The sequence below is a fragment of the Mycobacterium sp. IS-1742 genome, assembly GCF_001500125.1.
Taxonomy (GTDB): Bacteria; Actinomycetota; Actinomycetes; order Mycobacteriales; family Mycobacteriaceae; genus Mycobacterium.
The window spans coordinates 1-56431 of the sequence record NZ_LQIV01000044.1 but is presented as its reverse complement, the minus strand read 5'-3'; the positions used below and the strand labels follow the sequence as shown (position 1 = coordinate 56431).

59 protein-coding genes, 1 pseudogene and 1 riboswitch (1 of these 61 cut by a window edge) are annotated in these 56431 nt (G+C 70.1%); of the genes and pseudogenes, 27 read left to right on the top strand and 33 right to left on the bottom strand.

The window, feature by feature from the left end; genetic code table 11:
* The 3 genes in view from AU196_RS23280 to AU196_RS23270 are tightly spaced (at most 9 nt apart) and all read right to left on the bottom strand, a layout consistent with a single transcriptional unit that may run on beyond the window.
* Positions 1 to 583: the 5' portion of a serine hydrolase gene (locus AU196_RS23280; protein WP_059097444.1), read on the bottom strand. Its footprint begins 1019 nt before the window's first position; the window shows 583 of its 1602 coding nt (coding positions 1–583); it begins with the start codon at positions 581 to 583; the stop codon falls past the left edge of the window.
* Between the two features lie 9 nt (positions 584 to 592).
* Entirely contained in the window at positions 593 to 1708 is a 1116-nt protein-coding gene (locus tag AU196_RS23275) for an MBL fold metallo-hydrolase (protein ID WP_059097443.1), read from the bottom strand.
* Between the two features lies 1 nt (position 1709).
* Positions 1710 to 2444, bottom strand: coding sequence for an enoyl-CoA hydratase (locus AU196_RS23270; RefSeq protein WP_059097442.1), 735 nt, complete (start codon positions 2442 to 2444; stop codon positions 1710 to 1712).
* 26 nt (positions 2445 to 2470) lie between these two features.
* On the opposite strand from AU196_RS23270, the gene AU196_RS23265 reads away from it, so the two are divergent.
* A complete protein-coding gene (locus AU196_RS23265) occupies positions 2471 to 3943 on the top strand; it encodes an acetyl-coenzyme A carboxylase carboxyl transferase subunits beta/alpha (RefSeq protein WP_059097441.1) in 1473 nt (490 codons plus the stop codon).
* Position 3944: 1 nt separating this feature from the next.
* On the opposite strand, the gene AU196_RS23260 is transcribed toward AU196_RS23265, so the two are convergent.
* Genes AU196_RS23260 through AU196_RS23235 form a run of 6 tightly spaced genes read right to left on the bottom strand, consistent with a single transcriptional unit; the run spans position 3945 to position 8669 of the window.
* Positions 3945 to 4193 (bottom strand): hypothetical protein, encoded by a 249-nt coding sequence (locus AU196_RS23260; RefSeq protein WP_059097440.1) that lies wholly within the window; start codon positions 4191 to 4193, stop codon positions 3945 to 3947.
* Positions 4193 to 4405 (bottom strand): DUF3072 domain-containing protein, encoded by a 213-nt coding sequence (locus tag AU196_RS23255; protein ID WP_059097592.1) that lies wholly within the window; start codon positions 4403 to 4405, stop codon positions 4193 to 4195. Before AU196_RS23255 ends, AU196_RS23260 begins: the two co-directional genes overlap by 1 nt.
* A gap of 38 nt (positions 4406 to 4443) precedes the next feature.
* Complete coding sequence (locus AU196_RS23250) at positions 4444 to 4875, bottom strand: hypothetical protein (RefSeq protein WP_059097439.1); 432 nt, start codon at positions 4873 to 4875, stop codon at positions 4444 to 4446.
* A 9-nt stretch (positions 4876 to 4884) separates the two neighbouring features.
* Positions 4885 to 5292, bottom strand: a complete 408-nt coding sequence (locus AU196_RS23245) for a hypothetical protein (RefSeq protein WP_059097591.1) — start codon at positions 5290 to 5292, stop codon at positions 4885 to 4887.
* A gap of 57 nt (positions 5293 to 5349) precedes the next feature.
* Entirely contained in the window at positions 5350 to 6975 is a 1626-nt protein-coding gene (locus AU196_RS23240; protein WP_059097438.1) for an AMP-binding protein, read from the bottom strand.
* Positions 6972 to 8669 (bottom strand): AMP-binding protein, encoded by a 1698-nt coding sequence (locus AU196_RS23235; RefSeq protein ID WP_059097437.1) that lies wholly within the window; start codon positions 8667 to 8669, stop codon positions 6972 to 6974. Before AU196_RS23235 ends, AU196_RS23240 begins: the two co-directional genes overlap by 4 nt.
* Before the next feature lie 49 nt (positions 8670 to 8718).
* Between AU196_RS23235 and AU196_RS23230 the strand changes: the two genes are divergently transcribed.
* From AU196_RS23230 to AU196_RS23215, 5 genes are all read left to right on the top strand, one after another.
* Entirely contained in the window at positions 8719 to 9576 is an 858-nt protein-coding gene (locus AU196_RS23230; RefSeq protein WP_059097436.1) for a helix-turn-helix transcriptional regulator, read from the top strand.
* 24 nt (positions 9577 to 9600) lie between these two features.
* Positions 9601 to 10704 carry an epoxide hydrolase family protein gene (locus AU196_RS23225; protein WP_059097435.1) on the top strand — a complete coding sequence of 368 codons (1104 nt, stop codon included), beginning with the start codon at positions 9601 to 9603 and terminating at the stop codon, positions 10702 to 10704.
* A gap of 1 nt (position 10705) precedes the next feature.
* Positions 10706 to 12073 (top strand): NAD(P)-binding protein, encoded by a 1368-nt coding sequence (locus tag AU196_RS23220; RefSeq protein WP_059097434.1) that lies wholly within the window; start codon positions 10706 to 10708, stop codon positions 12071 to 12073.
* Between the two features lie 91 nt (positions 12074 to 12164).
* The gene (locus tag AU196_RS26200; RefSeq protein ID WP_231737688.1) at positions 12165 to 12590 is read left to right on the top strand and encodes a hypothetical protein; all 426 of its coding nucleotides are present in this window, start codon (positions 12165 to 12167) and stop codon (positions 12588 to 12590) included.
* The gene (locus tag AU196_RS23215) at positions 12473 to 13249 is read left to right on the top strand and encodes a GGDEF domain-containing protein (protein ID WP_231737687.1); all 777 of its coding nucleotides are present in this window, start codon (positions 12473 to 12475) and stop codon (positions 13247 to 13249) included. The genes AU196_RS26200 and AU196_RS23215 overlap by 118 nt, the downstream gene beginning before the upstream one ends.
* Positions 13250 to 13283: 34 nt before the next feature.
* Here AU196_RS23215 and AU196_RS23210 read toward each other — a convergent pair whose 3' ends face one another.
* The 4 genes from AU196_RS23210 to AU196_RS23195 form a co-directional block, all read right to left on the bottom strand.
* On the bottom strand, positions 13284 to 14159 hold the full coding sequence (locus AU196_RS23210) for a putative endonuclease domain-containing protein (protein ID WP_059097433.1): 876 nt from the start codon (positions 14157 to 14159) through the stop codon (positions 13284 to 13286).
* A gap of 111 nt (positions 14160 to 14270) precedes the next feature.
* Positions 14271 to 16097 carry an ABC transporter ATP-binding protein gene (locus AU196_RS23205; protein WP_059097432.1) on the bottom strand — a complete coding sequence of 609 codons (1827 nt, stop codon included), beginning with the start codon at positions 16095 to 16097 and terminating at the stop codon, positions 14271 to 14273.
* A complete protein-coding gene (locus AU196_RS23200) occupies positions 16094 to 18025 on the bottom strand; it encodes an ABC transporter ATP-binding protein (RefSeq protein ID WP_059097431.1) in 1932 nt (643 codons plus the stop codon). Before AU196_RS23200 ends, AU196_RS23205 begins: the two co-directional genes overlap by 4 nt.
* 51 nt (positions 18026 to 18076) lie before the next feature.
* A complete protein-coding gene (locus AU196_RS23195) occupies positions 18077 to 19960 on the bottom strand; it encodes an ABC transporter ATP-binding protein (protein ID WP_059097430.1) in 1884 nt (627 codons plus the stop codon).
* Between the two features lie 116 nt (positions 19961 to 20076).
* On the opposite strand from AU196_RS23195, the gene AU196_RS23190 reads away from it, so the two are divergent.
* Genes AU196_RS23190 through AU196_RS23180 form a run of 3 tightly spaced genes read left to right on the top strand, consistent with a single transcriptional unit; the run spans position 20077 to position 22898 of the window.
* Positions 20077 to 20817, top strand: a complete 741-nt coding sequence (locus AU196_RS23190) for a potassium channel family protein (RefSeq protein WP_059097590.1) — start codon at positions 20077 to 20079, stop codon at positions 20815 to 20817.
* A 17-nt stretch (positions 20818 to 20834) separates the two neighbouring features.
* Positions 20835 to 21545 (top strand): two-component system response regulator PrrA, encoded by a 711-nt coding sequence (gene prrA, locus AU196_RS23185; RefSeq protein WP_172800613.1) that lies wholly within the window; start codon positions 20835 to 20837, stop codon positions 21543 to 21545.
* Positions 21546 to 21554: 9 nt separating this feature from the next.
* Positions 21555 to 22898 carry a HAMP domain-containing sensor histidine kinase gene (locus AU196_RS23180; protein WP_059097429.1) on the top strand — a complete coding sequence of 448 codons (1344 nt, stop codon included), beginning with the start codon at positions 21555 to 21557 and terminating at the stop codon, positions 22896 to 22898.
* Between the two features lie 66 nt (positions 22899 to 22964).
* On the opposite strand, the gene AU196_RS23175 is transcribed toward AU196_RS23180, so the two are convergent.
* Entirely contained in the window at positions 22965 to 23333 is a 369-nt protein-coding gene (locus tag AU196_RS23175; protein ID WP_059097428.1) for an FKBP-type peptidyl-prolyl cis-trans isomerase, read from the bottom strand.
* 36 nt (positions 23334 to 23369) lie between these two features.
* Here AU196_RS23175 and AU196_RS23170 point away from each other — a divergent pair, with 36 nt between their 5' ends.
* Genes AU196_RS23170 through AU196_RS23160 form a run of 3 tightly spaced genes read left to right on the top strand, consistent with a single transcriptional unit; the run spans position 23370 to position 25544 of the window.
* Entirely contained in the window at positions 23370 to 23618 is a 249-nt protein-coding gene (locus AU196_RS23170) for a DUF2630 family protein (protein ID WP_059097427.1), read from the top strand.
* 17 nt (positions 23619 to 23635) lie between these two features.
* Positions 23636 to 25165, top strand: coding sequence for a phytoene desaturase family protein (locus tag AU196_RS23165; protein ID WP_353647256.1), 1530 nt, complete (start codon positions 23636 to 23638; stop codon positions 25163 to 25165).
* A 31-nt stretch (positions 25166 to 25196) separates the two neighbouring features.
* Positions 25197 to 25544 (top strand): hypothetical protein, encoded by a 348-nt coding sequence (locus AU196_RS23160; protein ID WP_059097588.1) that lies wholly within the window; start codon positions 25197 to 25199, stop codon positions 25542 to 25544.
* 1 nt (position 25545) lies between these two features.
* Here AU196_RS23160 and AU196_RS23155 read toward each other — a convergent pair whose 3' ends face one another.
* From AU196_RS23155 to pdxH, 6 genes are all read right to left on the bottom strand, one after another.
* Positions 25546 to 25962 (bottom strand): MarR family winged helix-turn-helix transcriptional regulator, encoded by a 417-nt coding sequence (locus AU196_RS23155; protein WP_059097426.1) that lies wholly within the window; start codon positions 25960 to 25962, stop codon positions 25546 to 25548.
* Positions 25952 to 27388, bottom strand: coding sequence for an MFS transporter (locus AU196_RS23150; RefSeq protein ID WP_059097587.1), 1437 nt, complete (start codon positions 27386 to 27388; stop codon positions 25952 to 25954). Before AU196_RS23150 ends, AU196_RS23155 begins: the two co-directional genes overlap by 11 nt.
* A 76-nt stretch (positions 27389 to 27464) precedes the next feature.
* Positions 27465 to 28769, bottom strand: coding sequence for a citrate synthase (locus AU196_RS23145; RefSeq protein ID WP_082695842.1), 1305 nt, complete (start codon positions 28767 to 28769; stop codon positions 27465 to 27467).
* Positions 28770 to 28864: 95 nt separating this feature from the next.
* A complete protein-coding gene (locus AU196_RS23140) occupies positions 28865 to 29512 on the bottom strand; it encodes a TetR/AcrR family transcriptional regulator (RefSeq protein WP_059097425.1) in 648 nt (215 codons plus the stop codon).
* Between the two features lie 69 nt (positions 29513 to 29581).
* Complete coding sequence (locus tag AU196_RS23135) at positions 29582 to 30871, bottom strand: MFS transporter (protein WP_059097424.1); 1290 nt, start codon at positions 30869 to 30871, stop codon at positions 29582 to 29584.
* Positions 30872 to 31534 carry a pyridoxamine 5'-phosphate oxidase gene (pdxH, locus tag AU196_RS23130; RefSeq protein ID WP_059097423.1) on the bottom strand — a complete coding sequence of 221 codons (663 nt, stop codon included), beginning with the start codon at positions 31532 to 31534 and terminating at the stop codon, positions 30872 to 30874.
* A gap of 60 nt (positions 31535 to 31594) precedes the next feature.
* On the opposite strand from pdxH, the gene AU196_RS23125 reads away from it, so the two are divergent.
* The 3 genes from AU196_RS23125 to AU196_RS23115 all read left to right on the top strand — a co-directional run bounded on the left by AU196_RS23125 (position 31595) and on the right by AU196_RS23115 (position 33853).
* On the top strand, positions 31595 to 32725 hold the full coding sequence (locus AU196_RS23125; RefSeq protein WP_059097422.1) for a citrate synthase 2: 1131 nt from the start codon (positions 31595 to 31597) through the stop codon (positions 32723 to 32725).
* A complete protein-coding gene (locus tag AU196_RS23120; protein ID WP_059097421.1) occupies positions 32722 to 33339 on the top strand; it encodes a maleylpyruvate isomerase N-terminal domain-containing protein in 618 nt (205 codons plus the stop codon). Before AU196_RS23125 ends, AU196_RS23120 begins: the two co-directional genes overlap by 4 nt.
* Positions 33340 to 33403: 64 nt before the next feature.
* On the top strand, positions 33404 to 33853 hold the full coding sequence (locus AU196_RS23115) for a VOC family protein (protein WP_059097585.1): 450 nt from the start codon (positions 33404 to 33406) through the stop codon (positions 33851 to 33853).
* 2 nt (positions 33854 to 33855) lie between these two features.
* Here the strand turns inward: AU196_RS23115 and AU196_RS23110 are convergent, their stop codons facing one another.
* Both AU196_RS23110 and AU196_RS23105 read right to left on the bottom strand, forming a co-directional pair.
* Positions 33856 to 35541, bottom strand: a complete 1686-nt coding sequence (locus AU196_RS23110) for a 4Fe-4S binding protein (RefSeq protein WP_059097420.1) — start codon at positions 35539 to 35541, stop codon at positions 33856 to 33858.
* 15 nt (positions 35542 to 35556) lie between these two features.
* Complete coding sequence (locus tag AU196_RS23105) at positions 35557 to 36573, bottom strand: AurF N-oxygenase family protein (protein WP_059097419.1); 1017 nt, start codon at positions 36571 to 36573, stop codon at positions 35557 to 35559.
* A 156-nt stretch (positions 36574 to 36729) separates the two neighbouring features.
* Here AU196_RS23105 and serC point away from each other — a divergent pair, with 156 nt between their 5' ends.
* Entirely contained in the window at positions 36730 to 37842 is a 1113-nt protein-coding gene (gene serC / locus AU196_RS23100; protein WP_059097418.1) for a phosphoserine transaminase, read from the top strand.
* Between the two features lie 102 nt (positions 37843 to 37944).
* On the top strand, positions 37945 to 38802 hold the full coding sequence (gene sepH / locus AU196_RS23095; protein WP_059097417.1) for a septation protein SepH: 858 nt from the start codon (positions 37945 to 37947) through the stop codon (positions 38800 to 38802).
* Positions 38803 to 38837: 35 nt separating this feature from the next.
* Here the strand turns inward: sepH and AU196_RS23090 are convergent, their stop codons facing one another.
* From AU196_RS23090 to AU196_RS23080, 3 genes are read right to left on the bottom strand one after another with little or no spacing between them, the layout of a single operon-like run.
* The gene (locus tag AU196_RS23090) at positions 38838 to 39122 is read right to left on the bottom strand and encodes a DUF2537 domain-containing protein (RefSeq protein ID WP_082695841.1); all 285 of its coding nucleotides are present in this window, start codon (positions 39120 to 39122) and stop codon (positions 38838 to 38840) included.
* A 36-nt stretch (positions 39123 to 39158) separates the two neighbouring features.
* Positions 39159 to 39980, bottom strand: coding sequence for a TrmH family RNA methyltransferase (locus tag AU196_RS23085; protein ID WP_502687285.1), 822 nt, complete (start codon positions 39978 to 39980; stop codon positions 39159 to 39161).
* 19 nt (positions 39981 to 39999) lie between these two features.
* The gene (locus AU196_RS23080) at positions 40000 to 40431 is read right to left on the bottom strand and encodes an Rv0880 family HTH-type transcriptional regulator (RefSeq protein WP_059097415.1); all 432 of its coding nucleotides are present in this window, start codon (positions 40429 to 40431) and stop codon (positions 40000 to 40002) included.
* A gap of 90 nt (positions 40432 to 40521) precedes the next feature.
* Between AU196_RS23080 and AU196_RS23075 the strand changes: the two genes are divergently transcribed.
* On the top strand, positions 40522 to 40788 hold the full coding sequence (locus AU196_RS23075; RefSeq protein ID WP_059097414.1) for a DUF2530 domain-containing protein: 267 nt from the start codon (positions 40522 to 40524) through the stop codon (positions 40786 to 40788).
* 34 nt (positions 40789 to 40822) lie between these two features.
* Positions 40823 to 41275, top strand: coding sequence for an SRPBCC family protein (locus tag AU196_RS23070; RefSeq protein WP_059097413.1), 453 nt, complete (start codon positions 40823 to 40825; stop codon positions 41273 to 41275).
* Here the strand turns inward: AU196_RS23070 and AU196_RS23065 are convergent, their stop codons facing one another.
* Positions 41276 to 42049, bottom strand: a complete 774-nt coding sequence (locus AU196_RS23065; protein WP_059097583.1) for a DUF3027 domain-containing protein — start codon at positions 42047 to 42049, stop codon at positions 41276 to 41278.
* Positions 42050 to 42230: 181 nt separating this feature from the next.
* Between AU196_RS23065 and AU196_RS23060 the strand changes: the two genes are divergently transcribed.
* Positions 42231 to 43817 (top strand): MFS transporter, encoded by a 1587-nt coding sequence (locus AU196_RS23060; RefSeq protein WP_197415881.1) that lies wholly within the window; start codon positions 42231 to 42233, stop codon positions 43815 to 43817.
* On the top strand, positions 43814 to 44302 hold the full coding sequence (locus AU196_RS23055) for a DUF2771 domain-containing protein (protein ID WP_059097412.1): 489 nt from the start codon (positions 43814 to 43816) through the stop codon (positions 44300 to 44302). Before AU196_RS23060 ends, AU196_RS23055 begins: the two co-directional genes overlap by 4 nt.
* On the opposite strand, the gene AU196_RS23050 is transcribed toward AU196_RS23055, so the two are convergent.
* Together AU196_RS23050 and AU196_RS23045 are read right to left on the bottom strand one after the other, a co-directional pair.
* Positions 44299 to 45303, bottom strand: a complete 1005-nt coding sequence (locus AU196_RS23050) for a glutathione S-transferase family protein (protein ID WP_059097411.1) — start codon at positions 45301 to 45303, stop codon at positions 44299 to 44301. The genes AU196_RS23055 and AU196_RS23050 overlap by 4 nt on opposite strands.
* Positions 45304 to 45401: 98 nt before the next feature.
* Positions 45402 to 45812 carry a cold-shock protein gene (locus AU196_RS23045; RefSeq protein WP_059097581.1) on the bottom strand — a complete coding sequence of 137 codons (411 nt, stop codon included), beginning with the start codon at positions 45810 to 45812 and terminating at the stop codon, positions 45402 to 45404.
* Between the two features lie 154 nt (positions 45813 to 45966).
* Here AU196_RS23045 and AU196_RS23040 point away from each other — a divergent pair, with 154 nt between their 5' ends.
* The 4 genes and pseudogenes from AU196_RS23040 (at position 45967) to AU196_RS26295 (ending at position 49130) form a co-directional block, all read left to right on the top strand.
* Positions 45967 to 46371: a YccF domain-containing protein gene (locus AU196_RS23040; RefSeq protein ID WP_059097410.1), complete on the top strand. Its 405-nt coding sequence runs from the start codon at positions 45967 to 45969 to the stop codon at positions 46369 to 46371.
* The gene (moaA, locus tag AU196_RS23035) at positions 46368 to 47420 is read left to right on the top strand and encodes a GTP 3',8-cyclase MoaA (RefSeq protein WP_059097409.1); all 1053 of its coding nucleotides are present in this window, start codon (positions 46368 to 46370) and stop codon (positions 47418 to 47420) included. The genes AU196_RS23040 and moaA overlap by 4 nt, the downstream gene beginning before the upstream one ends.
* 1 nt (position 47421) lies before the next feature.
* Complete coding sequence (locus AU196_RS23030) at positions 47422 to 47688, top strand: MoaD/ThiS family protein (protein ID WP_059097580.1); 267 nt, start codon at positions 47422 to 47424, stop codon at positions 47686 to 47688.
* A gap of 217 nt (positions 47689 to 47905) precedes the next feature.
* A riboswitch (cyclic di-AMP (ydaO/yuaA leader) is annotated at positions 47906 to 48111 on the top strand.
* A 9-nt stretch (positions 48112 to 48120) separates the two neighbouring features.
* Positions 48121 to 49130 (top strand): annotated as a pseudogene (locus AU196_RS26295) (transglycosylase family protein).
* A 6-nt stretch (positions 49131 to 49136) separates the two neighbouring features.
* On the opposite strand, the gene AU196_RS23020 reads toward AU196_RS26295, so the two are convergent.
* From AU196_RS23020 to AU196_RS23005, 4 genes are read right to left on the bottom strand one after another with little or no spacing between them, the layout of a single operon-like run.
* On the bottom strand, positions 49137 to 49565 hold the full coding sequence (locus AU196_RS23020; protein ID WP_059097408.1) for a molybdenum cofactor biosynthesis protein MoaE: 429 nt from the start codon (positions 49563 to 49565) through the stop codon (positions 49137 to 49139).
* The gene (locus AU196_RS23015; protein ID WP_059097407.1) at positions 49562 to 50041 is read right to left on the bottom strand and encodes a MogA/MoaB family molybdenum cofactor biosynthesis protein; all 480 of its coding nucleotides are present in this window, start codon (positions 50039 to 50041) and stop codon (positions 49562 to 49564) included. Before AU196_RS23015 ends, AU196_RS23020 begins: the two co-directional genes overlap by 4 nt.
* Entirely contained in the window at positions 50038 to 50466 is a 429-nt protein-coding gene (gene moaC / locus AU196_RS23010) for a cyclic pyranopterin monophosphate synthase MoaC (protein WP_231737697.1), read from the bottom strand. Before moaC ends, AU196_RS23015 begins: the two co-directional genes overlap by 4 nt.
* A 57-nt stretch (positions 50467 to 50523) precedes the next feature.
* Complete coding sequence (locus AU196_RS23005; RefSeq protein ID WP_059097405.1) at positions 50524 to 50745, bottom strand: hypothetical protein; 222 nt, start codon at positions 50743 to 50745, stop codon at positions 50524 to 50526.
* Between the two features lie 35 nt (positions 50746 to 50780).
* On the opposite strand from AU196_RS23005, the gene AU196_RS23000 reads away from it, so the two are divergent.
* Together AU196_RS23000 and AU196_RS22995 are read left to right on the top strand one after the other, a co-directional pair.
* Positions 50781 to 53072, top strand: a complete 2292-nt coding sequence (locus AU196_RS23000) for a helicase-associated domain-containing protein (protein WP_059097404.1) — start codon at positions 50781 to 50783, stop codon at positions 53070 to 53072.
* Positions 53073 to 53114: 42 nt separating this feature from the next.
* Positions 53115 to 54764, top strand: a complete 1650-nt coding sequence (locus AU196_RS22995; RefSeq protein ID WP_059097403.1) for a DNA repair helicase XPB — start codon at positions 53115 to 53117, stop codon at positions 54762 to 54764.
* On the opposite strand, the gene eat is transcribed toward AU196_RS22995, so the two are convergent.
* Complete coding sequence (gene eat / locus AU196_RS22990; RefSeq protein ID WP_059097402.1) at positions 54761 to 56164, bottom strand: ethanolamine permease; 1404 nt, start codon at positions 56162 to 56164, stop codon at positions 54761 to 54763. The two genes, AU196_RS22995 and eat, sit on opposite strands and share 4 nt — an antisense overlap.
* Positions 56165 to 56431 lie beyond the last annotated feature (267 nt).

Genomic DNA, 56431 nt, shown 5'->3' with positions numbered 1-56431 from the left:
TGATCGCGCGCCTGTCGTACCCCACCTCCTCGAGCAGGTCCCCGGCGTGGTCGGGCAGCCCCGAGCGGTGCGCGTACAGGTCACCGACGGTGACCATCTGGGTGACCGCGGGGTCGGACAGCGCGAACCACGGCAGCTTCGACACGATCGGGGTGTCCCACTCGATGGCCTTCTCGCTGACCTGGTGGGCCACGACGGTGGCGCCCAGCGGTTTGGACAGCGATGCGAGCTGGAACACCGTATCCGGGTCCACCTTCGCCCCGGTTCTCACGTCGGTGACGCCGAACCCCTTGGCGTACACGGTCTTCCCGCCATGGACCACGGCGACGGCCATCCCGGGGATCCCGGTCTTGTCCAGCAGGTCCTCGGCCATTCTGTCGAGTTGGCCGACGGCCTTGTCGACGGCGCCCTCCGGTAGCGGCATGGCGGGGACGAGCGGTGGCGGGAGGTCGGACTGCGGGGTGGCCGGTGGCGATTGCGCCGACTGCGGTTCCTCGGTCGGGGCGGAGTCACACCCCGCGATCAGGGTGAGCGTCGCGGCGAGGGCGACGAACGGCAGGAGTCGGCGGTTCACAGCCTGCACGCTAGCCGCTCAGAGCTGCCACCATCGGTCTATCGCCGGCGACGCGCCCCGCTCGACGCGCTGCCCCGGTTTGGGCACCACGACGCTCACGCCCGCCCGGTCGGCGGCCGACAGCAACCGCTCCACCGGTTCGGCCCACGGGTGCGGCGCGAGCCGGAAGGTGCCCCAGTGGATCGGCAGCAGCACACCACCGCCCGAGTCGGTCATGTCCTGGTGCGCGCGGACGGCTTCCTCGGGATTCATGTGGATGTCCGGCCACGCCGGGTGGTAGGCCCCGACGGGGAGCAGGGTGAGGTCGAAAGGCCCGTGATCCGAACCGATCCCGGCGAAGCTGGAGGTGTATCCGGTGTCGCCGCCGAAGAACGCGCGGTGCCGGGGCCCGGCGATCACCCACGACGCCCACAGGGTGGTGTTGCGGGTGAACAGCCGGCCGGAGAAGTGCCGCGCGGGCGTGCACACGAGCGTCAGCTCGCCGATGCGGTGGCTCTCGTTCCAGTCGAGCTCGACCACCCGCGTCTCGGAGATCCCCCATTTGCGCAGGTGGGCACCCACCCCGAGCGGTACGACGAACGGCGCCCGCTGTGTGCGCGCCAGCCCGAGGATGGTGTCGATGTCGAGGTGGTCGTAGTGGTCGTGGCTGATCAGCACGGCGTCCACGGCGGGCAGCTGTTCCAGCGGCACCGGCGGTTCGTGCAGGCGTTGCGGACCGACCGCGCGCGACGGCGAACAGCGGGCGCTCCAGATCGGGTCGGTGAGCACGCGGTAGCCGTCGACCTCGACCAGCGTGGTGGAGTGCCCGTGCCAGTAGGCCGCCAGACCCGCGGCCTCCGCGTCGGGCGAGGCGGGGGTGACCACCGGGATGGGCCCGCCGGGTTTGCCGTTGTCGCCGAGCACCAGATCGCGCATCAGCATCCGGCGCTCTTCGGCCTCCATGGACATGGCGGCGGCCGGTTCGAGGTTGAGGAACTCGCCGTCGCGGTAGTTCGGCGACCGTTTGGCGACCGGGTGGATCTCGGCCGGGGTCGCACCCAGCGAGGCGGGCGTGCCGTGCAGCGCCCGCAGTACCCAGCCACCGGCCAGCACCGAGGCCGTTCCGAACCCGAACCGCAGCGCTGCACCCCACATGTCAGGCCCCCTGGAACCTCGGCGGCCGCTTCTCGATCCGCGCGACCTGCGCCTCGATGATGTCCTGGCTGGCCCATGCCCTGTCGAACAGTTCCTGGTGCGCGGGCCAGGGGTCCTCGTAGGCGCCGTCGTCGTTGAGCACCCGTTTGGCGTGCTGCAGCGCCAGCGGGGCGAACCCGGCGATCTCCTGCGCCCACGCCTGCGCGTCGGTCAGCGTGCCGACCCGGTTGGCCATGCCCGTCTGCAGCGCGACGTCGGCGGTGAGCCGCTCGGCCGCCAGCAGCATGCCGCGGGCCCGGCCGGCACCGACCAGCGACGTCAGCCGCCGGATGCTCCAATTGTCCAGCGCGATACCGTACTTCGCGACCGGGAACTGGAAGTAGGCGTCGGGCGCCACGACCCGCAGATCGCAGATCATCGACAGGATCACGCCCGCGCCGATCGCCGGGCCGTTGATCGCGGCGATCACCGGGACCGGCGCCTTGTCGATGGCGAAGTTCAACGCCCTGGCCTTGTCGGGCAGTTCGTCGGCGACGCCCTGGCCGCCGGACAGATCCGCACCCGAGCTGAACACGTGACCCGCTCCGGTGAGGACGATGGCCCGGACGTCCTCGGTGGTGGCCTTCTCGATGGCCTCGCGCAGACCGTCGACGAGTTCACCGTTGAGGGCGTTGCGCCGCTCCGCCCGCTGCATCTCGAGGGTGAGCACGTGGCCGTCGCGTGTGGCACCGATCATGCGGCCACTGTATATAGCCTTGCGCTGTGAGCCGGATCGGTGCCCTCGAGCTGCGTGACACCGTCCTGGACGAGGGATCGTTCCGCAGCTGGGACAGCCCGCCGACGGCGGTGGCCACCACCGACTCCTACCGGGCCGAACTGGCCGCCGCCGCGGCGGCCACCGGGCTCGACGAGTCGGTGCTCACCGGTGAGGGCCGGGTCTTCGGCCGCCGGGTCGCGGTGGTGGTGTGCGAGTTCGACTTCCTGGCCGGCTCGATCGGGGTGGCCGCCGCCGAACGCATCACGGCAGCCGTGCAGCGGGCCACCGCCGAACGGCTGCCGCTGGTGGCGTCGCCGTCCTCGGGCGGCACGCGGATGCAGGAGGGCACGGTGGCGTTCCTGCAGATGGTCAAGATCGCCGCCGCGGTGCAGCTGCACAAACAGGCGCACCTGCCCTACCTGGTCTATCTGCGGCACCCCACGACGGGCGGGGTGTTCGCGTCCTGGGGGTCGCTCGGCCACGTCACCGCCGCCGAACCGGGTGCGCTGATCGGATTCCTCGGACCACGCGTCTATGAACACCTGTACGGCGAACCGTTCCCGTCGGGCATCCAGACCGCGGAGAACCTGCACCGGCACGGCGTGATCGACGGGGTGGTGCCGCTGGCCACACTGCGGGACACGCTCGACCGCGCGCTCACCGTCCTCGCCGATCCGCCGGACGCGCCGCCGCCCGCACCCCCCGCCGAGCCGCCCGCGGACGTGCCGGCGTGGACCTCGGTGGAGGCGTCGCGGCGCCCGGACCGCCCCGGCGTCGGCTACCTGTTGCGGCACGGCACGACCGACCGGGTCCTGCTGTCGGGGACGGGCCGTGGCGAGGCGGCGACGACGCTGCTGGCGCTCGCCCGGTTCGGCGGCCAACCCGCCGTCGTACTGGGTCAGCAGCGGGTGCTCGGCGGGATGGTCGGCCCGGCGGCGCTGCGGGAGGCGCGGCGCGGGATGGCGCTGGCGGCCGGGCTGCAGCTGCCGCTGGTGCTCGTCATCGACACGGCGGGCCCCGCGCTGACGGTCGAGGCCGAACAGGGCGGGCTCGCCGGGGAGATCGCGCGCTGCCTGGCCGACCTCGTGACGCTGGACACGCCGACGGTGTCGGTGCTGCTCGGTCAGGGTTCGGGCGGACCCGCGCTGGCCATGGCACCGGCCGACCGGGTGCTCGCGGCGCTGCACGGATGGCTGGCGCCGCTGCCGCCGGAGGGTGCGAGCGCGATCGTCTACCGGGACCTCGACCACGCCGCGGAACTCGCCGCGGCCCAAGGGGTGCGCTCGGCGGATCTGCTGCAGCACGGCATCGTCGACACCGTGGTCGGCGAACATCCCGACGCGGCCGACGAACCGCTCGAGTTCACCCAGCGCCTGTCGGCGACGATCGCGGTGGAACTGCACGGGCTGCGCGACGTCCCGGCGGAGGTCCGGCTGCAGCGGCGCCTGGAGCGCTACCGCCGCATCGGGCTGCCCTGACTCAGCCGCCGAGCTCGTCGACCGCGGTGTTCAGCGCGGCCGCCTGCTCCTCGAGGCCACGGGCGTCCAACGAGGCACCACCGGTCCGCTTGAGCAGTTCGTCGCGGGAGATGATCTCGAGCGCGCCGCGGTACTGCTCGGAACCCAGCTGCCCGGCCGTCACCACCTCGACGCGGCCCTCGATCAGCACCAGCACCGCGTCACCGTCGGTGTCGAGCAGCCGGCGTACGTCGTCTGCGCCGATCGTCATCACTGCCCCCGTCCGGTCTGCTGCTGTAGTCGGTCGATCGTCTCCGAGGCCTGCGCCTTGGTCAGGTTGTCCGGAATCTCCTCCCCCGCCTCCTGAGCGAGAGTGTGGAGATAGCTGCGCTGCGGACCGGTCATCGGCTCGTCACCGGTGACCCACTGCGACTGGTCTTTCTGCGGGTTCTCCTGCGGCGCGACGCCTGCTTGTTCACTCATGACGGTCCTATGCCCGCTCACGCCCCCGACTATGCGCGTCATCCGAACATCAGTGCGATCAACAGCGACCCGCAGGCGATCAATTCCAGCGGCAGCCGCAGGAGGCCGCGCCGCGTCCACGCGACCGCCGCCGCCTCGTCGACTCCCGCAGGATCGGCGGCCTCGGGCGGGGAATCGAGCAGCGCCCACCCGCGCGCGACGGCGTGCCCGCCCGCCGCGACGAGCGGCGCGGTCCGCACCGCGGGGTCCGCCCAGGCGGCGACCAGGCTGACCACGAGCAGCACCTCGAACGCGGTGTAGGCCGGCGTCCAGAACCGGTGCCGCGCGATGCCCCCATTCCTGGCCTGCACGATGCCGGGCCTGCGGGGCCAGAACGGGTCGACGGCCAGGGCTTCGTAGAGCGCGCCGCCGAACACCACACAGGCCGACAGTGCGGTCACGGCGAGCAGCAGCAGCGTCGGAGTGGGCATCGCCGGTGATTATCCCGACGAATCGGCCCCGCCGTTCAGCACGGGGCCGCGACGTCGGGTGCGGATGTACAACACCGCACCGGCCAGTGTGACCTCCACCACCGCCAGCGCCGTCGGCGCGCTCATCGCGGTCGAGGCCTGTGCCGCCGGCCCGCCGTGATCATGGCCTGGGGCGGGCAGGTGAAAGGCGATCATCGCGATGTTCATCAGGGCCACGACCAGCCACGCCCGGGTGGTGCCCGCCACCCACAGCTCGTGGGCGCAGTAGAGGCACCCCACGATCATCACCGCCAGAAGTGCGCCGACCACCGGGTTCGCGGCGTGGCCCAGCGATGTCGCGTGCAGCCCCGCAGAGACCGCGGCGAGCAGCGCACACCCGCGCCGCGCCAGGACGGCCGACCGGTGTGCGGCGGACATCGTCACATCCTCGCAGCACACGCCGACATCGGCAGGCCGATCGGAGCGCGATGCGGCTCAGTCGCCGGCGTCCAGACCGAGCAGCCGGACGCTCTCGGCACGCATATCGACCTTGCGGACCTTGCCGGTGACGGTCATCGGGAACTCGTCGACGATGTGCACGTAGCGCGGGATCTTGTAATGGGCGAGCTTGTCGCGGGCGAACTCCCGCACCGCTTCGGCGGTCAGCGGCGCCCGGCCGGGCCTCATCCGGATCCAGGCGCAGATCTCCTCGCCGTACCGGTCGTCGGGGACGCCGATCACCTGGGCGTCCTCGATGTCGGGATGGGTGTAGAGGAACTCCTCCACCTCACGGGGGTAGATGTTCTCGCCGCCGCGGATCACCATGTCCTTGATGCGCCCGACGACGTTGCAGTACCCGTCGTCCCGCATGACCGCGAGATCACCGGTGTGCATCCACCCCTCGGCGTCGATCGCCTCGGCGGTCTTCTCCTTGTCGTTCCAGTAGCCCAGCATCACCGAATAGCCGCGGGTGCAGAACTCCCCGGGCAGACCGCGTTCCACCGTCTCGCCGGTCTCGGGGTCGACGATCTTGACCTCGACGTGCGGATGGGCGCGACCGATCGAGGCGGTGCGCCGTTCCAGGTCGTCGTCGATCAGCGTCTGGCACGACACCGGGGAGGTCTCCGTCATGCCGTAGGCGATCGCGACCTCCGTCATGTGCATCTCGTTGACACAGCGCTTCATCACCTCGACGGGGCAGACCGAGCCCGCCATGATGCCCGTGCGCAGCGACGACACGTCGGTGCGCGGGAAGTCGGGGTGACCGAGCATCGCGATGAACATCGTGGGGACCCCGTAAACCCCTGTGCACCTTTCCTTCTCGATGGCCGTCAGCGTCATCCCGGCGTCGAACCCCGGCGCCGGGATCACCATGGTGGCGCCGTGCGTGGTGCATCCGAGGTTGCCCATCACCATGCCGAAGCAGTGGTAGAACGGCACCGGGATGCACAGCCTGTCGGCCGGGCCGAGGCCGATCAACTCGGTGACGAAGAACCCGTTGTTGAGTATGTTGCGGTGCGACAGGGTCGCGCCCTTCGGGAAGCCCGTTGTGCCCGACGTGTACTGGATGTTGATGGGATCGCCGACGGCCAACTCCGCCATACAGTTCCGCAGCTTCTCGACCGACACGAGGGACGCGCCGCGGCGCAGTGCCGCCCAGTCGTCGGTGCCCAGGAAGACCACCTCGCGCAGAAGGTTGCAGCGTGGCCGCACCTCCTCGACCATCGCGACGTAGTCGGAGGACTTGAACGCCGTCGCCGCGATCAGCGTGCGCACCCCGGACTGTTCGAGCACGTAGGCCAGCTCGTGGGTGCGGTAGGCCGGGTTGACGTTGACCAGGATCGCCCCGATCTTCGCCGCCGCGTACTGCACGATCGTCCACTCGGCGCAGTTGGGCGCCCAGATCCCGACCCGCTCGCCGCGTTCGACGCCGAGGGCGAGCAGACCCCTTGCGACGAGGTCGATCTCGTCGTTCAGCTCGGCATAGGTCCACCGCCTGCCGGTGAACACCTCGACGAGCGCCTCGTTGTCGGGATGCCGCGCCACGATGCGTTCGAGATGCGCGCCGATCGTCTCCTCGATGAGAGGGGTGACGGTGGGGCCCGCGTCGTAGGACTTCATCCGGTCACCAGATCCTCGTAGCGGTACTCGGTGGGGATCGCCCGGCCCGCGCTGTGCTCTTCACGGCGGCGCAACTCGACCCGGCGGATCTTGCCCGAGATCGTCTTGGGCAGTTCGTAGAACTCGACGCGGCGGACCTTCAGGTACGGCGCGAGGTGGTCGCGGGCGTACTCCATGATCGCCTTCGCGGTGTCGGCGTCGGCCTTCCAGCCGTCGGCCAGGGCTACGTAGGCCTTCGGCACCGACAGCCGGGTGTCGTCGGGCTGGGGAACCACCGCAGCTTCGACCACGGCGGGGTGCTCGATCAGCACGCTCTCCAGTTCGAACGGCGACACCTTGTAGTCCGAGGACTTGAAGACGTCGTCGGTGCGGCCGATGTAGGTGATGTAGCCGTCCGGATCACGTTGGGCGACATCGCCGGTGTGGTAGTAGCCGCCCTCGGTCACCGCCGCGTTGCGCGCCGGATCGTCGAGGTAACCGGTCATCAGGTTGACCGGCCGCCGGCTCAGGTCCAGGCAGATCTCACCCTCCTCGGCGAGACGGCCGGTGAGCGGATCCACCAGCACCACCGGAACGCCGGGCATCGGCCGGCCCATCGATCCGGGCTTGACCGGCTGGCCGGGGGTGTTGCCGATCTGCAGTGTCGTCTCGGTCTGGCCGAAACCGTCGCGGATCGTCAGCCCCCAGGCCTTCTCCACCTGCGCGATGACGTCGGGGTTGAGCGGCTCGCCCGCGCCCAGGATCTCGCGCAGCCCCGCGGGTTTCGCGCCGAGATCGGACTGGATGAGCATGCGCCACACCGTCGGCGGTGCGCAGAAGGTGTTCACCTGGGCCCGGTTCAGCTGGCGCAGCAGCGCCGCGGCGTCGAACCGGCGGTAGTTGTAGACGAAGATCGTCGCCTCGGCGATCCACGGCGCGAAGAAACAACTCCACGCGTGTTTGGCCCAGCCCGGGGAGCTGATCGCCAGGTGTACGTCACCGGGCCGCACACCGATCCACGCCATCGTCGACAGGTGCCCGACCGGGTAGCTCACCTGAGAGTGCTCGACGAGTTTGGGCTTGCTGGTGGTCCCCGAGGTGAAGTAGATGAGCATCGTGTCGTCGACGGTGGTGCGCGCGGTGAACGGACCGGCCGAGACGGTGTCGTAGGCGTCGCCGTAGGTGTGCCAGCCGGCGACCGAGCCACCCACCGCGATGCGGATGTAGTCGCCGCGCACGTCGGCGAACTTCACGGTGTCGGCGGCGTTGGCGATCACCGCCGTCGCGCCGCCGCGGGTGATCCGGTCGGTGAGGTCGTCCGGGCCCAGCGCGCCCGTGGTGGGCATGGTGACCGCGCCGAGCTTGGCCACCGCCAGCATCGCCTCCCAGAGCTCGACCTGGTTGCCGAGCATGAGGATCACCCGGTCGCCCATACCGATGCCGCGCCGCTCGAGCCAGGTGGCGACCCGGTCGGAACGGTCCGACATCTGCGCGAAGGTGATCTGCTCCTCGCGGCCGTCCTCCTCGACGATCCACAGCGCCCGCCGATCGGCGGTGACCGGGTCCCGCGCGATCGCGTCGAACCAGTCGGTGGCCCAGTTGAACGTGCCCTCCAAACGGGGCCACTCGAAACTCCGCAGCGCCTTGTCGTAGTCGCCGATGACCGCGACCAGCTGGTCGCGCGCGCTGCGGTACAGATCGGTGTTGGTGCTCATGCGGATATGCTCTACGTCACACACGTCCGTTCGCTACCCCCGAAAGAGGGTGTTGTCCGTGCGCCCGCCGGTCTCGCCGCTGCTGCGGCCGCGCGACGCCGACGCGCTGCGCGCCGAGCTGCGGCGCATCGCGTCGACGACCGGCCTTCCGGTCACGTTCGGCGGCGAGGTGTTCGACCGGACGCTGCTGCTGAGCGAGTTCGTCGGCGCCAGGACCAGCGGGTTGCGCGGGCTCGCGGTGCGCCCGAACTCCGGCCTCGGCGGGGCCACCGTGGTGGCGGGCCGCCCGCTGTCGGTGTCCGACTACCGCCGCGACCTCACCATCACCCACGACTACGACGGACCCGTACTGGGCGAGGGCATCCACTCCGTGCTGGCGGTCCCCGTCGTCGTCGACGGCGAGGCCCGCGCGGTGCTCTACGGGGCGCAGCGCTCACCCGCGCCGATCGCCGACCGGACCGCCGAGTTCATCGTCACCTCGGCGCGCCGCCTCGCCACCGAACTGCGGATCCGCGACGAGGTGGACCGGCGGCTCCGGCTGCGCGAGGCGGCACAGGCCGGCACCGCGAACGGGATGGCCGGGGCCGAACAGGTCCGCGAGGTGCATGCCGAACTGCGCCGGCTGGCCGCCGACTCCCCCGACGGGCCGACGCTGCGCGCGCTGGCCGACCGGCTGGCCGCCGCGCTCGGCGGGGACGTTCCCGCCGTCGAGACGCCGCTGACCGTACGCGAGCTCGACGTGCTCACCCAGGTCGCGATGGGCTGCACGAACGCCGAAGCGGCACAACGTCTCTCGCTGCAGCCGGAGACGGTGAAGAGCTACCTGCGCAGCACGGCCGCCAAACTCGGCACACGGACCCGCCATGAATCGGTGTCCCGGGCGCGGCTGCTGCGCCTCATCCCCTGACGCGTCCGTGCGAGGATCGCTGGTGTGTCCGCTGTCACACCGTTTCGCATCGACGTTCCCGACGCCGTCCTGACCGACCTGAAGAGCCGCCTGGCCAACACCCGGTGGCCGGAGGCCGAATGCGTCGACGACTGGAGCCAGGGCATCCCGCTCGCCTACACCCGGGAGCTGGCCCACTACTGGGCCGACGGGTACGACTGGCGGGCCCGCGAAACCGCGCTCAACCGGTTCGACCAGTTCACCACCGAGATCGACGGGCTCGACATCCACTTCGTCCACCAGCGGTCGTCGCGGCCCGACGCGTTCCCGCTGATCCTCACCCACGGGTGGCCCGGATCCGTCGCCGAGTTCGCCAAGGTCATCGAACCACTCGCCGACGCCGGCTACCACGTGGTGTGCCCGTCGCTGCCGGGTTACGGATTCTCCGGCAAACCGGCGTCGACCGGGTGGGGCATCGAGCGCATCGCCGAGGCCTGGGACGAGCTGATGGCGCGTCTCGGCTACGACCGCTACGGCGCCCAAGGCGGTGACTGGGGTGCGGTGGTCACCACGCAGATCGGCCGCAACGAACGCGGATGCGTCGCCATCCACACCAACATGCCGATCGGGCGGCCACCGAAGGATCTCACCGACCCCACCGACGAGGAACAGCAGACGCTCGCCGCGATGGCCGAACGGAAGCGCTGGGGCACCGGGTACTTCCAGCAGCAGGCCACCCGCCCGCAGACGCTGGGCTACGGGCTGGTCGACTCCCCCGTCGGGCAGCTCGCCTGGATCGTCGAGAAGTTCCGGGAGTGGAGCGACTGCGACGGCCATCCCGAGAACGTGTTCACCAGGGACGAACTGCTCGACAACGTCATGCTGTACTGGTCGACCGCATCGGCGGCGTCCTCGGCCCGGCTGTACTGGGAAAGTGGTGTCGGAGGCCGGGGTTCGGGGCCGGTCCGCGTGCCGACCGGTGTGGCGTCCTTCCCGAAGGAGATCGTCCGGATGCCACGGTCGTGGTGCGAGGACAGCTACCACCTCACCCATTGGACGGACATGCCGCGCGGCGGGCACTTCGCCGCGCTCGAACAGCCGGAGCTGTTCGCGGGCGACGTCATCGCCTTCTTCGACACGGTGCGCTGACATGCTCGACGCCGACTACCTCGTCGTCGGGGCGGGTGCGATGGGGTTGGCGTTCGTGGACACCCTGATCACCGAGACCGACGCCACCGTCGTCATCGTCGACCGCAACCACGCCCCCGGCGGGCACTGGACCACCGCGTACCCGTACGTCCGGCTGCACCAGCCATCGGCGTACTACGGCGTCAACTCGCGACAGCTCGGCAGCGGCACGATCGACCAGAGCGGACCCAACGCCGGGTTCTACGAACTGGCCGGCGGTCCGGAGGTCTGCGCGTACTACGAGACCGTGGTGCGTGAGCATCTGCTGCCGTCCGGGCGGGTCACCTACCTGCCGATGAGCGAACACCTCGGCGACGGGCGGATCCGCACCCTCGGCGGTGACGAGGTGGAGGTTGCCGCGCGCCGGACGGTGGTCACCCACTTCGACGTCGTGGTGCCGTCGATGCGGCCACCCACCTACGCCGTGGCCGACGGCGTCGCGTGCATACCGCCGAACGCACTGCCGCGGATCGCCGCCCACGAGCGGTACGTCATCGTCGGCGCGGGCAAGACCGCGATGGACGCGTGCGTGTTCCTGCTCCGCCACGGTGTGGCCCCGGCGCGGCTGACGTGGATCAAACCCCGCGAGTCGTGGCTGATGGACCGCGCGACAGTGCAACCCGGGTCGAACTTCACCAAACGGGTGCTCGCCGACCTCACCGGGCAGATGACCGCGGTCCGGGACGCCACGTCGCTGCCGGACCTGTTCGGACGCCTCGAGTCGAACGGCTCTTTGCTGCGGGTCGACCGATCCGTCGACCCCACGATGTACCGCTGCGCGATCGTGTCGCAGGGCGAATTGGAGATGCTGCGCAGCGTCGAGGACGTGGTGCGGCTCGGGCGGGTGACCGCGGTCGAGCCCGGCCGGGTCACGCTCGACGGCGGCAGTGTCGACATCGCCGGTGATGCGCTCTACGTGGACTGCACCGCCGACGGTCTCGGCGACAAACCGCCGACGACGGTCTTCGACGGTGACCTGATCACACTGCAGACCGTGCGGACGTGCCAGCCGGCGTTCAGCGCCTCGGTGATCGGCCACGTCGAAGCGGCCTACGGCGATGACGAGACGCGCAACGCGTACTGCGGACCGGTGCCGTATCCGCGCGTCCCCGCCGACTGGCTGCGCATGATGCTGGCGTTCCACCGCAATCAGCAGCGGTGGTTCGCCGATCCGCGGATGATGGCGTGGCTCGACGGCGCGCGGCTGAACATCCTGCACCACGTCACTGCGGGTGTGAGCGAACGTGCCCGCGAACGGATCGTCGGAATGATGGCCTCACAGCTGCCTGCCGTCAACGACAAACTCGAGGCGCTGCTCGCCGGCGCGTGAGCGTTGCTGCGGCGGTGTCGCCGACGGGTTGTACCCTGAAGGCGTTTGCTGGGGGAAACAGTTGGTCGGCGGCGAACCGGGGGCGGGGAAGATGACGGCGGCGTTCTCGCGACGATGGTGGTCACACGCGCACCACTACGAGTGGATGAGCGACTATCTGGCCGCCCGCCGGATGACCGGGGCGGTCCGGCTCATGATGGGCGGGATCGCGGCGTCGCTGGCGCTGTGTCTGGTGATCCTGCTGCGCTACGACGGGCCACAGCACACCGTGCCCGTCGCGATGACGTGGGCCGCGTTCGGGGGCGGAGTGGTCGGGGTGGTGATGTGGCTGCGCCGCTGGCCGACCCACACCGAATCGGTGGTGTTCGCCGTCGTGTCGAACGCCGCGATCGCCCTGTCGTGCCTGGCCTACCCGAACCCCACGGAGCGCTGCTCGGGTGCATCTCGTTCGCGACCATCGCCGCCTACATCGCGTTCTTCCACTCGACGGCGCTGGTGCTCTACAACTTCGCGGTGACGGCGGTCGTCAGCGTGATCGCCGCGCTGCGCATCGCCATGTCCGGGCATCCCGCGATGGCGGTCGTCGACCTGTTCATCGTCGTGCAGATCAACATCGCCATGCCGGTCGCGATCCACGTCCTGGTCCGGGCGCTCGGCGTGGATCTGGCGCGGGCCGACCGGGATCCGCTCACCGGGCTGCTGAACCGGAGGGCCTTCCACACCCAGAGCGCCAAGCTGCTCGCCGCCGAGGCGGGACAGCCGGGCTCTCACCTCGTCATGGTGGTGGTGGACCTCGACGACTTCAAGCAGATCAACGACACGTACGGCCATCAGGTCGGCGACGAGACCCTGATCGCCGTCGGTCAGGCCCTGTCCCGGGCCGTCGTCGGCGCCCCGGCGGTGATCGGCCGCAGCGGCGGTGAGGAATTCGTCGTCGCCGCCGTCCTGGACACCGACAATCCCGGTCCGCTGGCGCAGCAGATCTGCGAGGAGATCGCCGCGCTGCCCGAACCCGTGACCGCCAGTGTCGGAACCGCGTGCATCGCGCTGGATTCGGCGCCCGGGAGTCACGAGTCGACGTTGGCCCGCATGGTCCGGGCCGCCGACGCGGCGATGTACGAGGCGAAGCGGGCCGGCGGCAACAAGTGTCACCACTTCAGCGAACCGTATCGCTGAGGATTCAGGCGGCGCGGGCACCGCGACACTGAAACTACGCAGCGAAAGTCCGAGAGACCCCCTGCGTGGCTTCCGTCTCGCGGATTCGTCTGGCGCGTTCCACCCGCGAGAGGATGTCGGCCTCGTCGTCTTCGGCGATCACCCGGACGACGATCCACCCTTGCGCTGCGAGACGTCGCAGCTTGCGCTGATCCATCACATAGCGCCGCCGGCTCGTCCGGTGGTAGTCCCCGTCGTACTCGACGGCGATTCTCAACTCGGGCCAGCCCATATCCGCAACACCGATGAGCCCGAGATGGTCGAAAACCGGGATCTGCGTGATCAGCGAGTCGTAGCCGTTGTCGATGAGAAGCAGCCGCAACCAGGTTTCCTTTGGCGAGGCCGCGCCGGCGTCGATCAGCGGCAACGCGACTCGTAGTCGCTTCGACCCTCGCGCGCGGGGATAACGCCGCGCCAACGACCGGACATCGTCGACGGAGAAGCGCTGCGCCCACATCAGCGCATCCAGCCTCGCGACAGCGTCATCGCGTGGTAGCCGTCGACCGAGATCGAAAGCCGTTCGCACGCAGGTTGTCACGGGCATCCGACCGAAGCGGTCGACCTCGTCGGTGGCGACGGTGTCGTTGCGGACGATCAGACCCTCGGGCGGATGGGTGTTGTTCCAGATCAATTCGATCGGGATGCCGTCGTCGATCCACGGCGCACCCTGCATCGCCGCGGCCGACAGCCCACCGATCACCGCGCGCCGCCGCGACCACAGCCACGCCGCGTAGATCCTGTCCTTCAGCGAGAGCTCCACCCGCTCAGGGCAATACACGTCCGGAAAGATGCGTGTGTGCCGGCGCGCCAACTCATGCCGTGTGACGTCGCCGCTTGCCAACGCCTCCGTGCCGATGAAGATCCTCCCCATTCGCTGATGCTGGCAGCAGGCACCGACAGATCTGGCGACACTGAAACTACGCAGCGAAAGTCCGAGGAACCCCCTGCGTGGCTTCCGTCTCGTCGCACGACAAAGCCGGCCTCAGGCCAGCGACTGCTCCCACGCGCGGTGCAGGGCCGCGTACCGACCGCCGTCGCGCCCGATCAGCTCCGCGGGGGCGCCGTCCTCGACGATGCGACCGTCCTCGAGCACCAGCACCCCGTCGGCGATCGCGACCGTCGACAACCGGTGAGCGATGACCAGCGCGGTGCGGTCGCTCAACACGGTCTCCAACGCGCGCTGCACCATCCGCTCACTGGGGATGTCCAGTGACGACGTCGCCTCGTCGAGGATCAGCACCGCCGGGTCGGCCAGGAACGCCCGTGCGAACGCGACCAACTGACGCTGCCCCGCCGACAGCCGGCCGCCCCGCTTGGCGACATCGGTGTCATATCCCTCGGGCAACGAGTCGATGAACCGGTCCGCCCCGACCGCCTGCGCCGCCGCGCGCACCTCCGCGTCGGTGGCCTCCGGGTTGCCGAACCGGATGTTGTCGGCGATCGTGCCCTCGAACATGAAGTTCTCCTGCGTCACCATCACCACGTGCCTGCGCAGCTCACTCTGTGAGAGCCGGCGCAGATCGGTGCCGTCGAGCGTCACCGACCCCGATGTCGGGTCGTAGAACCGGGCGATCAGTTTGGCGATCGTCGTCTTGCCCGCACCGGTCGTGCCGACCAGCGCGACGGTCTGCCCGGCCGGGACGGTCAGGTCCAGCCCCGGCAGCACCGGCCGGTCCGGCGAGTACCCGAAGCGCACGCGGTCGAAGGAGATCTCCCCCCGCACGGTGTCCAGACCCACCGGGTCCGCGGGGTCCTCGATGCCCGGCTTCTCGGCGAGCACGCCCGCCAGCTTCTCCAACGCCGACGACGCCGACTGGAAGGTGTTGAAGAACTGCGAGATCTCCTGCATCGGTTCGAAGAACATCCGCAGGTAGAGCAGGAACGCGGTCAGTGTGCCGATCGTCATCTCGCCGTGCAGCGCCCGGTACCCGCCGTAGAGCAGCACCACCCCGGTGGTGATGTTGCCGACCAGCTTCACCCCCGGCATGAAGATCGCCAGCAGCCGGAAGGTCCGCTCGTTGATGACGCGGTACTCGTCGGCGATGTCCTCGAAGATCTCCTGGTTGCGCGGTTCGCGGCGGTACGCCTGAACCGCCTTGATACCGGTCATCGTCTCGACGAACTGGACGATCACCAGCGCAGCGCTCTCCCGCACCTTGCGGTATGTCTTGGCCGACTCGTTGCGGAACCACCACACCAGCGCCACCAGGATCGGGAACGCGGCCAGGCACATCAGCCCGAGCTTGACGTCGAGCGTCACCAGCAGCACCGCCGTCCCGACCAGCGTGAGCACCGCGGTGATCAGGCTGTCGAAGCCCGTCTCCAGCATGTCCTGGATGGCTTCGACGTCGTTGGTCGAGCGGCTCACCACCCGGCCCGAGGTGTACCGGTCGTGGAAGGCGATGTCGAGGCGCTGGAAATGCCGGAACACCCTGCGGCGCAACTCCAGCAGCACCTTCTGGCCGATCCGGCCCGAACGCCGCAGGAAGAACATCCGCCCGCCGGCCTGCACGAGCACCACCCCGCACAGCGCGCCGACGATGAGCATCAGCTCGCGGGCCGACCCGCCGTCGAGCAGCGGCGGGATGCCGTGGTCGATCCCGCGCTGGACGAGGATCGGCACGGACAGCCGCGCGGCGTTCTCCACCACCACGACGAGCGCGAGCAGGAACACCGTCATCCGGTACGGCTTGAGCAGGCTGCCCAACAGCGCCCTGGCCTCGCGGCGGCGGGGCACGCTCTCGTCGATCGGGAGGTCGTCGGGGTCCCGCTCGTCCTTGACGCGTCCGCGCCAGTCGGTGACGGTCATCGGCGTTCGGCCTCCGACGTCACGAAGCGGCGATCGGCGCAGGCCTCGTCGGTCGCCTCGTGTTCGGTGTAGGAGTGTTCGATGCGCTCGCGCGCATCGTCGTCCTCCCAGTCGGCGACGCGTTCGGCGCCGTCGTCGAGCTCGTCGTCGGCGGCCAGCAGATAGCGGTACCGGGGCACGTCGGCGAGCAACTGCGCGTGCGTGCCGACGTGGGTGACGGTCCCGTCCTCGAGTAGCGCGACCTTATCGGCGAGCAACACCGTCGACGCCCGGTGCGCCACGACGATGCCGGTGACGGCGTGCAGCACCCGGCGCAGCGCCTCCTCCACGACGGCCTCGGTGTGCACGTCGAGTGCGGACAGCGTGTCGTCGAGCACAAGGATCCTGGGGGCGGCGAGGATCGCACGGGCCAGCGACAGGCGTTGCCGCTGACCGCCGGACAGGCTCATCCCCTGTTCGCCGATGCGGGTGTCGAGCCCGAACGGCAGATCGTGGACGAACTGGGCGGCGGCCACCTCGACGGCCTCGGCGAGCTGTTCGTCGGTGGCGTCCGGCCTGCCCAGTCGAAGGTTCTCCGCGACCGACATCGAGAACAACGTCGGATCCTCGAACGCTGTCGCGACCGCCTGGCGCAGCGCGGGCAGCGACAACTCCCGGATGTCGACACCGTCGATCCGGATCGCCCCCTCGGTGACGTCGTAGAGCCTCGACAGCAGCGCCGCCAGCACCGACTTGCCCGATCCGGTCGACCCGACCAGCGCCAGCGTCTCCCCCGGTTCGACGGTGAGACTGACGTGGCGCAGAGCCCAGTCGTGCGGTTCGGCGTCCGGGAACCGGAATCCGACGTCGACGAGTTCGAGCCGCCCGCCGCGCGGGCTGTCGGTGCGCGGGCCGTCGGCGATCTCCCGTGGCGCGTCGAAGATCTCGGCGATGCGATTGGCCGCGGTGTAGGACTCCTGCATCATCGACAGCAGGAAACCGAGCGACGCGATCGGCCACACCAGCGACAGCATCATCGTGATGAACGCGACGAGCGTGCCGAGCGTGACGAAGCCGTTGCCGGCCGCGTAGGCGCCGAAGCCGAGCACCACGATCAGCGTCAGGTTCGGGATGACCTCGAGCAGGGTCCAGAACTTCGCGGACACCGACACCCGGCTCACCTGGGTGTCGTAGAGATCGGTCAGCTGGGCGTCGAACCGGTCGTAGACGTAGTCCTCCCGTCCGAACGACTTGACCACCCGCAGCCCCAGTGCCGCCTCCTCGACGTGGGTGGCGACGTGGCCGGACTGATCCTGCGCCAGCCGCGAGAGCCGGGTGTACTCCCGCTGGAAGTGCAGCACCGTCATCGTGATCGGCACGATCGACACCAGCACGACCACTCCGAGCGGCCAGTACATCGACAGCAGGATCGCGGTGACGACGACGATCTGCAGCCCGTTGAGGACCAGGAACACCAACCCGAACGACATGAACCGGCGGATCGTCGACAGATCGTTCATCACCCGCGACAGCAGCTGGCCGGACTGCCAGCGGCCGTGGAAACTCATCGGCAGGATCTGCAGCCGGGCGTAGAGGTCCTTGCGGATGTCGGCCTCGACGCCCATGGTGGCGCGCGACACCAGCCACCGGCGGATGAACCACAGCACGGCCTCGGTGACACCGACGCCCATCGCCGCGGCGCCCAGCACCCACAGACCCTGCTGATCCTGGTGGCGAACCGGCCCGTCGATGACGGCCTTGGTCATCAGCGGGATCGAGATCGTCGCGCCCAGGCTGGTGATCGCGATGACGAACATCGCGATCCAGCGCGCCCGGTAGGGCATCAGGTACGGCAGCAGCCGCCACAGGTCGGAGCCGGCCCTCGGCCGCGTCCGCCGAGCAGCGATCGCGGGCGCCGACACGAGGGCGCGTGAATCGGGATTGGCCACTTAGTCAATCTTCCCATCGGCGGCAACTCGATAACGTCACGGCGGAAAACGTCACGCAACCGCCTCCGGCTCCGCGAACTGCGTCTCGTACAGCTCCGCGTAGCGGCCGCCGCGGCCGATCAGCTGGCGGTGCGTCCCGCGTTCGACGATCCGGCCGTCCTCGACCACCAGGATCAGGTCGGCGGCCCGCACGGTGGACAGCCGGTGCGCGATGACCAGCGACGTCCGGCCCGCCAGCGCTTCGGCGAGGGCCTGCTGCACGGCGGCTTCGGACGCCGAGTCCAGCGCCGCCGTCGCCTCGTCGAGCACCACCACGCGTGACCTTCCCAACAGCAGGCGGGCGATGGTCAGCCGTTGCCGCTGCCCGCCCGACAGACGGTAGCCACGCTCACCGACAACGGTGTCGAGCCCGTCGGGCATCGCGGCGACCACGTCGGCCAGCCTGGCCCGGCGCAGCACCTCCCACAGCTGCTCATCGTCGGCACCGTCGGGCGCGGCCAGCAGGAGGTTGGCGCGGATCGATTCGTGGAACAGGTGCCCGTCCTGGGTGACCATGCCGACGGTGTCGCGCAGCGATTCGAACGTCACGTCGCGCACGTCCATGCCGGCCAGGCGCACCGCGCCGGAGTCGACGTCGTACAGGCGGGCCAGCAGCGCCGCGATCGTCGACTTGCCCGCCCCCGACGATCCGACGAGCGCGACCATCTGCCCCGGTTCCGCGGTGAACGTGATGCCGTGCAGCACCTCGCCGTCGTCGCGGTCGTCGAGCACCGCGACCTCCTCGAGGGAGGCCAGGGACACCTTGTCGGCCGTCGGGTACGAGAACCGCACCTGATCGAATTCGACACGGACGGGGCCGTCGGGCACCGGGACCGCGTCGGGCTCCTCCCGGATGATCGGCTCCAGGTCGAGCACCTCGAAGACCCGCTCGAACGACACCAGCGCACTGGCGATCTCGACGCGGGCGTTGGCCAGCGCGGTCAGCGGCGCGTAGAGCCGCGTCAGCAGCAGCGCGAGCGACACGATCGCGCCGGCCTGCAGATGACCGCCGAGCGCGATCACCCCGCCGAGGCCGTAGACCAGCGCCAGGGCGAGCGCCGACATCAGCGTCAGCGAGTTCATGAACGTCGACTGCAGCATCGCCGACCGCACCCCGATGTCGCGGACCCGTCCGGCGCGGACGGCGAATTCGTGCGCTTCGGTGGCGGGGCGGCCGAACAGCTTGACCAGGGTGGCGCCCGGCGCCGAGAACCGCTCGGTCATCTGGGTGTTCATCGTCGCGTTGTGGATGGCGCTCTCGCGAGACAGATGCGCCATCTTTGCGCCGATCCGGCGGGCGGGCAGCACGAACAAAGGCACCAGCACCAGTGCAACGACGGTGATCTGCCAGGAGATCGCGAGCATCACCCCGAGGGTGAGCGTCAACGTGACCAGGTTGGAGACGACACCGGAGAGCGTGTCGGAGAACGCGCGCTGCGCGCCGAGCACGTCGTTACCGAGGCGGCTGACCAGCGCGCCGGTGCGGGTGCGCATGAAGAACGCCACCGGCATCCTCTGCACGTGCTCGAACACCGCGGTGCGCAGGTCGAAGATGAGGCCCTCACCGATGGTCGAGGACAGCCAGCGGGTCAGCAGCGACACCGCCGCCTCGGCCAGGGCGACGGTGGCGATGATCGCGGCCAGCCCGACCACGACCCGAGGCGCACCGCCGTCGGTGATCTCGTCGACCACCCGGCCCGCCAGCACGGGCGTGGCGACCGCGAGCGTCGCGCTGAGCACGCTGACCGCCACGAACGCGGCGAGCCTGCGATGATGCCGGTCGGCGAAACGCCAGATGCGGCGCAGCAGCGCACGGTCGGCCAGCGCATGCAGATCCCCGCCGCGGGCGTGCGCCTGGCGGTAGAGGGTCTGCCGGGCGACCGTTTCGATACTCATGAATTCACCGTAGAACCTCAACAAAAGGTGAGGTCAATTGTTCCCGGGCGGGATGCGGGGTTCGGCGGGGCCGGCCGTGGGTAAGGACCCGGGACGTGACGCCAGCGCAGAACACGATGCAGAAGTGGGAGCGGCGTACGGAATGGCCGCTGGCGGGTGTCGCCCTGCTCTTCCTGGCCGCCTACGCCGTCGACGTGCTGGTTCGACCGCACGGCCTGGGCGCGGACATCACCCGCGCGGTGACGGCGGTGTCGTGGTCGTTGTTCGTGGTCGACTACCTGGTGCGCCTGGGGATGGCCGACGACCGGTGGCGGTGGTTCTACCGGCACCTGTTCGACCTGGCGATCGTGATCCTGCCGCTGCTGCGGCCGCTGCAACTGCTGCGGTTGGTCACGCTCATCACGGTGATGCACCGCGCGGTGGGCAACGCGATCCGCGGCCGGGTGGTCATGTACACCGTCGCCGGTGCGGTGCTGCTGGTGTTCGTCGCGTCGCTGGCGGTGCTCGAGAGCGAACGCGGGCAGCCCGGGGCCCACATCAACGATTTCGGCCAGGCCGTGTGGTGGTCGATCACCACCATCACCACCGTCGGGTACGGCGACCTGACGCCGGTCACCGCGACGGGGCGGGTGATCGCGGTGCTGCTGATGATCGGCGGGATCAGCCTCGTCGGCTCGATCACCGCGACGCTGGCGTCGTGGATCGTGCAGCGGGTGTCGGACGAGGACGCCGCCGGTCGCATGGTGACGACCGAACACATCGGCAGGCTGCTCGACGAGATCGCGGATCTGCGCGGCGAGATCGCGCGGTTGCGTGAGGAGCCACCGCGTTCCGCCGCGCCGCCTCCCCCAGCCTGACCTCCGTTTCAGGCAAGATTGCACCCATGGACAGTGGTGTGGGATCGCCCCGGGTACTGGTCGTGGACGACGACCCCGACGTGCTGGCGTCGTTGGAGCGCGGGTTGCGGCTGTCCGGATTCGACGTGTCCACGGCCGTGGACGGTGCCGAGGCGCTGCGCAGCGCGACCGAGACGCGTCCGGATGCGATCGTCCTCGACATCAACATGCCCGTCCTCGACGGGGTCAGCGTGGTGACCGCCCTGCGCGCCATGGACAACGACGTGCCCGTCTGTGTGCTCAGCGCGCGCAGCAGCGTCGACGACCGGGTGGCCGGACTGGAGGCCGGGGCCGACGACTACCTGGTCAAACCGTTCGTGTTGGCCGAACTGGTGGCCCGGGTCAAGGCGCTGCTGCGCCGGCGCGGTTCGTCGGCGACCTTCTCGTCGGAGACCATCCAGGTCGGTCCGCTCGAGGTCGACATCCCCGGCCGGCGCGCCCGCGTCAACGGCGTCGACGTCGACCTGACCAAACGCGAATTCGACCTGCTGGCCGTGCTCGCCGAGCACAAGACCGCGGTGCTCTCGCGCGCCCAGCTGCTCGAACTCGTCTGGGGCTACGACTTCGCCGCCGACACCAACGTCGTCGACGTGTTCATCGGTTACCTGCGCCGCAAGCTCGAGGCAGGTGGCGCGCCGCGCCTGCTGCACACCGTGCGCGGTGTGGGGTTCGTGCTCCGGACGCAATAGGACGCCATCGTGAGCCTGCTGTCGCGGATCTTCCGCCGCACCCCGTCCCTGCGGACCAGGGTGGCCTTCGCGACAGCGATCGGCGCGGCGATCGTCGTCGTCATCGTCGGGACCGTGGTGTGGGTCGGCATCACCAACGACCGCAAGGAGCGCCTCGACCGCCGGCTCGACGAGGCGGCGGGTTTCGCGATCCCGTTCCTGCCGCGCGGCCTCGACACCATCCCGAAGTCGCCCAACAACCAGGACGTCGTGATCACGGTGCGCCGGCCGGACGGCGAGGTCACCTCGAACTCCGAGGTGGTGCTGCCGGAGGCGCCCGCGGGCTACGCCGACACCTACGTCGACGGGGTGCGCTACCGGGTGCGCACCGTCGACATCCGCTTCCCCGAACAGATGTCGGTGGAAGTGGGCGCCACCTACGACGCCACCGTCGCCGACACCAACAACCTGCACCGGCGGGTGATCATCATCTGCGCGCTGGCGGTCGGGGCGGCCACCCTGCTGGGCTGGCTGCTGGCCGCGTTCGCGGTGCGCCCGCTCAAACGCCTGGCCGAACAGACCCGCCAGATCGACGCCGGCGACGAAGCCCCCGACGTCGAGGTGCGCGGCGCCTCCGAGGCCGTCGAGATCGCCGAGGCCGTCAAGGGCATGCTCGAACGGATCTGGTCCGAACAGGACCGCACCAAGGCCGCGCTCGCGTCGGCCCGCGACTTCGCCTCGGTCTCGGCCCACGAACTGCGCACGCCGCTGACCGCGATGCGGACCAACCTCGAGGTGCTCGCCACCCTTGACCTCGCCGACGAGCAGCGCAAAGAGGTGGTCAACGACGTCATCCGGACGCAGTCGCGCATCGAGGCGACGCTGTCCGCGCTCGAACGCCTCGCCCAGGGCGAGCTGTCCACCGCCGACGACCACGTGCCCGTCGACATCACCGAACTGCTCGACCGCGCCGCCCACGACGCGATGCGCGTGTACCCGGACCTCGAGGTGACATTGGTCCCGGCGCCGACCGTGATCATCGTCGGACTGCCCGCCGGGTTGCGGCTCGCGGTGGACAACGCGATCGCCAACGCGGTCAAACACGGCGGCGCGACGCGGGTGCAGCTGTCGGCGGTCAGTTCCCGCGCGGGCGTGGAGATCACGATCGACGACGACGGCGTCGGGGTGCCCGAGGAGGAACGCACCCGGGTGTTCGAGCGGTTCTCCCGCGGGTCGACCGCATCGCATTCCGGCTCGGGGCTGGGACTCGCGCTGGTGGCGCAGCAGGCCGAACTCCATGGCGGCACCGCGACGCTCGAGGCCAGCCCCATCGGCGGGGCCCGGCTGCTGCTGCGGCTACCCGGCCCGCAGTGATACCGCAAACGTGAACTCGTGCGCGAGTCTCCGGTGATTTCTCGCGCACAAGCTCACGTTCGGCGGCTACCGGGTGGCCAGCAGGTCGATGACGAAGATCAGCGTCTTGCCCGAGAGGCGGTGACCGCCGCCCTCGGGGCCGTATGCCTGAGCGGGTGGGATCGTCAGCTTGCGGCGGCCGCCGACGCGCATCCCCGGGATTCCGTCCTGCCAGCCCTGGATCAGCCCCTGCAGCGGGAACTCGATCGACTGGCCGCGGTTCCACGAGCTGTCGAACTCCTCGCCGGTGTCGTACTCCACGCCGACGTAGTGGACTTCGACGTTCGCGCCGGGCACGGCCTCGGGGCCCTCGCCGACGACCAGGTCCTCGATGACCAGCTCGGCCGGGGCCGGGCCGTCCGGGAAGTCGATCTCGGGTTTCTGTCCTGGGTTCACAGTCACATCCCCACGGTAGTCGGGCAGACTGGTGCGGTGGCATCAGACCAAGACATCCTGGCTCAGGTCAACGAGCTCGTCGCCGAGGAACAGAAGCTCCGCGAGGCCCTGCAGCAGCGCGAGATCGACGAGAGCGAAGAACATCAGCGGCTGCGCGCGGTGGAGGTTCAGCTCGACCAGTGCTGGGACCTGCTGCGGCAGCGGCGCGCGCTGCGCGAGAGCGGCAGGGATCCGCGGGAGGCACAGGTGCGCCCGGCCGACGAGGTCGAGGGCTACCTGAACTGAGCGCCGCCTACGACGCGTTGATCGTCGGAGGCGGCCACAACGGGTTGGTCGCCGCCGCCTATCTCGCGCGCGCCGGGCGCCGGGTCCAGCTGCTCGAGCGGCTCGACCACGTCGGCGGGGCCGCGGTGTCGGCACATGCGTTCGACGGTGTGGACGCCCGCCTGTCTCGCTACTCCTATCTGGTCAGCCTGCTGCCCCGGCGCATCGTCGACGACCTCGGCGCGCGGATCCGACTGGTCAAACGGCGGTACTCCTCCTATACGCCCGATCCGGCCACGGGTGGGCACACCGGCCTGCTCATCGGACCGACGAGCACCTTCGGCGCGATCGGCGCCGCCGCCGACGAGGCGGGGTTCGCCGACTTCTACCGCCGGTTCCGCACGGTGACCGAACCCCTGTGGCCGACGTTGACCGCCCCGTTGATGACTCGCGAGCAGGTCCGCCGCCACGTGCTGTCGGCGGGCGGCACCGAGGATGTGTGGCAGGCGGTCACCGAAGCGCCCATCGGCGAGGCGATCACCGCCGCCGCGCGCAACGACCTGGTGCGCGGGGTGATGGCCACCGACGCGCTGATCGGCACCTTCGCCCGCACCGACGATCCGTCGCTGGCGCAGAACGTCTGCTTCCTCTATCACCTGCTCGGCGGCGGGACCGGCGACTGGGACGTGCCGGTGGGCGGGATGGGCGCGGTGAGCGGGGCGCTGGCCGCGGCCGCGGCCGGCTTCGGCGCCGAGATCACCACCGGCGCCGAGGTCACCCGGATCGCGCCCGACGGTGAGGTCACCTACTCGGCGAACGGGCGCGAACACCGGGCGGGTGCCCGGTTCGTGCTCGCCAACGTGACCCCCACCGTGCTGGCCGGCCTCCTCGACGAGCCGGCGCCGCCGTCGGCGCCCGGCTCCCAGGTGAAGGTCAACCTGATGCTGCGGCGGTTGCCGGCGCTGCGCGATACGACGGTCCCGGCCGAACAGGCGTTCGGTGGGACGTTCCACATCAACGAGACACTGTCCCAACTCGACGCGGCCCACGACCGCGCAGCGGCCGGAGAGGTGCCGCAGCCGCTGCCGTGCGAGATCTACTGCCACTCGCTGGCCGATCCGACGATCCTGTCCGACGACTTGCGGGCCGCGGGCGCGCACACCCTGACCGTGTTCGGGCTGCACACCCCGCACACCCTGCTGGCCCACGGGGACGACGAGCGGATGCGCAACACCCTGACCTCCGCCGTCCTCACCTCGCTCAATTCCGTTCTCGCCGAATCGATTCACGATGTGGTGATGGAGGACGCGGCGGGCCGGCTGTGCATCGAGACGAAGACCACGGCCGACCTGGAGCACAGCCTGAACATGACCGGCGGCAACATCTTCCACGGCGGGCTGCAGTGGCCGTTCGCCGAGGACGACGATCCGTTGGACACCGCGCCACAGCGCTGGGGGGTGGCCACCCGGCACCCGCGAATCCTGCTGTGCGGGTCGGGTTCCCGCCGGGGTGGCGGGGTCTCCGGGATGGGCGGGCACAACGCGGCCATGGCTGTGCTGGACAGCTGAGCGTACGCTGGCCTGCGTGAACGCCATCTGGGTGCTGGCCGGGGTCACCGCGGCGGGAATCGGCCTCGCCGCACCCGCCACCGCGACGCCGAGCTACGGCAGCAACGGACTGTTCGGTGTCGACGAGCGGGCCTCACAGGGCTGGGCCACCGCCTTCATCCCGCCCGGGCGCTACCGCGTCGACCAGGCGCCGAGCATGCCGCCGTACCAGAGCGCACCGGGATTCTGGTTGCGCTGCAAAGGTTTTCCCTGCGCGATCGAGGTGTGGGGCAACGTGATCGCCAAGGGCGACGCGATCCGCGACGTCCCGACGTTCGTCGACATCGCGCCCACCGACGCCGGGGTGCGGTTGTACAACGTCACGCTGACCCGGGTCTGAGTCAGCTCACCAGCTTCGCCAGCGTCGCCCGCAGCGCCCTCAGTTCGTCGTCGCCCAGGGCCGCCAGCCCGTCGGGGGCGGGATCGTCGATGGCCTCGATCCTTGCCAGCACGGCGCGGCCCGCGTCGGTCAGCGACACCGTCTTGCAGCGGCGGTTCGCCGGGTCGACCTCGCGGACCACCAGGCCGCGGTCCTCCAGATCGTTGACCGCGACGGTGGCGGCCGGGGCGTCGAGTGCCGCGGCCTGCGCCACCTGTTTCACCGTCATCGGCCGGCGGCCCAGCCGTCGCAACACCCGCACGCGACTGAACGGCAGTCCCGTCTCCTCGACCACCGCGCGCCGCCAGCTGTCCCGGTTGTCGAAGACCAGCGCCGTCAACGCCGCCCACACCTCGTCGGCCAGCGGGTTACGCGGCACGGGTCACCCCCTGTGTCACCACATCCCCGGAGATCAGCGGCGCCAGCCGGTCGGCGGAACGCGTCGCCCGGCCCGACGTCGAGTACACCGCCAGCGCGGTGATGACCAGACCGAGCGCCACGCACACGAACCACAGCGGCCGCGCCGCGGCGGCGAAGTCCGTCGACGTCCCGGCCAACGCGCCACCCGCGACCGAACCGCACAGTGCCACACCGATACTCACCCCGATCTGCCTGCTGGTCGAGGTCACCGCCGACGCGGCGCCCGCCCGCTCCAACGGCATCCCGCTGACCGCGGCGTTGGTGATCGGCGCGTTGACCATCGAGAAGCCGATCCCGAAGACGGCGAAGACCACGAGCAACTGCCAAACGGGGGTGGTCGCGGTGAGGAAGCTCAGCATCGCCGACGCCGCCGTGATCAGCACCCCGGCGACCAGCAGCGACGGCCGGGCGCCGAACCGCCCCACCAGCCGGCCCGACAGCGGTGAGAAGAGCAGCGCCCCGATCGCGATCGGCAGGTAGATCAGGCCGGTCTCCATGGCCGAGTATCCGCGCTCACCCTGCAGGTAGAGCGACATCATGAACAGGAACGCACCCCATCCGGCGAACGCCGATATCGCGGTCACCGTCGCCGCGCTGAACGGGATGCTGCGGAAGAAGCGCAGGTCGATGAACGGGTCGTCGCGGCGCGATTCGTAGCGCAGGAAGAAGACGAACGACACCGCCGCGACGACGGCCGCGATCAGCGTCGACGGGTGGGCCCAGCCCAGCCCCGGCCCCTCGATCAGCGCGAAGACGACGCCGAACAGGAACAGCACGGCCAGCGCCTGACCGATCGGATCGATGGTGCGCATGGTGGTCGACTTGGTCTCGGGCACGAACACCGCGGTGAGGACGATCGCCGCCGCGCAGATCGGCAGGTTGATCCAGAACACCGCCCGCCAGCTGACGGTCTCGATGAGCAGACCGCCGACGATCGGCCCGATCGACATCGCGATGCCGACCACAGAACCCCAGATGCCCAGCGCCCTGGCGCGTTCCACCGGCGCGGTGAAGATCTGCGAGACGATCGACAGCGCAACGGGATTCATCATCGAACCGCCGATCGCCTGGAGCAGGCGCGCCACGATCAACGTCTCGATGTTGGGCGCGACGCTGCACAGCAGCGATCCGACGGCGAAGACGGTGAGCCCGATCTGGAACACCCGGCGGCGGCCGAACCGGTCCCCCGTCGCCCCCGCCAGGATCAGCAGCGACGCGAGCACCAGGGTGTAGATGTCGACCACCCATTGCAGCTGCGACGGCGAGGCGTGCAGATCGGAGCGGATCGCCGGGATCGCGACGTTGACGATCGTGGCGTCCATCGACACGATCAGCAGGCTCAGGCAGCACGAGACCAGGATGATGGCCTTGCGCCGCGCGCTCATGCCGGCGGTGTCGATCACCCAACCATTGTGAAACTACAACTGTCCCCGAGGCAAACTCGCGGGCGCGCGTGGTGCGCTAGCGGTTCGAGGTGTCGACGTAGTCGCGCTCGGTGTAGCCGGTGTAGATCTGCCGCGGGCGGCCGATCTTGCCGGGCTCCGAGTGCATCTCACGCCAGTGCGCGATCCAGCCGGGCAGCCGGCCCAGCGCGAACAGCACCGTGAACATCCGCGTCGGGAAGCCCATGGCCCGGTAGATCACGCCGGTGTAGAAGTCGACGTTCGGGTAGAGCTTGCGTTCGACGAAGAAGTCGTCGGTCAGCGCCACTTCCTCGAGCGACTTCGCGATGTCGAGCAGTTCGTCCTCGACACCCATCTTGCCCAGGATCTTGTCCGCCTGCTCCTTGACGATGCGGGCGCGCGGATCGTAGTTCTTGTACACGCGGTGCCCGAAGCCCATCAGCTTCACGCCGTCCTCGCGGTCCTTGACCTTGCGCACGAACTCGCGGACGTCGCCGTCGGACTGCTGGATCTTGGTCAGCATCTCCAGCACCGCCTGGTTGGCGCCGCCGTGCAGCGGACCCCACAGCGCGTTGATCCCGCCGGAGATCGAGGTGAACAGGTTGGCCTGCGACGAGCCGACCAGGCGCACCGTCGACGTCGAACAGTTCTGCTCGTGGTCGGCGTGCAGGATCAGCAGCATGTCGAGCGCCCGCACGATCTCCGGATCGACCTCGTAGGGCTCGGCCGGGAAGCCGAACGTCATCCGCAGGAAGTTCTCCACCAGCGTCAGCGAGTTGTCCGGGTACAGGAACGGCTGCCCCTCGGACTTCTTGTACGCGTACGCCGCGATGGTCGGCAGCTTGGCCAGCAGCCGGATCGTGGACAGCTCGACCTGGTTCTTGTCCATCGGATCCAGCGAATCCTGGTAGTACGCGCTCAGCGCGTTGACCGCACTCGACAGCACCGGCATCGGGTGGGCGTTGCGCGGGAACCCGTCGAAGAACCGCTTGAGGTCCTCGTGCAGCAGGGTGTGCCGCTGGATCTTGGTGGTGAAGTCCTCGAGCTGGTCGGCGGTCGGCAGCTCACCGTAGATGAGCAGGTAGCTCACCTCGATGAACGTCGACTTCTCGGCCAGCTGCTCGATCGGATAACCGCGGTAGCGCAGGATGCCCGCGTCGCCGTCGATGTAGGTGATCGCACTCTTCGTCGACGCGGTGTTGACGAAACCGCCGTCGAATGTCGTGTAACCGGTCTTCGCCAGCAGCGACCCCAGCGCGATGCCGTCGGCACCCTCAGTGGCCGGGACGATATCCAGCTCGAGCTCGCCGCCGGGGTAGCTCAGCTTGGCGTGCTCAGTCGCACTGGACGGATTATCGGCCACGGGAATCCCTTCATCGTCGCTCCGCAGGTGCAGACCCTCGTCTACAAAAGGTAGCCCCATCGTGACGGACGTGCTTGCGGGGGGCGGGCAGTTGCTCAGACCAGCTGCCTGACGTCGGCGGTCACATCGAGGAACTGCGCGTACGCCGCCTCGATCCGGGACACGATGTCATCGACGGTCATCACGTCCCAGTCGATGCGGGGCCCGAGGTCGGCGAGCGCGGTCATCATGATCGCGCCCCACACCGCGGCCACCAGTTGCAGGCGGCGATCGTCGGGCGCGGTGCCCATACGGTCGACGAGCGCGGAGTTCACCGCGTCGAGCCGGAAGCGGGTGGACGCGTGCATCAGCGCCTCGGAGGACGTCACGATCCGCGCCGACGCCAGCAACCGCTCCTCGGTGAGACCGGTCGGCGACGCGGTCTTGGTGGCCTCGAACGCCCGGACGTGGCTGCGGAAGATCGCCTCGATGTGGCTGATGTCGGGCGGTTGCCTGCGCAGTTCGACGGCGACGATCTCGATGATGTCGTCGATGACGGCCAACACCACCGCTTCCTTGGTCGCGAAGTAGCGGCTGAAGGTGCGGGGCGAGACGTCGGCGACCGCCGCGATCTGATCGACGGTGGTGTTCTCGAAACCCTGCCGGTCGCAGAGTTCGACCGCGGCGTTGATCAGGGTGTTGCGGGTGCGCTGTTTCTTGCGTTCGCGCAGGCCGGGGACCGGTGCGCCGTCGAGATCAGCCACTCTTGAGATGCTAGTCCGGCCGTGGGCAAAAAACAGTTGATCTTGACATCCGGCGCAAATCGCCGGTGGTCACACTTTGTCACTCTCGGACGGAACCGGCGCGGTGCGGTAGCGCACGAACGCCGGGGCGAGCGCCACGGCGGCGAGTACGCCGACCACCACCAGCCCGCCACCGCCGGCCGCGGCGATGGTGGTGCCCACGGCCGCCGCCGCGGCGCCGTGCAGGACATCCGCCACGCGCGGCCCGCCGGCCACCACGACGATGAACACCCCCTGCAGCCGTCCGCGCACGTCGTCGGAGGCCGCCTCCTGCAGGATGGTCGATCGGAAGGCGGCCGACACCATGTCCGCGGCCCCGCCGACGGCGAGGAACGCCAACGCCGCCCACAACAGTGCCCCGGTGTGTCCGTCGGCCAGCCCGCAGGCGATGCCGAACCCGACCATCGCGAGTCCCCACACGACGATCGCGCCCACCACCGCGAGCCCCTGCCTGCGCACCCGCGGCAGCCATCCGGAGAACACCCCGCCCGCCACCGCGCCCACCGACATCGACGCCGCGAGCAACGCCATCGTGGTGCCGCCCGCGACGGGTCCGCCGAAGCTCTCGTGTGCCAGCTGGGGGAACAGCGCCCGGGGCATCCCGAAGATCATCGCGATGAGGTCGACGACGAACGACATGAGCACCACCTGGTTGCCGGCCAGGTACCGGAAGCCGTCGACGACCGCGCCGAGGCCGAACCGCGACGCCCCGGTCCCGGCGCCGGTGGGCGGGATGGGTGAGAGGCGGACGGTGGCCAGGATCGGCACCAGGCAGGTGATCGCGTCGATGAGATAGAGCGTCGACAGGTCGACCCAGTGCAGCAGCACACCCGCGAGCAGCGGGCCGATGATCGCGCCCGCCTGGGTGACGGTCATGTTGAGCGAATTCGCCGCGGGCAGTTGGTCGGCGGGCACCATCCGCGGAATCGCCGCCGACCGGGTCGGCGCGTTGACGGCGTAGAACGCCTGCTGCACCGCCAGCAGGCACAGCACCACCCATACGTTGTTGAGCGCCAGGGCGGCCTGCAGCCACAGCAGGATCGAGGCGACGGCCAGCCCGCACGACGCGATGATCAGCAGCACCCGCCGGTCCATCGCGTCGGCCAGCGCCCCGCCCCACAGCCCGAAGACGATCAACGGCACCAGCGCGAACACGCCGGCCAGCCCCACGTAGGCGGAGCTCTGGGTGAGTGCGTACAACTGCACGGGGACCGCGAAGATGGTCAGGTTCGCGCCGATGACGGTCGGGACACCGGCCACCCACAGCCGGCGGAAGTCCCGCGTCCGCAGGGGTGTGGTGTCGGCGAAGAACCGCCTCACCTAGGGCTGGAGCCGCTCGACGCGGCCCCCGCTCAACCGAATCCTGTTGTGCACGCGGTTCTCCCGGCCCTGCCAGAACTCCACCACCTCGGCGGCGATGCGATAGCCGCCCCAGTCCGGCGGCACCGGCACCGTGTCGTGGCCGGCGAACCGCTCGGTCACCTCGGCGAGTTGGTCGAGCAGCGCCGCGCGCGACGCGATCGGCCGGGACTGCTGCGACCCCCACGCTCCGAGTTGCGATCCGCGGGGCCGCTTCGACCAGTAGTCGGCGGTCTCCTCGGCCGACACCTTCGTCACCGCGCCGCGCACATGGACCTGGCGGCCGAGGGCGAACCACGGGAACGTCGCCGAGGCGTACGGCGCGCCCGCCAGGTCCGCGCCCTTGGCGGAGCCGTAGTTGGTGAAGAACGTGATGCCCTCGTCGTCGACGCTCTTGCACAGCACCGTGCGGGTGACCGGCCGTCCGGCGGCGTCGACGGTGCCGAGCACGATCGCGTTCGGTTCGGAGATCCCGGCCGCCTCCGCATCCGCTAACCACCTGCGCAGCAGCGCAACCCAGCCGTCGGCCAACCAGTCCGCGTCGAGGTCGGCGCTGCCGTCCTTCTCCACCGATCCGTACTCCACGCGCATCCTCGCCAAGTGCTCGTTGCCGGCCTCCGTCACCGCGCCAACGCTACGCCGACCGGTCCGGCCGATCCTTGCCCCGGGTGCGAGAATCTGGCCATGACTCAGACGTCGCCGTCGGTGCCGGAGAATTTCGTCGAGGGGCTCGAGGGAGTGGTGGCCTTCACCACCCAGATCGTCGAACCGGACAAGGACGGCGGGGCCCTGCGCTACCGCGGCGTGGACATCGAGGACCTGGTCGCCCACCGGGTGACGTTCGGTGACGTGTGGGCGTTGCTGGTCGACGGGCGCTTCGGTGACGGGCTGCCGCCCGCCGAACCGTTCCCCCTGCCGATCCACAGCGGCGACGTCCGCGTCGACGTGCAGGCCGGGCTCGCGATGCTCGCCCCGATCTGGGGCTACAAACCGATCCTCGACATCGACGACGACACCGCCAGGGCGCAACTCGCGCGCGCCTCGGTGATGGCGCTGTCCTACGTCGCGCAGTCCGCGCGCGGAATTCACCAGCCCGCCATTCCGCAGCGGTCGATCGACGAATGCACCACCGTCACAGCTCGTTTCATGACCCGATGGCAGGGTGATCCGGATCCGAGGCATGTCGAGGCCATCGACGCCTACTGGGTGACCGCCGCCGAGCACGGGATGAACGCCTCCACGTTCACCGCCCGGGTGATCGCCTCCACCGGCGCCGACGTCGCGGCCGCGCTGTCGGGGGCCGTCGGCGCGATGAGCGGCCCCCTGCACGGTGGCGCACCGGCGCGGGTGCTGCCGATGCTCGACGAGGTGGAGCGCACCGGTGACGCCCGCGCCGTGGTCAAGGGCATCCTCGACCGCAAGGAGAAGCTGATGGGCTTCGGGCACCGTGTGTACCGCGCGGAGGATCCGCGGGCCCGCGTGCTGCGCGCCACCGCCGAACGTCTGGAGGCGCCCCGCTACGAGGTGGCCGCCGCGCTCGAACAGGCGGCACTGGCCGAACTGCGGGAGCGCCGCCCCGATCGCGCGATCGAGACGAACGTCGAGTTCTGGGCCGCGGTGATCCTCGATTTCGCCCGCGTGCCCGCCTCGATGATGCCGGCGATGTTCACGTGCGGGCGCACCGCCGGCTGGTGCGCCCACATCCTCGAACAGAAGCGACTGGGCAAGCTGGTGCGCCCGTCGGCGATCTATGTCGGACCCGACCCGCGCAGCCTCGAGTCCGTCGAGGGCTGGGACCGCGTCGCCGCCGGGTGAGCACCGACCCGGCGGCCGTATTCGCCGTTGCCGCAGACAGTTTCGTCGATCTGGTGGCCCGCCTCCCGGTCGCCGCGTTAGACGGCCCGGGGTTGGGTGAGTGGGATCTGCGGGCGCTGGTCGGCCACACGTCGCGCTCGCTGACCACTGTCAGCACGTATCTGCGTACGACCGCGGCCCGGCGAGACGTCACGAGCGCCGCCGAGTACTACCTCACGGTGACGCCCGAGGCGCTCGGCATCGACCCGGCGGCGGTCGCGGAGCGCGGCAGACAGGCCGGCCGCGAGCTCGGGGAGGATCCGGCGGCGGCGGTGACGCGTCTGGCCGCGACCGCGGTGGCCGACGTGGACGGCGCAGGCGACCCGCTCATCGAGGTGATCGGCGGGCTGGGGATCCGGCTGAGCGATTACCTCCCGACGCGGACCTTCGAACTGGTCGTGCACGGTCTGGACATCGGGCGTGCGGCGGGGGTGGACTACGCGCCGCCGCCGGAGGTGTTCGTGGCCGCGGTGCGGTTGGCCGCCGAGATCGCGGTGATCTCGGGCCGCGGGGCCCAGGTGCTGCTGGCGCTGACGGGACGGGCAGCGCTGCCGCCCGCCTTCTCCGTCGTGTGACCGATGAGATTTGTCGGTGGGTTGGGTCAGCATGGTGACTGTCCACCTACCCGAGGAGATTCCCATGGCCATCGAAGTGCAACCCCTAGTCGCCCCGCACCTCTGCGTCGATGACGGAGCCGCCGCGATCGACTTCTATGTCAAGGCTTTCGGCGCCACCGAGTTGGGGCGGATGCCCGGTCCCGACGGCAAGCTGATGCACGGCGCAGTCCAGATCAACGGCTCGCTGGTGATGCTCAACGACGACTTCCCCGAGTACAACGACGGTAAGCCGTCGACACCGACGGCGCTGGGCGGCTCACCGGTCACCATCCATCTGCAGGTCACCGATGTCGACGCGAAGTTCCAGCGGGCGGTCGATGCCGGCGCCACCGTGGTGATGCCGGTCGAGGACCAGTTCTGGGGCGACCGCTACGGCGTGCTGCGCGACCCGTTCGGCCACCTGTGGTCGATGGGCCAGCCGGTCCGCGAGGTCAGCCAGGAGGAACTGCAGGCCGCAATGGGCGGCCAGTAGGCCTACCGGAGCAACCCGGCGAGCAGGCGGCGCCCGACACTCGGTGTCGGTGCGGCCGCCGCGGCCGCGAGCATGTCGGGGATCGCGGTGAACTTCACCCGCGGACGGTCGCCGCCGCCGCGGGCGACCTCCGCCGCGTCGATGGCGCGCCAGCCGTCGCTGTCGACCACGTCGGGACGGCGTTGCCGAAGCAACCGGTCCAGTTCCCCGTGACCGGCCGACGGCGCGGTGAGCAGCCCGGCGTTGTAGTCGTCCACCAGGTGGTGCACCGTCTGCGCGGCGCACGACTTGTTCGTGCCGATGAAGCCGGTCGGTCCGCGTTTGATCCAGCCCGCGACGTAGCTCCCCGCAACGGGCCGACCCGACGACGGATCGACGACGCGGCCGCCGTCGTTGGGGACGACGCCCGCGGCCTCGTCGAACGGCAGCCCGGCCAGCGGTCTGCCGTGGTAGCCGATGGACGACAGCACGAGCCCGGCGTCGAGGTGGCACACCTCGTCGGTGCCGGTGCCGGTGAACTCGACGCCGTCGGCGCGCGTCGCGCCGGTGACACGTCGCGGTGTCAGCCGGTAGGCGAGCCGGATCCGCGGGCGGGTGATCGGCGCCGAGGCGTCGGGCAGCTTCGCGAGGATCTCGAGTTTGTTGCGGGTGAGGGGGTCGGTCTCATCGGTCAGGTCGCGCCGGACCAGTTCAAGGTCGGTCGCGTCGAGCACCACGTCGCACGTGGCGGTGAGCCCGATCAGTTCGGGCAGCGTGAACGCCGACTGGGCGGGTCCGCGCCGGGCCGCGATCACCACCTCGGCGACCTGGGAGGCGCGCAGCGCGGCCAGCGCGTGATCGGCGATGTCCGTGGTCGCCAGCCGGTTCGGGTCGGTGGTGAGTATGCGCGCGACGTCGAGCGCCACGTTGCCGTTGCCGATCACGACCGCCCGGTGATGGTCGAGCGCGACCGGCAGGGCCGCGTAGTCCGGGTGGCCGTTGTACCAGGCGACGACCTCGGTGGCCGTCGCGGTGCCGGGCAGACCCATCCCGTCGATGGCGAGGCGTCGGTCGGTGGGCGCGCCGACGCCATACAGCACGGCGTGGTGATGCGCCAACAACTCGTCGTGGGTCACGTGCGTGCCGACCTCGACGTTGAGATAGAGCCGCAATTCGCGCCGCGCCGTCACCTGGTCGAACAGCCGCGTGACCCGCTTGGTGGTCTGGTGGTCGGGGGCCACCCCGGCGCGGACCAGGCCGTAGGGGGTGGGTAGCCGCTCGAACATCGTGACCCGCACGCCGCGCTGGGTGAGCAGCTCGTCGGCGGCGTACATGGCGGCCGGACCGGATCCCACGATGGCGACCCGCAGCGGGCTGTCGGGACGGGAGTGCACGACGGGGGCGTCGGGCACCGACGCCAGCTTCGAACTCGGCGGCACCTTCTCGTCCGGCCGGCGTTCGGGATAGAACGCGGCGTTGAGTTCGACGAACGGCAACTGCGAATCGGTCAGCGCGGCCTCGGGCGCGATCGCGCCGACGGGGCAGGCGCTGACACACGCCCCGCAGTCGACGCAGGCCGCAGGGTCGATGTAGAGCATCTCGGCGGTTGCGAAGCCCGGTTCGTCGGGGGTTGGGTGGATGCAGTTCACCGGGCAGGCGAAGACACACGACCCGTCGCTGCAGCACGACTGGGTGATCACATGGGGCACGGTCGCGCCTCCCCCTTACGCCGCGGTGGCGACGTGTTGACGGTGCGGTTCGCTGCGGTAACGGCTGGGCCGTCCGTCGATCCGGCAGATGCGCCACATGAGCTTCGCGAGCGGGTTCATCAGGCCGGTGTCGTGGCACAGCATCCGGACGTCGCCGAACATGTCACGCAGGAACTGCCGGGACTCCGGCGCGCGGAAGAACAGCTCTTTCTTGACCGACTTCGGGATGTCGAACTCACGCCAGAACGACTTCGGCGGAACGATGATCGCCTGGCACAGCACCCGCATGACCACCGGGACGTACAGCGAGAGGAAGAACCGCTGCCTGCGCGGAAGATGCGGCAGCCGCTTGCGCAGGTACTCGTGAGCGAACGAGATGTGGCGGGCCTCCTCCGCAACGTGGATGGCCATGACCCGTTCCATGATCGGGTGCAACGCCTTGCCCTCGCGAAGCACGTTCTTCTGCGTGTGATCGATCGGCTCCTCGCCGGCCAGCACGCCGAAGAAGAACGGGATCGGCAGGGGGCCGGCCACCAGTGGGATGAACGGCGACAGCCAGCGCAGCAGGCGCGGCATCCCGGGCACGTCGGCGCCGATGCGGTTCACCATCTCCTGGAACATCATGGTGTGGTTGCACTCTTCGACCGTCTCGTGCATGCAGTACCGGTACTCGGGTGAGCCGTTGGGCACCCAGAACGCGTAGTTCGTCAGCCCTCGGATCAGGATGATCTCGAATTGCAGGCCGACCTTCGCGACGTTGGCCTGACGCCACCGCCCGATCTCGATCTGCCGGTCGACGGGCTGAGCGCGGTACCACGGGTGGCGCCCCAGCGGGTCCGTATCGGTCAGGATCCACCGCCGGTCGCTGTCGACCACCGCGAATTCGGGGCTGTCCCAGTCGATGTCGGTGTAGGGGTTGAAGTTCCGTCGCACCGACCCCTCGGACAGGGTGGTCAGGGTGTCGACGTAAGCCTTGTCGTCGGCGACGTCCATGTTGCGGCGCCACCTGCGGACCGTGCGTGTGCGAGCCATATGAGCCTCCCAAGCGGGGTTTACATTCACCGGTCTTCTGTACACAGTACCGCAGGTATCGGGTACTTGTCCATGAGTGTGCTGTGAATTCGGTGTAGCCGGTCGCGCCCGGCGCAACTGACTGCACCGAAATCGCAGGAACTACGCTGGTGACCCATGGCCGAACTCACCATCCCCGCCGATCTCAAGCCCCGCGACGGACGCTTCGGGTCCGGCCCGTCGAAGGTGCGTCCCGAACAACTGGCCGCGCTCGCGGCCGCGGGCGACCTGTTCGGCACCTCGCACCGCCAGGCGCCGGTCAAGAATCTCGTCGGCCGGGTCCGCGACGGCGTCAAGCAGCTGTTCTCGGTGCCCGACGGCTACGAGGTCATCCTCGGCAACGGCGGGTCCACCGCGTTCTGGGACGCCGCCACCTTCGGCCTGATCGACAAGCGCTCGCTGCACCTGACCTACGGCGAGTTCAGCAGCAAGTTCGCCTCCTGCGTGCAGAAGAATCCGTTCGTCGAGGACCCGATCGTCGTCAAAGCGGATCCGGGCAGCGCGCCCGAACCGCAGGCCGACCCGTCGGTCGACGTCATCGCCTGGGCGCACAACGAAACCTCGACCGGGGTCGCGGTCCCGGTGCAGCGCCCGGCCGGCTCCGGTGAGGCGTTGATCGTCATCGACGCGACCTCCGGCGCGGGCGGGCTGCCCGTCGACATGGCCCAGGCCGACGCCTACTACTTCGCCCCGCAGAAGAACTTCGCCGGCGACGGCGGCCTGTGGCTCGCGGTCGTCAGCCCCGCCGCCCTCGAGCGCATCGACCGGATCGCGCAGTCGGGCCGCTGGGTCCCCGACTTCCTCTCCCTGCCGATCGCGGTGGAGAACAGCCTCAAGAACCAGACCTACAACACCCCCGCGATCGGCACGCTGGTCCTGCTCGCCGACCAGTTGGACTGGCTCAACGGCAACGGCGGGCTGGACTGGGCCGTCAAACGCACCGCCGACTCGTCGCAGCGGCTGTACTCGTGGGCCGAGGCGTCGACGTACGCCACGCCGTTCGTCACCGACCCCGCTCTGCGCTCCCAGGTGGTCGGCACCGTCGACTTCTCCGACGACGTCGACGCCGCGGCGGTGGCGAAGATCCTGCGCGCCAACGGAATCGTCGATACCGAGCCGTACCGCAAGCTCGGCCGCAACCAGCTGCGGGTCGCGATGTTCGCCGCCGTCGACCCCGAGGACGTCAGCGCGCTGACCCGGTGCGTCGACTGGGTCGTCGAACGGTTGTAGTTCACGCCGCGTGTCACCGTGGTCACGGGCAGGTAACGCAGTAGGCTGACCAGCTAATCGGGCTGGCGCCTGGCGCCGCGAACGAGCCCGGAGGAGGTCGCAGTGCGGGAACTCAAGGTCGTCGAACTCGACGTCGACGGCAACACGATCCTCTGCCAGACCGACTCCGGTGAGAAGTTCGCGCTGCGCATCGATGACCGGTTCCGCGCCGCGGCCCGCGGGGACCGGGCCGCGTTCAATCGATCGGCCGACCAGACCATGATGGATGTCGAGGTGCACAACGTGCTGCGTCCCAGGGATATCCAGGCCAAGATCCGCGCGGGCGCCTCTGTCGAGCAGGTCGCGAACGCTTCGGGAATGCCGATCGAGCGGGTGGAACGGTTCGCCCACCCGGTACTGCTGGAGCGGTCGCGGGCCGCCGAACTCGCCACCGCCGCGCATCCGGTCCTGTCCGACGGCCCCGCGGTGCTCACCCTGCTCGAGACCGTCAGCACCGCGCTGGTCGCACGCGGGCTGAACCCCGACGCGACGAACTGGGACGCCTGGCGCAACGAGGACGGCCGCTGGACGGTGCAGGTGGCGTGGAAGGCCGGTCGGTCCGACAACGTCGCCCACTTCCGGTTCTCCCCCGGCGCGCACGGCGGCACCGTCACCGCGTTCGACGAGGCGGCCTACCAGCTGATCGACCCGGACTTCAGCCGCCCGCTGCGCCCGGTCGCACCCCTCGCCCAGCTGGACTTCGACGCTCCCGCCGCACCGCAGGCGCCCGTGGCCGCACCTGCCCCGGCACCGCTGCCCGAACCCGAGGCCGCGCCCGCGCCGCAACCTGCCCTCGAGGCCGAGACCGGCCCGGAACCGCAGGCGCCCAAGCCGGCGAAGTCGCGTAAGGCCAAGGCCCGTCCGACCGTTCCCGGGTGGGAGGATGTGCTGCTCGGGGTCCGCTCCAGTGGGCAGCGATGAGCGCTTGCGCGAAGAGCCGACACCAGCGATGACGGCTAGGCCGGCACCATCCCGCTGAGGGTGATCGCGAGCAGCGCGATCCACCCGCCCGCCACGCCGACGCCCGCACCGAACGCGAACCACCGCCACACCGGCCGGGTCCGCCACCCCCACACCGTCGGCGCCAACCCGCCCACGGCGACCATGTTCAGGCCGACCGCCAGCAGTGGGTGCACGCGCAGCAGCCCAACGCTCAGCACGATGACGGCGGTGGCGATCACCGCGGCGACCCCCGCGGCCACCGTCAAACCCGTTCCCCACGGCGTGGATTCGTCGGTCACGATGTCACCTCCCCGGTCACGCCCACCTGAGGCAATCTAGCCCGACCGGACACGCTCGTAGAACGCCAGCGCGGCCGCGGTCGCCACGTTGAGCGAATCGGTGCCCCGCGACATCGGGATGCGCACCCGCCGGTCGCTGGCCCGCATCGCGCGCTCGGTCAGACCGGGGCCCTCCGCACCGACGAGGATCGCGACCTTCTCCTCCCCCAGCGCCGCCATCGCCGTGGCCACGGTGTCGGCGGCCGGGTCCGGCGTCATCGCCAACAATCGGAAGCCATTGTCGCGCAGAAGGTTCAGCTCATCCGGCCATTCGGTGGCACGCGCGAACGGCACGAGCAGCGCGTGGCCCATCGACACGCGCACCGCCCGCCGGTACAGCGGGTCGGCACACCCGGCCCCGAAGATCACCGCGTCGATACCGAGCCCGGCCGCGTTACGGAAGATCGAGCCGAGGTTCTCGTGATCGTTGACACCCTCGAGCACCGCCACGGTCTGGGCGCCGTCGACCACCTCGGCGACGGGGAGCTCGGCCGGGCGCGACGCCGAGGCCAGCACGCCCCGGTTCAGGTGGAAGCCGACGACCTCCGCCATCACCTCGGCCGAGGCCCGGTAAAACGGCGCGTCGACGGCGTCGAGGTCGGCCCCGAGTTCGGTGAGCCGGCGGTCGGTACCGAGCAGCGCGCGGGGGGTGAACCGGGAAGCCACCATCCGCTGCACCACCAGCACACCCTCGGCGATCACCAACCCCTTGCCGCTGGGCAGGTCGGGTCGGCGGTCGATGCTGTTGAGGTCGCGGAAGTCGTCGAGGCGCGGGTCGGCGGGATCGTCGACGTCGATGACGGTGGTCAACGCTGCGATCTCCGCACGGCGGCGAAGCTTACGCGCTCTCCTCGACCATCGCCGACATCAGGTCGGCGGCCATCAGCAGCGTCCTGCGCTGTTCGGGTTCCAGTTGGCCGAGCCGGCGCTGCAACCACTCCTGGCTGGCCCGCTTCTCCGCCTCGACGAGGTCGGCCCCGGCCTTCGACACCGAAACCAGCACCTGCCGGCCGTCGACGGGATGGGCGTCACGTGAGACGAAACCCATTTCGGCCAGTGACGCGATCACCCGAGTCATTGAAGGCGGACGCACCCGCTCCCGCACAGCTAACGCGCCCGGCGTCATCGCACCCTCTTTGGCCAGCGTGGACAGAGCTGACAATTGCGACAGCGAAATCGGCGATTCAGCACGGCGAAAGCGTAATTGACGAGCCAGCCGCACTACTGCGAGAGACAAATCGCTGGCCAGCCGGGACTCCAGGTCGATCACGAAGCAAATACTACATAGGGTCGCTAAAAGTCGCGATCAGAACGAATATCCGTGATCACGAATCATTTCGGATGGGCTAGGTTGGCATTGATGGCCGACGAACACACTCCGGAAAGCGCCTCGCCGCAGCCGCCGCCGCTGCCGGCCGCCCTGCTCGACCCGCGGCCCGTCATTCTCGTGATCGCCGCGGTATGGCTGCTCGCCACCGTGCTCGCGTTCACGGTCTCCGCGCTGCACGAGTGGCGTCCGTTCACGATCGCCGGACTGGGCATCGGCGTGTTTGGCACTTCGATCTTCCTGTGGCAACGTCACGCCGTACGCCGCGGCGCGCGCGGCGCCCAGAGCGGGCTTCGCTGAGGACTGCGCCCGCCGCCCCGAATCAGGAGGATCCATGGCCGCACCGTTGCTTCACGCAGAGATCGAGATCGACGCCCCGGTGGCCAAGGTCTGGTCACTGGTCTCCGACCTCGGCCGGATGCCGCAGTGGAGCCCGCAGTGCCGTGCCATGAAGCTGCTCGGCCCGCTGCGGCCGGGCACCAGGACCATCAACCTCAACCGGCGCAACCGCATCGTCTGGCCGACCACCTGCACGGTCACCGAGGTCGTGCCCGAGAAGAAGGTGGCGTTCCGCGTCAACGCCAACAAGACGGTGTGGAGTTATGAACTCGAGCCGACGGCCACCGGCACGCGCCTGGTCGAGACCCGCAACGCCGAGAACGGGGTGACCGCGGTGTCGACCATGACCGTCAACGCGCTGTTCGGCGGTGTGCCGAGCTTCGAGGAAGAACTCGTCGCCGGGATGAACGAGTCGCTGGCCAAGATCAAGGCCGCGGCGGAGAACTGATCAGTCGTTCTCGGCCAGGTCGATCACGCCGTCGTCGTACGGGTCGTACAGCGGCGACCCGGTGAGCTGCGGTGCCGGGGTGTCCGAGTGCGCACCGCAGCCATACTCGGAGTCGACCACGTGGCCGTCGGCCGACATCTCGTTGGCGCACACGCCGAACATGACCCCGAGCGAACCGGACAGCGGCAGGTAGAACCCACAGTCGCGGCACATCCGTTTCGTCGAGCGGGCCATCGCCGAACCCGGGCCGAACTCGCCGTCGTGCCAGCGTTGCGCGGCGTCGACGCGACCCCACCGGCTCAGCACCTGTTTGCGGCCCAGTCCGACCTCCGCGGCGGTCTCGTCGACCTGGGGATCGCCGGTGGCGACGTGGCCGGGGACCAGACGGGGATCCTCACGCGGCGGAGCCAGCAGGTCGCCGGGTCCGAGGTCGCCCGGGCGGACGCGGTCCTGCCACGGCACCCATTTGGGGGCCAGCAGCGCCGTCGGGCCGGGGACCAGCACCAGTTCACTGATGGTGGCCTGTTCGGCGCCCGGATAGGCGGCGACGACGACGGCCCACTGCCAGCCCCGGTACCCCGGCATGTCGGCCAGGAAGCGGTGCGTGGCCGACGTCGGATCCTCGAAGGACGCGCCGAGGTACTCCCCGATCGTGTCGTGCCCGCTGAACTCGACGAGCGCGGCGCGCGCCTGCTCCACGGCGCCCATCAGCACCGCTTCGAGATCGGCGGGACGTCGGGCCACGTCGGCTGCGGTGTCGGTCAGGCTGTCCATCGCATCCCATAGTGCCGCAGAGCGATACCGGAAAGCCACACCGGTCGGCTGTCGGCCGCCAGTCGGTGCCATAGGGGACAATCGTGACGTGGCCGGCGGACGCGATGAGAGTGACGGAGATTTCCGGCGCGACGCTCGGTACTACCCGCCCCGGCCGCCCGCGGGTCACGACCATCCCGGGATGGCGAATTATCCCAGCGACGGTGGTTCCTACCGGCGGGCACGCAGGCAGTCCACACCGAGCGCGAACCGTTGGCTGCCCCCGCTGGACGAACCGGCGCCCCCGGGCTACCACCACCACTACGACCCGCCGCCCGGGGTCGGCGCCGGAGCGGGCAGGGTCACCGTCACCCGCGCGGCGGCGCAGCGCAGCCGCGAGATGGGCTCGAAGATGTACGGCCTGGTGCACCGGGCCGCGACCGCCGACGGTGCGGACAAATCCGGGCTGACCGCGCTCACCTGGCCGGTCGTGGCCAACTTCGCCGTCGACGCGGCGATGGCGGTGGCGTTGGCCAACACGTTGTTCTTCGCCGCGGCCAGCGGGGAGAGCAAGGGCAAGGTCGCGCTGTACCTGCTGATCACCATCGCGCCGTTCGCGGTGATCGCCCCGCTCATCGGTCCGGCCCTCGACCGGCTGCAGCACGGCCGCCGCGTCGCGCTGGCCGCGTCGTTCCTGGCGCGCACGGCACTGGTGGTGCTGCTCATCGCGAACTACGACGGCCTGACGGGCAGCTACCCGTCGTGGGTGCTCTACCCCTGCGCGCTCGGGATGATGGTGCTGTCGAAATCGTTCTCGGTGCTGCGCAGCGCGGTCACCCCGCGGGTACTGCCCCCGACCATCGACCTGGTGCGGGTCAACTCCCGCCTGACCACGTTCGGGTTGCTCGGCGGCACCGTGGTCGGTGGCGGCGTCGCGGCCGGCGCCGAATACCTGCTCAACCTGTTCCAACTCCCCGGCGCGCTGTACGTCATCGTGGCGGCGACCGTGGCCGGTGCGGTGCTGTCCATGCGGATTCCCAAATGGGTGGAGGTCACCGCCGGTGAGGTCCCCGCGACGCTGAGCTACCACGGCGGCAGCGAGGGGCTGCGCCGCGAGCCGCCCTCCGAGCGGACCGGCAAGGCCCGCCAGCCGCTGGGCCGCAACACCATCACCGCGCTGTGGGGCAACTGCACGATCAAGGTGATGGTCGGGTTCCTGTTCCTCTACCCGGCGTTCGTGGCGAAGTCGCACGACGCCGGCGGCTGGGAGCAGCTGCGCATCCTCGGCCTGATCGGCGCCGCCGCCGCGGTGGGCAACTTCGTCGGCAACATGACCGCGGCCAGGCTCGAACTGGGCCACCCGGCCCGGCTGGTCGTGCGGGCGGCCACCGCGGTGACGGCCGTCGCGCTGGTGACCGCGCTGACCGGCAACCTGCTGGTGGCGGCGGCGGCCACCCTGATCACCTCGGGCGCCAGCGCGATCGCCAAGGCCTCGCTCGACGCGTCGCTGCAGGACGACCTCCCCGAGGAGTCCAGGGCCTCGGCGTTCGGCCGCTCCGAATCGCTGCTCCAGCTCGCGTGGGTCGCCGGCGGTGCCACCGGGGTCCTCATCTACACCGACCTGTGGATCGGCTTCACTACTATCACCGCCGTGTTGATACTCGGGCTTGCCCAGACCGTCGTGAGTTACCGCGGCGAATCGCTGATTCCAGGGTTCGGCGGTAACCGGCCCGTGCTGGCCGAACAGGAAGGCCGCCGCTCCGAGGACGCCGGGGTGGCACACGAGTGAAACGCGTCCTGGCCGTGCTGGCGGCCGTCGCGGTGCTGGCGACCGCGGCGACGGCGCTGCTGGTCTGGCAGCTCACCCGCGATCACGAACCCGCCCTGCCGGAGATCAGCGCCTTCACCCGCGGCGAGCTGACCCGCGTCGGCCCCTTCCAGTTCTGCGACGTCATCGACCCCACCGACTGCAGGCCTGCCGGGCAACAGGGTGAACTCGCCGTCACCGAGCGCGATCCGGTGCAGCTGTCGGTCCCCTCGGCGATCGCCGAGGCGCCGTGGCGGCTGCTGCGCGTGTACGAAGACCCCGCCGACACCACCGAATCGGTGTTCCGCCCCGACACCCGGCTGGCGGTGACGGTCCCGACCGTCGACCCGCAGCGCGGCAGGCTCACCGGCATCGCCGTGCAACTGCTCACGCTGGTGCAGGACGAGGCCGGTGAGGTGTTCGAGGTCCCGCACGCGGAGTGGTCCGTGCGGATGGTGTGGGACTAGAGCGGAGTGTGCTCGGCGGCCACCCGCTCCCCCTCCCGGGTCGGGCCGGGCGGTGTCCCGTCGCCGAAGGGCCTGCCGCCCAGCGCCTCCCGGCCGTGTGGCGTCAGCCAGTTGGCCGGATCGGGCCCCTTGGGCACCACCTGTGTGGGATTGATGTCGGAATGGACGATGTAGTAGTGCTGCTTGATCTGCACGAAGTCGATGGTGTCGCCGAAGCCGGGCGTCTGGAACAGGTCGCGGGCGTATCCCCACAGCGCGGGCATCTCGGAGAGCTTGGTCCGGTTGCATTTGAAGTGCCCGTGGTAGACGGGGTCGAAGCGGGCCAGCGTGGTGAACAGCCGGACATCGGCTTCGGTGATCGTGTCGCCCACCAGGTATCGCTGCCCGGTCAGCCGGTCCTCGAGCCAGTCCAGCGCGGTGAACAGGCGGTCGTAGGCCTTGTCGTAGGCACGCTGTGAACCGGCGAACCCGCAGCGGTAGACGCCGTTGTTGACCTCGGTGTAGATGCGCTGGGCCACCTCGTCGATCTCGTCGCGGTGCCCGTCCGGGTAGAGGTCGGGGGCGCCGTCGCGGTGGTACTGCGTCCACTCCGTCGAGAAGTCGAGCGTGATCTGCGGGAAGTCGTTGGTGACGACCTGGCCCGTCGACACCTCGACGACCGCGGGCACCGTGATGCCCTTCGGGTAGTCGGGGAACCGCTTGAAGTAGGCGTCCTGCAGGCGCGGGATCTTCAGCACCGGGTCGACGCCGCCGGGGTCGAGGTCGAAGGTCCAGCTCCGTTGGTCGTGCGTGGGTGCGCAGAAGCCGATGGACAGCGCGTCCTCGAGGCCGAGCAGGCGACGCACGATGATCGTGCGGTTCGCCCAGGGGCAGGCCCGCGCCACGATCAGCCGGTAGCGCCCCGGTTCGACCGGGTAGCCGTCGCGGCCGTCGGCCGTGATCCGATCGGTGATGTAGTCGGTGTCGCGGTTGAATTCGCCACCGCTGGCGACATAGCTCATGGCAGCAGTGTGCCCGCCTTCGCCGAACGTGAAGCCACTGCGAGAAATCCGTCGGATTTTCGCAAGGAGTTCACGGTCGGCGCGGGGCGCCGCGGGATTCAGGCGTCGAGTTCGCGGGCGACGGCCTTGACGACCTCCGACACCCGGCGCGCGACCTTGCGGTCGGGGTAGCGCCCCTTCTGCAGGTCGGGCTGGATCGCGCTCTCCAGCAGCGTGATGAGGTCACCGATCATGCCGTGGAGTTCATCGGGGCTGTGCTTGTGCTCGGGACGTTCGGCCTCGCGCCGGGTCTTGCTCAGGCTCGGCGGCGGGTCGATCAGCGTCAGGCTCAACGCCTGCGGTCCTCGACGGCCGGCCGCCACGCCGAACTCGACGCGCTGGCCCGCTTTGAGCCCTTCGACACCCGCGGGCAGCGCCGAGGACCGGACGTACACGTCCTCACCGTCCTCCTGGGACAGAAAGCCGAAGCCCTTTTCGGCGTCGTACCACTTCACCCTGCCGGTCGGCACTTTGGTCACCTGCTCGTCGTCTCGCACCAACATAAGGAAAGCGTCCCGCTTGCGCCGGGACGCGTCGAGGCCGATCCTACTCGGAGTCGACCGGCGACTTCACACCCTTATCGGTAGGCTTTGTTCCACCGCTCGAGGAAGAAGTGCGCCCGATATGCGAGTTCTGCTGAACATCATCTGGTTGATCTTCGGTGGCCTGTGGCTTGCGCTGGGCTACGCGGTGGCGGGAGTCCTCTGCTTCGTCCTGATCATCACGATCCCGTTCGGGTTCGCCGCCTTCCGGATCGCCTCCTACGCGCTGTGGCCGTTCGGCCGCACCATCGTCGAGAAGCCGGGCCCACGCCCCGGCGCGCTGATCGGCAACGTGATCTGGGTGTTGCTGTTCGGCATCTGGCTGGCAATCGGCCACATCGTCAGCGCTGCGGCCATGGCCGTGACGATCGTCGGCATCCCGCTCGCGCTGGCCAACCTCAAGCTGATCCCGGTGTCGCTGGTCCCGCTCGGCAAGGAGATCGTGCCCGTCGACCCGCCCGCACCCGCCATGCGAGCCGCCGCATGACGGTGACCTCACTCGGTGTTCCGACCGTCCAGCGGCCGGCGGAGGGTATGCCCACCACCGGGCCGCTGGTGGACACCTTCGGCCGCATCGCCACCGATCTGCGGGTGTCGCTGACCGACCGCTGCAACCTGCGCTGCACCTACTGCATGCCCGCCGAGGGCCTGAACTGGCTGCCCGGTGAGCAGCTCCTGAGCGCCGACGAACTCATCCGGCTGCTGCGCATCGCGGTGACCCGACTCGGCATCACCAACGTGCGCTTCACCGGTGGTGAACCGCTGGTGGTGCGCCACCTCGAAGACGTGGTGGCCGCAACGGGTGCGCTCCGACCCCGCCCGGAGATGGCGATGACCACCAACGGTATCGGACTGGCACGGCGCGCCGAGGGTCTCAAGGCAGCGGGTCTGAACCGGGTGAACGTCTCGCTCGACAGCGTCGACGCCGCGCACTTCGCCCGCATCACCCGACGCGACCGGCTGCACGACGTGCTGGCCGGGTTGGCCGCCGCCAAGGCGGCGGGCCTGACCCCGGTCAAGGTCAATGCGGTCCTCGACCCGGAGACCGGCCTCGACGACGCGGTGGCGCTGCTTCGGTACTGCCTCGACCACGGCTACCAACTGCGCATCATCGAGCAGATGCCGCTCGACGCCGAACACCAGTGGCAGCGGGGGCGCTCCCTGGAGGCCGCCACGATCCTGGCCGCGCTGCGCGAGCACTTCACCCTGGTCCCCGATTCCGAGCCGCGCGGTTCGGCCCCGGCGCAGCTGTGGCGGGTGGACGGCGGGACGGCGAAGGTCGGGGTGATCGCGTCGGTGTCGGAGGCGTTCTGCGCGGCATGTGACCGCACCCGGCTCACCGCCGACGGGCAGGTGCGCAACTGCCTGTTCGCGCGCGAGGAGAGCGACCTGCGGCGGTTGTTGCGGGGCGGCGCCGACGACGACGCGATCGAGCAGGCCTGGCGGGCGGCGATGTGGACGAAAGCCGCCGGCCACGGCATCAACGACCCCGGCTTCGAGCAGCCGTCGCGGCCGATGAGTGCGATCGGAGGCTGACGTGTCGACCACCACCACGGTGCGCGTCGCGGTCCGCTACTTCGCCGCGGCACGGGCAGCCGCGGGAACAGACGCGGAGCAGCTGACCATTCCCACGGGTACGACGGTGCAGGCCCTGGTCGACGAGTTGGCCTGCCGCAACCCGGAATTGAAGCGGGTGCTGGCGCGGTGTTCGTACCTCTGTGACGGCGTGGCCGTGCGGGATACGGGGAGAGCGTTGAGCAACGCTCAGACGCTCGATGTACTTCCCCCGTTCGCCGGCGGATAAGCGTGATTTGCGTCACATAACGAATTGGTCACAAGCTGGCTATAGCCCAGTTCACGTCCGGAAACACCTGCGAAAACGGCGAGCCAACCTGCGCATTTAGAGCCCCTTTAAAATTTGCCGTGGCGGGAAACGCCGAGGTCGGGAAAAGGTGACGGGTGCGCGGACAGCGGTTACCGTTCATTCCCAGGTCAGTCGACCCTTATCGACCGACCCGCCCCGCCCGATAGCGCCGAGCTCCATCCGTCGACGCGGGGGACCACGAACCACCTGGATGGAGGCGGGGGACCCACCGGTCCACCGAAAGGACCTGGGGCCGCCAGCGGCCCCTTGGGGTGAAGCCGGGATCGGGCAACCGAGACCGGCCGGGTGACCTCTCCCACCCGAACCCGACAGCTGACCTCGCGGGCGCCGACGAGAGGATCTATCGCACTTATGAGTGGACGGCATCGCAAGCCCACGAATTCCACGGTCAGTGTCGCCAAGATCGCCTTCACCGGCGCCGTGATCGGTGGTGGCAGTCTCGCCCTCGCCGGACAGGCCGGCGCGGCGACCGACGGCGAATGGGACCAGGTCGCCGCGTGTGAGTCGAGCGGCAACTGGGCCATCAACACCGGCAACGGCTACCACGGCGGGCTGCAGTTCTCGCCCAGCACCTGGGCCGGACACGGCGGCGGCGAGTTCGCCCCCGCGGCCTACATGGCCACCAAGGAAGAGCAGATCGCGGTCGCCGAGCGGGTGCTCGCCAGCCAGGGCAAGGGCGCATGGCCCTCCTGCGGCGGTCCGCTCTCGGGTGCGACGCCGCGCAACGTCGTCGACCAGCCGATCGACCCCGCGCCGCTGAACGGCATCCTGCCGCCTCCGCCGCCGATCGATCCGTTCGCCCCGCCGCCGCCGCGAACTGGGACACCGCCGCCGCCCCGGCACCGGGTCAGCCGCAGCCTCAGAACTGGTCGCTCGGCGTCCCCGCGCCGCTGCAGTTCGCTCCCCCGGCCCCGGCTCCCGCTCCGGCTCCGGCTCCGGCCCCCGCGCCGGTCGCCGCCCCGGCCCCGGATCCGCTGGCCCCGTTGAACGCGGTCAACATCCCGCAGCCGATCTTCGACGCCGCCAACCAGGCCGCCAGCGGCCAGGTTCCGGCGGTGCCCGCCGGCCTGCCGCAGCTGCCCGCAGAGGTGCCGCACCTGGCCAGCCCGGAGAACCTGCCGCCGGGGACGACCGTCGACCCCGGTCAGGTACCCGGCCAGAGCCCGAACGTCACGTACCTCAAGGAGATCTGGCACGCGATCCAGACCCAGGAGATCTCGGGTTCGGATGCACTGCTGGCGCTGACCCAGCGGCCGCTGACCACTCCGGACACCCCGGGTGGCCCGGCGCCGATCCCGGTCGGCACGGCGCCCGCCCCGGCTCCGGCCCCCGCACCCGCACCGGTCCTGCCGCCCGCCTGATTCGGGTCAGGCCGAATTCACCCACTCGTCGGAGCCGTCGCCGAAGAACTGGTGCTTCCACACCGGTATCCGGTCCTTGACGGCGTCGACGAGCCGGGAACAGGTGTCGAAGGCCGCCCTGCGATGGTCCGCTGCCACAGCGGCCACCAGGGCGGCGTCACCTATCTCGAGGGGTCCCACGCGGTGGCTGACCGCGATCGCGCGGACGCCGTCGCAGTCCGCGGCGATCTCGGCCGCCACCTCGGCGAGGATCTGCGCGGCGCTCGGATGCGCGGAGTACTCGAGCCGGGTGACCCCGCGGCCGCCGTCGTGGTCGCGCACCACACCGGCGAAACTGACTACCGCGCCTGCGGATTCGTGCGCCACCAATTCCTCGTGCTCGGCCAGGTCGATCCGATCCTCGGTCACGGCGGCGCGGAGCACGACGGCGGTCATCGCGGATGGTCCTTTCCGGCGAGTTGATCCAGGGCGTGGTCGAGCACGTCGGCGAGCACGGTCAGCCCGTCCTTGACGCCGCCGGGTGAGCCGGGCAGGTTCACCACGAGCGTGCGCCCCGCCACGCCGCAGATCCCGCGGGAGAGCACGGCGGTGGGCACCTTCGGCAGCCCCGCCCTCCGAATCGCCTCGGCCAGTCCGGGCAGTTCGTAGTCGACGACCGCGGCGGTGGCCTGCGGGGTGGCGTCGGTGGGTGAGATGCCGGTGCCGCCGGAGGTGATCACCACGGCCGCACCGTCGTCGACCGCCGCGCGCAGGGCCGCTTCGACGGGGGCGCCGTCGGCGACCACGACCGGATCGGGTGTCTCGACACCGCGGCCGGTCAACCACTCGACGATCAGGGGTCCGGTCCGGTCCTCGTACACGGCTGCCGCGGCCCGGGTGGAGGCGATGACCACGCGGCCGGTGCGTGTCACGTCCGCGTCCAGGTGCCGGTCTTGCCGCCCTCTTTGCGCAGCACCGCGATGTCGTCGATGCGGGCGGCGGGATCGACGGCCTTGATCATGTCGTAGACGGTCAGGGCCGCCACGCTGACCGCCGTGAGCGCTTCCATCTCCACACCGGTGCGGTCGGTGGTCCGCACGGTCGCGGTGATGCGGACATGGCTCTCGCCGACCTCGAAGTCGACGTCCACGCCGGTCAGCGCGAGTTGATGGCACAGCGGGATCAGATCGCTGGTGCGTTTGGCGGCCATGATGCCGGCGACCCGCGCGGTCGCCAGCGCGTCACCCTTGGGCAGACCGCCGGACGCGATCAGCGCGACCACGTCGGGGCGGGTGTGCAGCGTGCCCGCGGCGACGGCGGTGCGCTTGGTGACGTCCTTGCCACTGACGTCGACCATGTGCGCCGCGCCGGACTCGTCGACGTGCGAAAGCCCCTGCTGCGAGCTCGCGGCCACTTACCTGTTCACGACGGTGACGGGATGCAGGTACGGCAGCTCGTCGGCTGGCAGCGGGAAGGTCAGGTCACCGAACGGCGAGAGCGCCCCGGTGCGATCGGTGGCGAGTTCGCTCACGGCGTGCTCGTCACCCTCGAGGTGGGTGGGCCACCCCGGATCGATGTACTGCTTCTTCGATTTCTTGTCAGCCACGCCCACATTGTGGCAAACGCCGCAGCGCATGGCGACCTCGGGCGGCTGCTTTACGCTGGTCAGCAATGACAGCACACACTCCGCCGGCGGGCAGGAGCGCAGCGACTCGGGGGAACACCGGCGTCCCCCTGGGCGCCTGGTTGGCCCAACTACCCGACGAGCGGCTCATCCGGCTGCTGGAGTTGCGCCCTGACCTCACCCAGCCGCCGCCGGGCACCATCGCCGCGCTGGCCGCGCGGGCGACCTCGCGGCAGTCGGTGAAAGCCGCCACCGACGGCCTGGATTTCCTGCGCTTGGCCGTGCTGGACGCGCTGCTCGTGCTGCACGCCGACACCACCGCGGTGCCGCTGACCAAGCTGTTCGAGCTGATCGGGGCGCGCGCCGGAGAAGATGCGGTCACCGCTGCCGTCGACGATCTGCGGGGGCGGGCCCTGGTGTGGGGTGACGACGAGGTCCGGGTTGCGGCGGAGGTCGCGTCCGGGCTGCCGTGGTACCCGGGCCAGGCGGTGGTGGAGACGGCCGAGCACGGCGCCGACGACATCGCGCACAGGCTGGACGGACTCGACACCGCACAGCGCGACCTGCTGGAGCGGCTCCTGGAGGGTTCGCCGGTCGGCCGCACACGGGACGCGGCGCCCGGGACGCCGGCCGACCGCCCGGTGCAGCGCCTGCTGGCGGCCGGGTTGTTGCGCCAGGTCGACGACGACACCGTGATCCTGCCCCGCCTCGTCGGCCAGGTGCTGCGCGGCGAGGCACCCGGTCCGACCCAGCTGAACCCGCCCGATGCCGTGACCACCTCGACGAAGACCTCGGAGGTCGACGCCGTCGCCGCCGGCGCGGCGATCGACCTGCTGCGCGAGGTCGACGTGGTGCTCGAGGCGCTCTCCTCGGCACCGGTGCCGGAACTGCGCAGTGGCGGCCTCGGTGTCCGCGACCTCAAACGCCTCGTGAAGGCCACGGGTATCGACGAACGCCGGCTGGGGCTGATCCTCGAGGTGGCTCTGGGTGCGGGCCTCATCGCGGCGGGGATTCCCGAACCCGACCCGGGCGACGGGACCGGCACGTTCTGGGCACCGACGGTGGCCGCCGACCGGTTCATCGAGTCGCCGACCGCGGTGCGCTGGCACCTGTTTGCCTCGACGTGGCTCGACCTGCCCGCGAGGCCGGGGCTCACCGGCAGCCGGGGCCCCGACGGCAAACCGTATGCCTCGCTGTCGGATTCGCTGTACTCGACGGCGGCTCCACTGGATCGCCGGTTGCTGTTGGCGGTGCTGGCCGACCTGCCCGCCGGATCCGGCGTCGACGCGGCGTCGGCCTCGCGGGCGATGATCTGGCGCAGGCCGCGCTGGGCGGTGCGGTTGCAGCCCGAACCGGTGGGCGGCCTGCTCACCGAGGCGCACGCGCTCGGCGTGGTGGGCCGCGGCGCGATCGCGACGCCCGCCCGCGGCCTGCTCGCCGGCCACCCCCCCGAGGATGTCGTGGCGGCCATGGCGAAGGTGCTGCCCTCACCCATCGACCACTTCCTGGTGCAGGCCGATCTCACCGTCGTCGTGCCGGGTCCGCTCGAACGCGACCTCGCCGAGCAGCTGGCGGCCGTCGCAGCGGTGGAGTCGGCGGGCGCGGCGATGGTGTACCGGGTCAGCGAGGCGTCGATACGGCGGGCGCTCGACACCGGCAAGACTGCGAGCGAACTGCACGCGTTCTTCGGCCGGCACTCCAGAACCCCGGTGCCGCAGGGATTGACGTATCTGATCGACGACGTCGCGCGCCGCCACGGCCAGCTACGGGTCGGCATCGCGTCGGCCTTCGTGCGGTGCGAGGACCCGGCGCTGCTGGCCCAGGCCGTGGCCGCACCGGCCACCGACGCGGTCGAGCTGCGGCTGCTGGCGCCGACGGTCGCGGTGTCCCAGGCGCCGATCGCCGACGTGCTCGCCGCCCTGCGCAACGCGGGGCTCGCCCCCGCCGCCGAGGACTCGTCCGGCGCGATCGTCGACATCCGTTCCCGCGGGTCGCGGGTGCCCGCCCCTGGCCGTCGGCGGGTCTACCGGCCCGCGCCCACCCCCACCGGCCAGACCCTCGGCGCGATCGTCGCGGTGCTGCGCAAGGTCGCCGCCGCACCGTCCGGGAACATGCGGCTCGATCCCGGCGTTGCGATTACGCAACTGCAGGAAGCCGCGCTACAGCAGACGTCGGTGGTGATTGGCTACGTCGATCCGGCCGGAGTGGCCACGCAGCGGGTGGTGGCCCCCGTCAACGTCCGCGGCGGCCAGCTGACCGCCTACGATCCGGCATCCGGACGGGTGCGCGAATTCGCCATCCACCGCGTGACCTCGGTGGTGTCGGCCGAGAACGAATAATGGAGCAATGACCTTCGAGCGAGAAGCGAAGCGGGATCGCGCATGACCGACGGCCCTTTGATCGTGCAGTCCGACAAGACGGTGCTGCTCGAGGTCGACCACGAGCAGGCCCAGGCCGCCCGCGCGGCGATCGCCCCGTTCGCCGAGCTGGAGCGCGCCCCCGAGCACATCCACACCTACCGCATCACCCCGCTGGCGTTGTGGAACGCCCGCGCCGCAGGCCACGACGCCGAGCAGGTGGTCGACGCGCTGGTGTCGTTCTCCCGTTACGCGGTGCCCCAGCCTCTGCTGGTCGACATCGTCGACACCATGGCCCGCTACGGCCGGCTTCAGCTCGTGAAGAGTCCGGTCCACGGCCTGGTGCTGGTGAGTCTGGACCGCGCGGTGCTCGAGGAGGTGCTCCGCAACAAGAAGATCGCGCCGATGCTGGGCTCGCGCATCGACGACGACACGGTGATCGTGCACGCCAGCGAACGCGGCCGGGTCAAGCAGATGCTGCTCAAGATCGGCTGGCCTGCCGAGGACCTCGCCGGCTATGTCGACGGTGAGCGCCATCCGATCGACCTGCTGCAGGACGGGTGGCAGCTGCGCGACTACCAGGAGATGGCCGCCGACTCGTTCTGGTCGGGTGGTTCCGGTGTGGTGGTGCTGCCGTGCGGTGCGGGCAAGACGCTCGTGGGCGCCGCGGCGATGGCCAAGGCCGGCGCCACCACGCTGATCCTCGTGACCAACACCGTCGCGGGCCGGCAGTGGAAACGCGAACTGGTCGCCCGGACGTCGCTCACCGAGGACGAGATCGGCGAGTACTCCGGGGAGAAGAAGGAGATCCGGCCGGTCACGATCGCCACGTATCAGGTGATCACCCGCCGGACCAAAGGTGAGTACCGCCATCTCGAGTTGTTCGACAGCCGCGACTGGGGCCTGATCATCTACGACGAGGTGCACCTGCTGCCCGCGCCCGTCTTCCGGATGACCGCCGACCTGCAGTCACGCCGCCGGCTGGGGCTGACCGCGACGCTGATCCGCGAAGACGGCCGCGAAGGCGACGTGTTCAGCCTGATCGGTCCCAAACGGTACGACGCCCCGTGGAAGGACATCGAGGCGCAGGGCTGGATCGCGCCCGCGGAGTGCATCGAGGTGCGGGTGACGATGACGGACAACGAGCGCATGCTCTACGCCGTCGCCGAACCCGAGGAGCGCTACAAGCTCTGCTCGACCGTGCACACGAAGATCGCGGTGGTGCGGTCGATCCTGGAGCGCCACAAGGGCGAACAGACCCTGGTGATCGGCGCCTACCTCGACCAGCTCGAGGAGCTCGGCCAGGAACTGGACGCCCCGGTGATCCAGGGGTCGACGAAGAACGCCGAACGCGAGTTGCTGTTCGACCAGTTCCGCCGCGGTGAGATCTCGACGCTGGTGGTCTCGAAGGTCGCGAACTTCTCCATCGACCTCCCGGAAGCCTCGGTGGCCGTTCAGGTTTCGGGCACCTTCGGCTCCCGGCAGGAAGAGGCGCAACGGCTGGGCCGGCTGCTGCGGCCCAAGCACGACGGCGGCGGCGCGGTGTTCTACTCCGTCGTCTCCCGCGACAGCCTCGACGCCGAGTACGCCGCGCACCGGCAGCGGTTCCTCGCCGAACAGGGCTACGGCTACGTCATCAAGGACGCCGACGACCTGTTGGGCCCCGCCGTCTAGCTGATGTCCTTCTCCGCATCGGCCAGCGCGGCGAATTCTTCGTCGGGCGAGTTCGCCACCAGATGGTGGCGGCTGTAGATCCCGAAGTACGCCATGAACGCGGCGAACACCACCAGGCACCAGGTGGCCGCGGTGCTGTCCACGAGGAACGTCGCGACCACCGCCAGGGCGGCGACGACGAGCGCGAACCCGGTGGTGACGACACCGCCCGGCGTGCGGTACGGCCGGGGCATATCTGGTTCGCGCACGCGAAGCGTGATGTGGCTGACCATCATCAGCACGTAGGACAGTGCGGCGCCGAACACCGCCATGTTGAGCAGCATGGCGCCCTGGCCGGTCAACGACAGGATGAAGCCGATGATGCCGGGCACGACCAGCGCCAGCGTCGGCGCCTTGCGCGAGTTGACCACCGACAGCCGCTTGGGCAGATACCCCGCGCGGGACAGCGCGAACAGCTGACGCGAGTAGGCGTAGATGATCGAGAAGAAGCTCGCGATCAACCCGGCCAGGCCGATGTAGTTGACCACCTTGGCCATCGCCGTGTCGCCGAGCGCCTCCACCAGCGGGTTGCCGGAGGCGCTGATCAGGCCCGCCCCGCCTGAGCCCGCCGCCAGCACCAGCACGGCGCTGCCGGTGACCAGCAGCACGGCCATCGCCGCGAGGATCCCCCGCGGAACGTTGCGGGACGGATCCTTGGCCTCCTCGGCGGCCAGCGGCACACCTTCGATGGCGAGGAAGAACCAGATCGCGAACGGCACAGCCGCCCAGATCCCGAGGTAACCGAACGGCAGGAACGACGAGGCGCCCGCAGCATCGGTGGGCGCGATGTCGGTGAGGTTCGCGGCGTCGAAGCTCCCGACCGCCGCGATGGCGAAGATGACCAGGCCCGCCAGGGCGATGGCGGTGATGACGAACATGACCTTGAGCGCTTCGCCGACGCCGCTGAGATGGATCCCGATGAACAGCAGGTACACCGCGAGATACACCCACCAGCCATCGGTGATGCCGAACAGCCCGAGCGATTCGACGTAGGCGCCGATGAAGGTGGCGATGGCGGCCGGTGCGATCGCGTACTCGATGAGAATGGCTGTGCCGGTGGCGAATCCGCCCCACGGTCCGAGTGCGCGGCGGGCGAACGTGTAGCCGCCGCCCGCGGCGGGCAGCGCCGAGGACATCTCGGCCATCCCCAACACCATCGCCAGGTACATGCCGGCGATGATCACGCCCGCGATCAGCAGCCCACCGAAGCCGCCCTCCGCGAGCCCGAAGTTCCATCCCGAGTAGTCGCCGGAGATCACGTATCCGACGCCGAGGCCGGCGAGGAGGACCCAGCCGGCAGTGCCCTGCTTGAGCGTGCGTTTGGCGAGGTACTCGCTGGATTCGCTGTGCGTGATGTCCACCCGGTGATGCTAGACCGGCCGCGGGGATCGCACCGGCCGTTCGCCAGTCTGGGCCGGTCGGCCCGGCGATCTGGCCACACAGCCGACGGTGTCGGCCCGGACACGCTAGCCTCGACACCCATGATCGGACGACCGCGCCTCCGCGCCGCCGCGACCATCGGCGGAACCAGGCTGACGCTGGCCGGCGCGGCCGTCGGCCTCGGCGCACTGTGGCTCGCGGGCGCCGCCGCCGCGCAACCCGCTCCCTCGGCCGCCGCGGGGCCGGTT

Bases quoted from the DNA above. Each gene is read 5' to 3' on its own strand.
- AU196_RS23275 (WP_059097443.1), bottom strand. From the start codon at position 1,708: ATGTGGGGTGCAGCGCTGCGGTTCGGGTTCGGAACGGCCTCGGTGCTG.
- AU196_RS23220 (WP_059097434.1), top strand. From the start codon at position 10,706: ATGCTCGACGCCGACTACCTCGTCGTCGGGGCGGGTGCGATGGGGTTG.
- AU196_RS23020 (WP_059097408.1), bottom strand. From the start codon at position 49,565: ATGACCGCCGTCGTGCTCCGCGCCGCCGTGACCGAGGATCGGATCGAC.
- AU196_RS23205 (WP_059097432.1), bottom strand. From the start codon at position 16,097: ATGACCGTCACCGACTGGCGCGGACGCGTCAAGGACGAGCGGGACCCC.
- AU196_RS23070 (WP_059097413.1), top strand. From the start codon at position 40,823: ATGGCCGCACCGTTGCTTCACGCAGAGATCGAGATCGACGCCCCGGTG.
- AU196_RS23150 (WP_059097587.1), bottom strand. From the start codon at position 27,388: ATGAGCGCGCGGCGCAAGGCCATCATCCTGGTCTCGTGCTGCCTGAGC.
- serC (WP_059097418.1), top strand. From the start codon at position 36,730: ATGGCCGAACTCACCATCCCCGCCGATCTCAAGCCCCGCGACGGACGC.
- AU196_RS23040 (WP_059097410.1), top strand. From the start codon at position 45,967: ATGCGAGTTCTGCTGAACATCATCTGGTTGATCTTCGGTGGCCTGTGG.
- AU196_RS23190 (WP_059097590.1), top strand. From the start codon at position 20,077: ATGCAGAAGTGGGAGCGGCGTACGGAATGGCCGCTGGCGGGTGTCGCC.
- moaC (WP_231737697.1), bottom strand. From the start codon at position 50,466: ATGGTCGACGTCAGTGGCAAGGACGTCACCAAGCGCACCGCCGTCGCC.
- AU196_RS23005 (WP_059097405.1), bottom strand. From the start codon at position 50,745: ATGCGCTGCGGCGTTTGCCACAATGTGGGCGTGGCTGACAAGAAATCG.
- AU196_RS23000 (WP_059097404.1), top strand. From the start codon at position 50,781: ATGACAGCACACACTCCGCCGGCGGGCAGGAGCGCAGCGACTCGGGGG.
- AU196_RS23105 (WP_059097419.1), bottom strand. From the start codon at position 36,573: ATGGCTCGCACACGCACGGTCCGCAGGTGGCGCCGCAACATGGACGTC.
- AU196_RS22995 (WP_059097403.1), top strand. From the start codon at position 53,115: ATGACCGACGGCCCTTTGATCGTGCAGTCCGACAAGACGGTGCTGCTC.
- AU196_RS23240 (WP_059097438.1), bottom strand. From the start codon at position 6,975: ATGAAGTCCTACGACGCGGGCCCCACCGTCACCCCTCTCATCGAGGAG.
- AU196_RS23060 (WP_197415881.1), top strand. From the start codon at position 42,231: ATGGCGAATTATCCCAGCGACGGTGGTTCCTACCGGCGGGCACGCAGG.
- AU196_RS23050 (WP_059097411.1), bottom strand. From the start codon at position 45,303: ATGAGCTATGTCGCCAGCGGTGGCGAATTCAACCGCGACACCGACTAC.
- AU196_RS26200 (WP_231737688.1), top strand. From the start codon at position 12,165: ATGACGGCGGCGTTCTCGCGACGATGGTGGTCACACGCGCACCACTAC.
- AU196_RS23260 (WP_059097440.1), bottom strand. From the start codon at position 4,193: ATGACGATCGGCGCAGACGACGTACGCCGGCTGCTCGACACCGACGGT.
- AU196_RS23255 (WP_059097592.1), bottom strand. From the start codon at position 4,405: ATGAGTGAACAAGCAGGCGTCGCGCCGCAGGAGAACCCGCAGAAAGAC.
- AU196_RS23075 (WP_059097414.1), top strand. From the start codon at position 40,522: ATGGCCGACGAACACACTCCGGAAAGCGCCTCGCCGCAGCCGCCGCCG.
- AU196_RS23125 (WP_059097422.1), top strand. From the start codon at position 31,595: ATGACTCAGACGTCGCCGTCGGTGCCGGAGAATTTCGTCGAGGGGCTC.
- AU196_RS23065 (WP_059097583.1), bottom strand. From the start codon at position 42,049: ATGGACAGCCTGACCGACACCGCAGCCGACGTGGCCCGACGTCCCGCC.
- AU196_RS23250 (WP_059097439.1), bottom strand. From the start codon at position 4,875: ATGCCCACTCCGACGCTGCTGCTGCTCGCCGTGACCGCACTGTCGGCC.
- AU196_RS23195 (WP_059097430.1), bottom strand. From the start codon at position 19,960: ATGAGTATCGAAACGGTCGCCCGGCAGACCCTCTACCGCCAGGCGCAC.
- moaA (WP_059097409.1), top strand. From the start codon at position 46,368: ATGACGGTGACCTCACTCGGTGTTCCGACCGTCCAGCGGCCGGCGGAG.
- AU196_RS23270 (WP_059097442.1), bottom strand. From the start codon at position 2,444: ATGATCGGTGCCACACGCGACGGCCACGTGCTCACCCTCGAGATGCAG.
- AU196_RS23245 (WP_059097591.1), bottom strand. From the start codon at position 5,292: ATGTCCGCCGCACACCGGTCGGCCGTCCTGGCGCGGCGCGGGTGTGCG.
- AU196_RS23235 (WP_059097437.1), bottom strand. From the start codon at position 8,669: ATGAGCACCAACACCGATCTGTACCGCAGCGCGCGCGACCAGCTGGTC.
- AU196_RS23115 (WP_059097585.1), top strand. From the start codon at position 33,404: ATGGCCATCGAAGTGCAACCCCTAGTCGCCCCGCACCTCTGCGTCGAT.
- AU196_RS23210 (WP_059097433.1), bottom strand. From the start codon at position 14,159: ATGGGGAGGATCTTCATCGGCACGGAGGCGTTGGCAAGCGGCGACGTC.